The 57,671-nt window shown below is 45.6% G+C and carries 39 protein-coding genes (1 of these 39 running past the window's edge); 5 read left to right on the top strand and 34 right to left on the bottom strand.

All coding sequences use genetic code 11. The features are described 5' to 3' along the window. The 12 genes from BMX95_RS26180 to BMX95_RS26125 all read right to left on the bottom strand — a co-directional run. On the bottom strand, positions 1-55 hold the 5' end (the start) of the coding sequence (locus tag BMX95_RS26180; RefSeq protein ID WP_081198102.1) for a LytR/AlgR family response regulator transcription factor. 653 nt of this gene lie to the left of the window's left edge; only the first 55 of its 708 coding nucleotides appear in the window; its start codon is at positions 53-55; its stop codon lies beyond the left edge, outside the window. Next, the gene (locus BMX95_RS26175; protein ID WP_081198103.1) at positions 52-1,053 is read right to left on the bottom strand and encodes a sensor histidine kinase; all 1,002 of its coding nucleotides are present in this window, start codon (positions 1,051-1,053) and stop codon (positions 52-54) included. Before BMX95_RS26175 ends, BMX95_RS26180 begins: the two co-directional genes overlap by 4 nt. 156 nt (positions 1,054-1,209) lie before the next feature. After that, positions 1,210-2,490 (bottom strand): alkaline phosphatase family protein, encoded by a 1,281-nt coding sequence (locus BMX95_RS26170; RefSeq protein ID WP_081198146.1) that lies wholly within the window; start codon positions 2,488-2,490, stop codon positions 1,210-1,212. Positions 2,491-2,709: 219 nt separating this feature from the next. Then, positions 2,710-3,306 carry a Crp/Fnr family transcriptional regulator gene (locus BMX95_RS26165; RefSeq protein WP_081198104.1) on the bottom strand — a complete coding sequence of 199 codons (597 nt, stop codon included), beginning with the start codon at positions 3,304-3,306 and terminating at the stop codon, positions 2,710-2,712. Positions 3,307-3,409: 103 nt separating this feature from the next. Then, positions 3,410-5,284, bottom strand: a complete 1,875-nt coding sequence (locus tag BMX95_RS26160) for a beta-N-acetylhexosaminidase (RefSeq protein ID WP_081198105.1) — start codon at positions 5,282-5,284, stop codon at positions 3,410-3,412. Between the two features lie 196 nt (positions 5,285-5,480). Beyond that, complete coding sequence (locus BMX95_RS26155; protein WP_081198106.1) at positions 5,481-6,965, bottom strand: RagB/SusD family nutrient uptake outer membrane protein; 1,485 nt, start codon at positions 6,963-6,965, stop codon at positions 5,481-5,483. 12 nt (positions 6,966-6,977) lie between these two features. Continuing rightward, complete coding sequence (locus BMX95_RS26150) at positions 6,978-10,451, bottom strand: TonB-dependent receptor (protein WP_081198107.1); 3,474 nt, start codon at positions 10,449-10,451, stop codon at positions 6,978-6,980. A gap of 128 nt (positions 10,452-10,579) precedes the next feature. Next, positions 10,580-11,704 carry a FecR family protein gene (locus tag BMX95_RS26145; RefSeq protein ID WP_081198108.1) on the bottom strand — a complete coding sequence of 375 codons (1,125 nt, stop codon included), beginning with the start codon at positions 11,702-11,704 and terminating at the stop codon, positions 10,580-10,582. Positions 11,705-12,209: 505 nt separating this feature from the next. After that, positions 12,210-12,785 carry an RNA polymerase sigma factor gene (locus BMX95_RS26140; RefSeq protein WP_081198109.1) on the bottom strand — a complete coding sequence of 192 codons (576 nt, stop codon included), beginning with the start codon at positions 12,783-12,785 and terminating at the stop codon, positions 12,210-12,212. A 128-nt stretch (positions 12,786-12,913) separates the two neighbouring features. After that, a complete protein-coding gene (locus BMX95_RS26135; protein WP_081198110.1) occupies positions 12,914-13,300 on the bottom strand; it encodes a DUF2911 domain-containing protein in 387 nt (128 codons plus the stop codon). After that, on the bottom strand, positions 13,276-14,061 hold the full coding sequence (locus BMX95_RS26130; protein ID WP_081198111.1) for a hypothetical protein: 786 nt from the start codon (positions 14,059-14,061) through the stop codon (positions 13,276-13,278). Before BMX95_RS26130 ends, BMX95_RS26135 begins: the two co-directional genes overlap by 25 nt. A 98-nt stretch (positions 14,062-14,159) precedes the next feature. Continuing rightward, the gene (locus BMX95_RS26125; RefSeq protein WP_081198112.1) at positions 14,160-16,571 is read right to left on the bottom strand and encodes an ABC transporter permease; all 2,412 of its coding nucleotides are present in this window, start codon (positions 16,569-16,571) and stop codon (positions 14,160-14,162) included. 160 nt (positions 16,572-16,731) lie between these two features. On the opposite strand from BMX95_RS26125, the gene BMX95_RS26120 reads away from it, so the two are divergent. The 3 genes from BMX95_RS26120 (at position 16,732) to ygiD (ending at position 19,079) form a co-directional block, all read left to right on the top strand. After that, positions 16,732-17,313 (top strand): Crp/Fnr family transcriptional regulator, encoded by a 582-nt coding sequence (locus BMX95_RS26120; protein ID WP_081198113.1) that lies wholly within the window; start codon positions 16,732-16,734, stop codon positions 17,311-17,313. A 131-nt stretch (positions 17,314-17,444) separates the two neighbouring features. Continuing rightward, entirely contained in the window at positions 17,445-18,107 is a 663-nt protein-coding gene (locus BMX95_RS26115; protein WP_081198114.1) for an NADPH-dependent F420 reductase, read from the top strand. Positions 18,108-18,245: 138 nt separating this feature from the next. Then, the gene (ygiD, locus tag BMX95_RS26110; RefSeq protein WP_081198147.1) at positions 18,246-19,079 is read left to right on the top strand and encodes a 4,5-DOPA-extradiol-dioxygenase; all 834 of its coding nucleotides are present in this window, start codon (positions 18,246-18,248) and stop codon (positions 19,077-19,079) included. On the opposite strand, the gene BMX95_RS26105 is transcribed toward ygiD, so the two are convergent. From BMX95_RS26105 to BMX95_RS26035, 15 genes are all read right to left on the bottom strand, one after another. Next, the gene (locus tag BMX95_RS26105; RefSeq protein WP_081198115.1) at positions 19,076-20,083 is read right to left on the bottom strand and encodes a bile acid:sodium symporter family protein; all 1,008 of its coding nucleotides are present in this window, start codon (positions 20,081-20,083) and stop codon (positions 19,076-19,078) included. The two genes, ygiD and BMX95_RS26105, sit on opposite strands and share 4 nt — an antisense overlap. 33 nt (positions 20,084-20,116) lie before the next feature. After that, positions 20,117-22,315: an alpha-galactosidase gene (locus tag BMX95_RS26100; RefSeq protein ID WP_081198116.1), complete on the bottom strand. Its 2,199-nt coding sequence runs from the start codon at positions 22,313-22,315 to the stop codon at positions 20,117-20,119. Between the two features lie 20 nt (positions 22,316-22,335). Further along, a complete protein-coding gene (locus tag BMX95_RS26095) occupies positions 22,336-24,306 on the bottom strand; it encodes a sialate O-acetylesterase (protein ID WP_081198117.1) in 1,971 nt (656 codons plus the stop codon). 209 nt (positions 24,307-24,515) lie between these two features. After that, positions 24,516-26,867 (bottom strand): glycoside hydrolase family 95 protein, encoded by a 2,352-nt coding sequence (locus tag BMX95_RS26090; RefSeq protein ID WP_081198118.1) that lies wholly within the window; start codon positions 26,865-26,867, stop codon positions 24,516-24,518. A 21-nt stretch (positions 26,868-26,888) separates the two neighbouring features. Continuing rightward, positions 26,889-28,106, bottom strand: a complete 1,218-nt coding sequence (locus BMX95_RS26085) for a DUF4998 domain-containing protein (RefSeq protein ID WP_081198119.1) — start codon at positions 28,104-28,106, stop codon at positions 26,889-26,891. A 36-nt stretch (positions 28,107-28,142) separates the two neighbouring features. Further along, the gene (locus BMX95_RS26080) at positions 28,143-29,327 is read right to left on the bottom strand and encodes a DUF4959 domain-containing protein (RefSeq protein WP_081198120.1); all 1,185 of its coding nucleotides are present in this window, start codon (positions 29,325-29,327) and stop codon (positions 28,143-28,145) included. A gap of 37 nt (positions 29,328-29,364) precedes the next feature. Continuing rightward, positions 29,365-31,293: a RagB/SusD family nutrient uptake outer membrane protein gene (locus BMX95_RS26075; protein ID WP_081198121.1), complete on the bottom strand. Its 1,929-nt coding sequence runs from the start codon at positions 31,291-31,293 to the stop codon at positions 29,365-29,367. A 44-nt stretch (positions 31,294-31,337) separates the two neighbouring features. Beyond that, positions 31,338-34,553, bottom strand: coding sequence for a SusC/RagA family TonB-linked outer membrane protein (locus tag BMX95_RS26070; protein WP_081198122.1), 3,216 nt, complete (start codon positions 34,551-34,553; stop codon positions 31,338-31,340). 125 nt (positions 34,554-34,678) lie between these two features. Next, the gene (locus tag BMX95_RS26065; protein ID WP_081198123.1) at positions 34,679-36,703 is read right to left on the bottom strand and encodes an alpha-amylase family protein; all 2,025 of its coding nucleotides are present in this window, start codon (positions 36,701-36,703) and stop codon (positions 34,679-34,681) included. A 39-nt stretch (positions 36,704-36,742) separates the two neighbouring features. Beyond that, positions 36,743-38,329, bottom strand: a complete 1,587-nt coding sequence (locus BMX95_RS26060) for a solute:sodium symporter family transporter (protein WP_081198124.1) — start codon at positions 38,327-38,329, stop codon at positions 36,743-36,745. A gap of 14 nt (positions 38,330-38,343) precedes the next feature. After that, complete coding sequence (locus BMX95_RS26055; RefSeq protein ID WP_081198125.1) at positions 38,344-39,360, bottom strand: GntR family transcriptional regulator; 1,017 nt, start codon at positions 39,358-39,360, stop codon at positions 38,344-38,346. 162 nt (positions 39,361-39,522) lie between these two features. Then, positions 39,523-39,936, bottom strand: a complete 414-nt coding sequence (locus BMX95_RS26050; protein ID WP_081198126.1) for a hypothetical protein — start codon at positions 39,934-39,936, stop codon at positions 39,523-39,525. Positions 39,937-39,951: 15 nt separating this feature from the next. Next, on the bottom strand, positions 39,952-41,541 hold the full coding sequence (locus BMX95_RS26045) for an MFS transporter (protein WP_081198127.1): 1,590 nt from the start codon (positions 41,539-41,541) through the stop codon (positions 39,952-39,954). Continuing rightward, positions 41,534-42,598 (bottom strand): HlyD family secretion protein, encoded by a 1,065-nt coding sequence (locus BMX95_RS26040; protein ID WP_081198128.1) that lies wholly within the window; start codon positions 42,596-42,598, stop codon positions 41,534-41,536. The genes BMX95_RS26045 and BMX95_RS26040 overlap by 8 nt, the downstream gene beginning before the upstream one ends. A gap of 2 nt (positions 42,599-42,600) precedes the next feature. Then, positions 42,601-43,920, bottom strand: a complete 1,320-nt coding sequence (locus BMX95_RS26035) for a TolC family protein (RefSeq protein ID WP_081198129.1) — start codon at positions 43,918-43,920, stop codon at positions 42,601-42,603. Positions 43,921-44,124: 204 nt separating this feature from the next. Here BMX95_RS26035 and BMX95_RS26030 point away from each other — a divergent pair, with 204 nt between their 5' ends. Further along, the gene (locus BMX95_RS26030) at positions 44,125-44,823 is read left to right on the top strand and encodes an AraC family transcriptional regulator (protein ID WP_242673012.1); all 699 of its coding nucleotides are present in this window, start codon (positions 44,125-44,127) and stop codon (positions 44,821-44,823) included. A 282-nt stretch (positions 44,824-45,105) separates the two neighbouring features. Here the strand turns inward: BMX95_RS26030 and BMX95_RS26025 are convergent, their stop codons facing one another. From BMX95_RS26025 to BMX95_RS25995, 7 genes are all read right to left on the bottom strand, one after another. Continuing rightward, complete coding sequence (locus tag BMX95_RS26025; RefSeq protein WP_081198131.1) at positions 45,106-46,032, bottom strand: phosphodiester glycosidase family protein; 927 nt, start codon at positions 46,030-46,032, stop codon at positions 45,106-45,108. A gap of 90 nt (positions 46,033-46,122) precedes the next feature. Further along, positions 46,123-47,892, bottom strand: coding sequence for a RagB/SusD family nutrient uptake outer membrane protein (locus tag BMX95_RS26020; protein ID WP_081198132.1), 1,770 nt, complete (start codon positions 47,890-47,892; stop codon positions 46,123-46,125). 18 nt (positions 47,893-47,910) lie between these two features. Continuing rightward, positions 47,911-51,393, bottom strand: coding sequence for a SusC/RagA family TonB-linked outer membrane protein (locus tag BMX95_RS26015; RefSeq protein WP_165758833.1), 3,483 nt, complete (start codon positions 51,391-51,393; stop codon positions 47,911-47,913). A gap of 165 nt (positions 51,394-51,558) precedes the next feature. Continuing rightward, complete coding sequence (locus BMX95_RS26010; RefSeq protein ID WP_081198134.1) at positions 51,559-52,791, bottom strand: FecR family protein; 1,233 nt, start codon at positions 52,789-52,791, stop codon at positions 51,559-51,561. A gap of 80 nt (positions 52,792-52,871) precedes the next feature. Further along, positions 52,872-53,465: an RNA polymerase sigma factor gene (locus BMX95_RS26005; RefSeq protein WP_133053864.1), complete on the bottom strand. Its 594-nt coding sequence runs from the start codon at positions 53,463-53,465 to the stop codon at positions 52,872-52,874. Between the two features lie 303 nt (positions 53,466-53,768). Then, on the bottom strand, positions 53,769-54,935 hold the full coding sequence (locus BMX95_RS26000) for a FecR family protein (protein ID WP_177193723.1): 1,167 nt from the start codon (positions 54,933-54,935) through the stop codon (positions 53,769-53,771). Positions 54,936-55,067: 132 nt separating this feature from the next. Next, a complete protein-coding gene (locus BMX95_RS25995) occupies positions 55,068-55,622 on the bottom strand; it encodes an RNA polymerase sigma factor (RefSeq protein WP_081198137.1) in 555 nt (184 codons plus the stop codon). Between the two features lie 365 nt (positions 55,623-55,987). On the opposite strand from BMX95_RS25995, the gene BMX95_RS25990 reads away from it, so the two are divergent. Continuing rightward, positions 55,988-57,532, top strand: coding sequence for an IS1182 family transposase (locus tag BMX95_RS25990; RefSeq protein WP_081203640.1), 1,545 nt, complete (start codon positions 55,988-55,990; stop codon positions 57,530-57,532). Positions 57,533-57,671 lie beyond the last annotated feature (139 nt).

The raw sequence follows: 57,671 nt of genomic DNA, 5'->3' as shown, positions 1-57,671 counted from the left end.
CAACCAGCAGGTCCAATACCCATTTTTCATCATCCACAGCAATACAACGCATCATAACAGGTTACAATTTAAATGAACGGTATAAATACCTTCCTTGTTAACGATCTCCAATTTGTAATTGTTGGCATACAACAACTCCAGCCTGTTTTTTACATTGTTCAGGCCAATGCCCGAGTGCCTGTCCTTCGACTGGTTAGCCGGATTATAATTATTCACCACCTTAAAGTCGAGTTGCTGTTCCTTTACAACAAGCGTTATTTGTATAAACGGGGCCTTTACCATGCCAATGCCATGTTTAAACGCATTCTCAATAAAAGGCACCAACAACATGGGTTCTATCATTCCTTCGGGGTAATCGTTTTGAATGTTCAGGGATATGGCCACATCTTCCCCAAATCGTAATTGCTGAAGCGACACATAATTTTCAATCTGTTCTATTTCCTTCACCAGGGCAATCTTTTCTTCATTGCTTTCGTACAACATATATCGTAACAACTCCGATAACCGGATCAATGACGGCTCCAGCAAATTCGACTGCAAACGGGCCATGGAAACCATATTGGTGAGCATATTGAATAAAAAATGCGGGCTCACCTGTGACCGCAATAATTTCAATTCGGCATCGAGCCGTTGTGCGCGGGCTTCCTTTTCCATTCGTTCAAAACGAATACGGTCAAATACCAGCCGGTAAATAATGCTGGCGAACAGAAACGGCACCAGGGGGAAAAAGATCAATCGCCGGTTAAAAGTAGTGAACTGAAAACCGGCATCCAGCTGCAAAAAGAAAACCTTGGCAAACCCCGAAAGGCATACAATTGCCACCAGGCAGATAATATACAACCACCAGGTTCTTCTATTCAGCAGTTTGGGGTACAGATAAAATGCATTAAAATAAAAAAGCCCGATATGATATAAGGTGGTAAGCAGGTAAAAAATGGCCGACAACCCAAAGAACTGCTGGTCCCACAACAAAATGCCGGGCACACCTAACAACAGCAACCATACTGCCACATGGATCCATTTCGGGGAAATAGCTGCTTGTACCGGTTTCATACCTGAAATTAAGCAGTATTACCGTTTGGGACAAAAATGCGTAGACCAAAGGGGAAGATGGGTAGATAAAACGAAACAGGAAGTAAGAAGTAGGAAGACATTGGTTTTTCAGCCGTCCTCGTTACCTCCTACTTCCTACTTCTTACTTCCTACCTCCTACTTCACCAATATTGGTTGCAGTACTTTTTTATTGCCATCGATCTTTTCAGTAACAGGCAGACCCAGTAAACCGGCGATCATGGGATACACATCCACATTCTCGAACGTGGGTATGGTAATCCCTTTTTTGAAAGCGGGTCCCCAGGCGTAGAAAATGGCATGCATATCTTTTACCTGCGTGGGATCAAAGCCATGATAGCCTTTACCTGGTTTGCGGTTCGAGAAAACCATGGGCCAGGTGGGCAGTAAAACGATATCGCCAATGCGGTTGTAGCGATCATCGGCTGCACCAAAATGCAAATAGGCAGGCACTTCTTTTTTCAGGTATACCTGGTAGTTGTCTGCTTCCTTTTTCAACTGCGTGTACAGCGGCATCAACGTTTGTTTGTCTTTGGCGTAAATGTTCATCATGGTGCCGCCTGATTGTATCAGAAACTTTGCGGTGTCTATTGCAGCTGGCGTAGGGATCCAGTGCGCCGTATCTACCGCTGTCATACCATGATCGGCTACCAGTACAAAGTTCACGGGTAAGCCAGTGGTTTTAACCGCTTCGGTAAGTTGGAAAATAGCGTTATCGACGTTGTGTACCGCTTCCTGCGTTTGTGGCGCATCGGGTCCAAAGCTGTGCCCTGAATGATCGGGCTCGTTCATATAGAAAGTGATAAAATGGGGCCGTTGTGCTTCGGGCAGCGTGAGCCAGTCTTTTACTACATCAACGCGTTTATCGAGCGGTATTTTGTCATTATACACATAAGAATAGGTGGGCCGCACGCCTTTTACAGCTGCTTCTGAACCTACCCAATACATACTGGCGCTAACCAGGTTGTTTTGTTCGGCCAGTACCCACAAGGGTGTACCACCATACCAGCTGCTATCACCTACTTCTTTTTTATTGGCCATACTGTACGAACGTCCCATGGCGGCATCATAAAAACTGTTGCCTACGAGGCCATGGTGCGATGGGTACATACCGGTAACAAGCGTATAGTGGTTGGGAAATGTAACAGACGGATAAGAAGGTTGCATGGAAGCAGCGCTCACGCCCGCTTTGGCAAGTTCCTGGATGTGTGTGGCGCCGTGCTTCTGCACATAGTCATAACGAAACCCATCGAGGGAGATCAGGATCACATACGGTTTTTTCTTACTGGCTTCGCTGTTGGTGCGGCCGGGTACCACGCGTTGGGTTGTATCCACCTCAACACCGTGGGTGGTTTGTGCACCTGCAGTAAATGCGATCGATAATAACAAAGGAAAAACAGCCAGAATTCGTGGTCTCATGTAAAAAATTTTAAAATAGAACAAGACACCCATGGGTTGCATGGATGTCTTGCTGGTTACTAATCAGAGCAGTTACATTTTGGGGGAAAGGTATCAAAACCGGGCAAAGTTATTGTTAAAGAAAATGACAAATGGCAAGTAATAGATCACCAAATAGTTACGATAGCATTACCGAAGTTAGAATCTAACATTCAACAGGTAATAAAGCAACAAAAGCGGTTATAGTTCGGAGTGCAATGTATCAGCTACGAGCTGCCGCGTAGTAGCTGTAAGATCGGCCATATCCTGTAAAGAAATGATTTTGTCGAGATAGACTTCCCGGTTTACTGCAGTCATCACCTTTTTATGCATGGCTTCCTGCAGCATTTCAATACGCTTTCTCGGTTCGTAGGAGCGGATATAAAAAAGAAGGGATTCCGTTTTGTTCCAGCGTTCAACGATCTTGCCATAGAACAACTCTGCCACTTCAGGGTCGTGCGTCATCAAATACTTTAAGAAATTAAGATCGTAGGAACGTATTTCGGTAGCGGTTAATGTTTTGCTGAATTCATTAAAAGGCGCATCTTTCAGAAAAGCCAGGTTGCCAAAAAACTCACCCGGTGTTACGATCTCATACACGCATTCTTTTCCTTTGGGCGACAACCTGCCCAGTTTAACAGCCCCACTGATGATCTCGTAAATGTCGGTAAAACGCTGAGGCGCCCCGTACAACCAGGTACCTTTTCTTAATGTATGAAAAGCACTCTTCTCTTTTAACCCCGGAATATTCTTCGATACGAGGTAGTTATACAGGCCCATTTCTGCTACCGTTGACATGTCGCAATTTTACACGGAAATTTGAACTTGTGCAAACGTATGCAAAAAAAGATTTCAGCAACGCAGGAATTAGTAATAATTATTTAATATTAAAAATTTTTAACTATGGGTTTTCTATTAGTGTTTTCGTTACCACGCTTCTTCGGCCGGCCGGTGTAATTACAATTGTCTTTACTACTATTTTCTTTTGGGGTGGAACCGGGATGGTAACCGGGCCGGAATATTCAAAATCGGCATCACCGGGCTGCCGGTTATTTACGGTATAAAATATGCGCGCACCGGGAAATGGCGGTTCCACGTCCAGTCGGAAACTATCTGTTTTTACGGTTGAATCGATTTCCTTATAAACGGTGGGCACCCGGTAATTATAGCCCTTTTTATCGAACTGTTGTAAATGCCAGGGCAACACCTCTTTTGTAAAACGGCGCTCGTCTTTGTTTTCCTTGACCGCCCAGCCGGTTTCGGCCAGCGCCAGCAAACGTGGTAATAACATGTATTGCAATTTCGGAACGGTGGGAATGTGTTCCGTCCAGATACAGGCTTCCACCCCCATAATATAGGCCCGGTCGCTATCTGACAAGGTACCCGGGTAATCGGGATTGAAATTATACGCCTTCCACCAGGGACTGCTGCCCCCGTGGTTGATGGGCTCCATATCGGAGGCGCTTTGGGCATAATCAAAATACAAACCATGGCCGCCCGGCGCCATAATAACCGGTAATTTCTGCTGTAACTGTTTCTTCGCCGTACTCTCGCCAAAACGGTTCATCACGGCTACGGCCTCATTAAGGCCACCATCGAGCATTTCATCCCACCCGATCATCTTTTTATGTTTGGCCCGCACAATGGCATTCAACCGTTTCATAAAATAACCCTGCAATTCATGGGTTGAAGCCAGCTTGTTTTGCTGCATAAAGGCCTTTACGCTGGAATCTTTCTCCCAATAGCCTTTAAAACATTCATCACCGCCCACATGTATGTATTCATAGGGAAACAGGGCAGCTACTTCTGTAAATACCTTATCGAGAAACGCATATACTTTCTCATCAGCAGGGTTCAGCGTATTGTCTTCATACATTTCAAAATGACCGTCGGGAAACCATTTGGCAAACGAACTGCCGGGGTTCACCCGCGTGGCTGCATTTTGGGTGACAGACAATTCAGGATATGCCGCTATCATGGCCATAGAGTGGCCTGGCACATCTATTTCGGGCATCACCTGTATATGCCTTGCTGCCGCATACTGAAGAATATCTTTTACCTGGGCCTGCGTATAGAATCCGCCATCGGTAGCCGGCTCACCGGCTTGCGGGGCTGGCATATTGCCACCGAAGTCCCCTACCCGCTTTACGCGCCAGGCCCCTACGGCGGTTAACTTCGGACAACTTTTTATTTCCAGCCGCCAGCCCTGATCATCCGTTAAATGCCAATGAAAGCGATTGAGTTTATAACAGGCCATCAGATCGAGCAGGTCTTTTACCTGTTGTACGGTAAAGAAATGCCGCGATACATCGAGCATCAACCCACGATAACCATAGCGCGGATGGTCATTGATGGTACAGGCCGGTAAAACAATTGTTCCCCGATTGATTTCGGGGAACAATTGCATCAATGTTTGTATTCCATAAAACAGTCCGGCGCCTTTGCCAACGAGTTTAATACGATCAGGCGTCACCGATAATGTATATCCCTCCGCTGGTAATCCTTCAGCACCTTTGGTAGTTATAACTATAGCATTCAGTGGCTCATTGACCGGTTGTTTAAAAACAGGATTAGCAATAACCACCTCATTTTGTTTCAACCAGGCACTAAAAAAAGATACGGCGTTTTTACTCTCCGCATCGGCAACAATGGTAGTACCCGCCTTGATTGTAAACTGCCCCGTTCCCTTAACAAGAGATAACGGAGCCGGTATTATATGCTGGGCAATACTTTTCAGGTGTACCAGCAGTATAATGAAAATGATGATCTGTTTCATAAAATACGATGGGCAGAAGGCAGAGGGCAGAGGGCAGAAATGAAAAACCGCCGCAAGTCCTTGCGGTCTCAGTTTAGCCAAGATCAACCCGCCAATTCTATCAACCTGCCATCTATAACTGGTCAACCGGTTAACTGGTTAACTCGTCAACTGGTTAACTCGTCAACGTATCTCTGCCTTCTGCCTTCTGCCCGTTTTAATAACCTTTATTCTGCGGTTTCAAATTAGGATTCTTAATGATCTCTGCATCCGGAACGGGAAACAGGGCAAACTCTGGTTTTATATTCTTGGCGCCTATCGGGTTATCGTCTGTTACTGATTTAACAGCGTCTACCAGCGTGCCCCAACGGGCCAGGTCCCACTTGCGCTGAAATTCCCCTACAAATTCAATGGCCCTTTCTTTTCGGATCAGTCTTGTTACTGAGTCCTGGGCTACGCCACTTACCGGCGTGGTGAGGCCGCCATGGTCTGCACGTACCTTATTGATCCAGGTAAGGGCATCAGCGGTTTTGCTTTGTTCGTTCTGGGCTTCGGCCAGCGTCAACAACACATCGGCATACCGTTGGAAATAAATATCCTTTCCACTGTTGCGGTCATTCGCCTGCAGGTCCCAGAACTTAGCGCCAAACCAGGGGTGATTAGGTTTTTTGAATCTGGTAAAGGGCTGGCCATTATAAGAAGTGGCAACGGTAACATCCTTACGCTTATCGCCTGTTTCGAACATATTTACCAATGCAAGTGTTGGACAAAAATTCTCATATCCCAGTAACACAGTGGTGCCAAAATCCACCCCTGCATAGGTTTTGTTATTGCCATCTCTCACTGGTATAAACCAGGTATAATAATAAGTGACGCGGGTGTTGGTATTGGTGGCATTATCGCGTTTGAACTGTATTTCAAAGATCGATTCTTTATTATTCTTGAACCGGTTATTGACGTCGAACAGATCGGCAAAATTCACCAGGGTGTATTGTTTACTATCAACCACCATTTGTGCATACTTTTCTGCATTTGCCCAGTCTTTATCCAGCAGGTATACTTTCGCCAGCAAGGCCAGTGCAGCGCCTTTGGTAGCACGGCCTGTTTCAAGGGCCGGATATGAATAAGGCAATTGACCGGAAGCCTGTAACAGATCATCCTTTATTTGCTTCCTCACATCAGCGGCATCGGCACGTGGCAACGTACTAACCACATCCACATTCAGCTCATCCGTCCAAACCGGTACTGCGCCAAAACTGTTGGTAAGGATGTAATAATGCAACGCGCGCAAATAAAGCGCCTCGCCTACAAGGCGGGTCTTCAACGTGTCGGTGATCTTTGCATTACCTACCCGGTGTATGATCAGGTTGGCATTGGTAATAGCGCTGTAACATTTTCTCCATACGTTGGAAATGTTGCCCGGCGCCGCCGCGGAGAGCGTATATTCCTGGTTACCATCGGTACCGCCTGTATAGATCAATACGTCTGTTCCTTCTTCAATCGATTTCCAGAGGTCTTCCTGGCCAAACAGTTCAGGGAGGCCCGAATACACGCCATTCACAGCCTGTATACATTGGGCATCTGTTGTAAAGAACTGATCAGGAGCGATAAAACTTTTAGGTGATTCGTCCAGTTTTTTGTCACATGCCGACAATAATAAACCGGCTACTATTATAGAAAGAAATTGTTTGCTTTGTTTCATGTTCAGTGAGTTTTAAAATCCAAGATTTACACCAACGGCCAGTGTGCGTGCATTGGGATAGGTACCATCGTCTTTTGCTCTGATGGTTGAATTGGTGCCCTCTTTGTTCACCTCAGGATCGAAGCCATTGTATTTGGTTAACAGGAAAATGTTGGTGCCGGTAAAGTAAACATCTATTTTTTTGAACACTTTAGGCAACACATTTTTGAAGGAGTAACTCAATTGCAAAGACTTTAAGCGCAGCAACGAAGCATCATGCAGCTCACGGGTGCTTGGTACGTTATCGCGTGAGTTAACCCCAGGAATATCTGAAGTAGGATTATCGGGCGTCCATCTGTTGGCCATATACGCAAACTGATTGGTCAATTCAGACCCACTGCCCATAAAGAACTCGATGTCGTTAAACATGGTATTACCCCAGTTGTACTGAAGGAAAAATTCCAGCGAAAGATTCTTATAAGTAAAGCGGTTGCCCAGGCCTCCGTATACTTTGGGATTCACCGTACCCAGAAAATGATAATCATCGACATTCAGCAAACCATCCCCATTCCTGTCGGCATATTTAGGTTTACCAGGTTTGTACAGGGAAGAAGTTGATACCAGTGTGCGCTCGCCTTTGGGCCTGGCCAGTTCCGCATCTATTTCAGCCTGGCTATGCCAGGTCCCTTTGTAATCGGCCCCGTAATTGGCGCCTATAGGCAAGCCTACATCCAGGTAATTGGTGTTGGCACCGTAACCGTTGTTATCGATCGATACTTTTACAAGAGGTCCCAGGTCCAGCACCTTTTGTTGATTGGTCGACAGGGTGAGTGTTGAATTCCAGGTAAAGTTTTTGGAGCGGATGATATCTCCCGACACCAAAAATTCAAAACCTTTTGATTCGGTTTTTCCTATATTGATCAACCGGGAAGCAAAACCGGTTTGCGTAGGGATCTGCACACTCAGCAACAGGTCTTTGGTTCGGGTATGATAATAATTCGCATCCAATACAAGGCGGCCTTTGAACAATTCCACATCGGCGCCAATATCCATTTGGTCAGATGTTTCCCAGGTCAGGTTGTTGTTCGCCAGCAAACCCTGGATATAACCCAGTTGTTGCGTGCCGCCAAAAACATAACTGGTATTAGGATATGATGAATTGGCAACCGGACTGGTAACCAGTGAACTCAGCGACTGGTAATTATCGATACCCTGGTTACCCGAACGGCCGTAGCTAAACCGGAAATCGAGGTTATCAATGATTCCTTTTTTATTAAAGTCCTGGAAGAAATTTTCTTGAGACAACCGCCACTTGGCGCCTACTGACGGGAAGAAACCCCATTTGTGATTGGAAGCAAAGTTGGAGGAGCCATCGTAGCGGCTGGTAAAGGTGAGGTAGTATTTACCAGCATAATCATAATTAGCGCGACCCAGGTACGACAACCGGGTATTGTCGTCGTAAGAAGAAGTGGTCGTTCTCTTATCGGCCGGAGCAGCAGCAAAATTATCGTACCGCATTATGTCATCCGTAAGCCCGGTCACAGAGATGCCAATACCGGTGTACCGGCGAAGCTCAGTAGTAAAGCCGCCCATTACATTAATATGGTGCAAGCCAAACGCATGGTCATAAGTAGCCGTATTTTCATTTTGTACCAATGTTCTGTTACCCATGGTAGAGGAAGCATTGGCGGTTGTTGTTTTGGACGCTATTTTAGCAGGCGTGTTCGATGCCTGATAATAATTGAGGCGGTTGCTGTACAAACTGCCGCCGATCGATGACTTTATCTTCAACCCTTTCAATGGCTGCAGTTCCAGGAACATATTACCCTGTATCGCATTCACTACATCATAATTTTCAGTAAGTGCCGCATACACAGGTGGTGAATCCATATTGCCACCGCTATTATAAATTGGGTTCCACGATTCAAAACTGCCATCGTCTTTATATACTTTCATGGTTGGCGGCATGGTGATCATAGAACCGATCCAGCCTGAGTTGGAACCGTAGTTGATGTTACCGATATCCTGGCGGTGGTGGCTGGCATTCAGTACCAGCCCCATATTCAGTTTATCGCTCCAGGTTTTATTTAAATTGATGCGGGTCTGGTATTTTTTAAAGCCCGTATTTTTTATGATCCCGTCCTGGTTGATCACGTTGCCCGAAAGGAAATACGTGAGTTTTTTAGAGCCACCCGAAGTAGAGAGGTTATAACTTTGATACGTGGCCGGACCGGTAACTGATTTTGTCCAGTTCGTACCATCTTCCCCTACAAGGGCTATAATGGAATCTACATTGGGATAAAGCAGTGGTTTGCCATTGTCCTTCCGGCTATCATTAATGAACTCGGCAAACTGGCGGGCATTCATCAGGTCAAGGGTACGCGGTAACGATTGTACGCCGGCAATCACATTGAAATTACTGTTATCTGCCCCCGCCTTACCTTTTTTAGTGGTGATGATCACTACACCATTGGCGCCGCGCGAACCATAGATGGCGGCAGCCGAGGCATCTTTCAACACATCGATGCTCTCGATATCATCAGGGCTCAGGGTGTTCATATTAGTAGCGTCGATTATACCATCTACCACATACAGGGGTTCGTTATTGGCGGATATCGACCGTGCGCCACGAATGCGGATGGTGGTACCGGCGCCTGGCGCGCCATTGGTTGATTTAACATCCACACCCGCCATTCTGCCTTGTAACATCTGGTCAACACGGGCAATGGGTGTATTGTCGATATCTTTAGAAGTAAGGCGTGATACAGCGCCGGTGAGGTCTTTTCTTTGTACCGAACCATACCCAACGATCACCACCTGGCTCATGGGGTCCTGGTCTTCTTCCAGCGTGATCACCATGGGCGCGGCTTCGCTTACCCTAACTTCTTTTGTTTTGAAACCGGTAAAAGAAACCACCAGTATGGAGGTAGCATTTACATTGTGTACGGTGAATTTTCCATCGGCATCGGCCACCGCGCCACCGCTAAGGCCTTTTATGCTGATGGTAGCCCCTTCCAGCGGATTGCCTTTGGCATCGGTGATCCGGCCTGAGATATCGATAAAACGCATATTGGCGCTGTCTGTTTTTACAGGTTTCCGCTCGCGGATCACAATGGTTTTATCGGTAACGGTATAAAAGAAAGGCTGGTTATTGAAGCAGGTTTCCAGCACCTCCTGCAACGTTGCCTCTTTTACATGTATGGTTACCTGGTGGGCCAGTTTAATAAGCCGGTTGGAATAGACAAAATCATAGCCACTCTGGTTCTGTATTTCCTTAAAGATACTTACCAGCCGGGCGTTTTGTTTCGACAACGTGATCTTTTGTCCGTACGTGGCGGCAGAAACCTGGCATAATACCCCTGCCATGAATAGTACCAGTAGGTTGATCTTCATAATTACACTTCGTTTCAGATTGGGAACAGCCGTGGAAATGTTCCGGTTGTGTGTGTGGTGGCCACTACGCTTTCTCCATGTAAATGCATGGCGGTAGTGAATCAAAAAATGCATAATTTTGATTGGTTTGGGTGAACAGTTCAGTTAATCGAACATTAATTTTTGAACAGCCCGGACTTTATTGGCCAGGAGTGGTGGTGCACTTCTGGCTTTTTATTTCCGGGCCTGAAAACGATATGATTTTAAGGCATAACGGTGACCCTCCTTCCTTCTATTTTAAAGTGAACGTCTCCTGTGGCTTCGAGCAGTTTCAAAACGACATCGATGTCTTTTGACCGGGAAACAGAACCACCAAACGTGGTATTTATTTCATTGCCGGTATACGACACGTCTATATTATACCAGCGTTCAAGCATACGCATAACGCTGTGGATATCCAGGTCGGTAAATTGGATCTTATTGTTCTTCCACGCCACTACATCTTCCACATTCACTTCATCGAGCGTGCGGATATTACCATTTACCACATTCGATTGCTGGCCGGGTTTCAGCAGGGCTGTATTGCCATTGGTGGCTATTTTCACCGCCCCTTCGAGCAGGGTGGTTTTCATAGCCGCTTCATTATCGTAGGTGTTTACATTGAAATGGGTACCCAGCACTTCCACTACCTGGCCGGGGTTCACTACCCGAAAAGGTTTTGTTTTATCATGCGCCACTTCCAGGTAGGCTTCTCCTGATATTTCCACCCGGCGTTCCGTATCGTTAAAATGCACGGGGAAGCGCAAGGCGGATTTTGCGTTCAACCATACTTTGGTGCCATCGGGCAACAGTACCTGGTACTGTCCGCCCACAGGCGTTTCGATAGTATTGTAAATGACAGCGGTTGCAGGTGCCGCATCGGTAATGCGGTAAAGCATTTGTCCGTCGGCTGTTTTCTCGATGCTGATACCCGTTTCATGCGCAATGTTGCCCGTGCCGGCATCGGTCAAACTGATCTTTTTTCCATTGGCCAGGGTGAGCACAGCCTTGTTGCTGCCGGGCACTATAACATTGTTACTGGAGAAAGCCAGTGGTTGTTCCGCCGCGGACGGTTTATGCGTATTTGTCCGGTACATCCACCAGCCGGTGAAGCCGATCATCAGCACGGCAGCAGCGGCGGCCATTATTCTTTTGTAAATACGGCCGCGGCCCGGCAGCGGCAATGTTTTTTCCAGGTGGCCCAACTCTTTTTCCAGTTCCTGTTCGTTTAATGATTGCGTGTTGGGATGGTGGAGATTGTAAAAGCTTTCCACCAGGGCTTTTTCTTCCGGGGTGCAGGTACCATTCAGATACCGTTGTAATAATTCTTTTGCGTTGCCTTTTTCCATTCGTTTATAAAGACGGATGGGTGGTGATTAGGGAGTAGTTTTTTGAAAAAAAATTCCTTTTTACTGAATTGGAGCTAATGAATAGAAAGATCCGGGCCAAACGGCAGACGGCAAACTGCAAACAGGCCCTCCTACGCCAAAGGTCCGGCGGGCAAAGTAGGATATTCTGCGGCAGGAATTGGCCGGCAATTCTCCCTGTTTTCGCCTTGTTTTCTCCCTTCCAAAGCCTATTCTTTGCCCTGTCAGAACCATCTCTGATTCAGGTGAATATAAAAGATATTCCATAGATATTCCATAGATGTCCCGCAGATGATTTATAGATATCCCGCCTCTAAATAGAGGCGGGATATCTATGGCTGAACGGCAAGGATTCTGTGTTTTTGCTTTAAATATCAAGTGTTGATGCCTACAACAACAAACGGGTCACCCCTATGGATGACCCGGCTTAAAAGTATATTCAATATGACTTTGGAATCTCTGCCCTCTGCCTTTTGCCCTCTGCCCTTTAGCTACTCAATAAAGAAATAAGCAACAATATAATAGTAAGTCTCCCCCGTAAAATCTTCAACGCATTGTTTACGTGCTTTTTAACGGTAAGCTCTGACAGATCGAGGCGTTCGGCGATTTCGCGGTGCGATAGATGGGCCTTGCGGCTTAATTCAAATACTTCCCGCATTTTAGCTGGCAGACTGGCGATCTCCTGTTCAATAACAGCAGCCAGCTGTTGTTCGCGGATGCGGTGATCGGCCACGGCTTCGCCTGTATCGATGAATTGTTGAAAAGCCTGTATGTAGTTGGATTCTGTTTGTTTACGGGCGATGCAATCCAGCACGCGGTTGCGAACTGCAGTATATAAATAGCCGCTCAGCTGCGTAATATTGAGTTCGTCGCGCTTTTGCCACAGGGTGGTAAACAGTTCGTGAATGAGGTCGTTCACGTCTTCCTTGCTTTGTAACCGCTTGTAGGCATGCAGGTATAATACCCCTTTATACCGGTGGTAAATTGCTGTAAAAGCCTGGTTATCGCCCTGTTTCAGCAGCGTTGTAAGCTCCTGATCAGTTAAGCGGTCGTAAGCAGACATGGAGGCCTGGATTGTTACAAGTTAAAAAAAGCAGCTGGCACTAAAATAGCTGCCGTACCAAATACGGCGGCAAAGTAACGGTTCTAAAATTAAGTGATTATTAAGAAAAGAAAGATTGCTGTAAAAACTTACTTTTTTAAAATATTGAAGGGAATAAAGGCCTCGGTCTCATCCCAGGTAATGGTAAATACACCGCCATACTTTTGCATTTCAATATTAATAGCCAGCCGTTCCTGTTGCGTAGCAGGTTTTCTCAGTTTCATTTTAACCTGTACAAAGTCCTTTGACCGGTTGGGATCGGTTGGCCATTCTTTCAAATCGGTATTAAAGATCAGTGTCCACTCTGTTGGAGTTGGAATGGTATACAAACTATATTCTCCTTTTGGTATAAATGTTTTTTCGAATCGGGTATCAAAGGGCAATACAATGCGGGTAGGATCATTCGCGCCTGTACGCCATACCGAATCAAAAGGCACCACGCCGCCGTAGATCACTCTGCCCGCTTGGCAGGACAACCATAGGAAAGTTTAATAGTATCCTTATCAAATGGAAATTCAACTCTTATGGTAGGTGAAGGGATTCCGATCTTTGGCGTTTTTGTCATTCTTTTTGCTACTTCATCTACATCGATCGGCGCATGTTTGGTGACTATATAACTCCATGGGGTGGAGGTGCCGTCATAAGTAATGATCCTGCCTTCGGGCGTTGCGGTTATTTTTGTATACTTCAGAAAAGGACCACCAAAGATCAACGTATCTTTTTTTCCTTTTGTGATCCCCACTTCTCTTAAACCAATATAATCATTGATCAGGGTTAATGGCAGGCTTTGCTGGCCCGATTTTATCAATCGCATACAATTCCATTCAATGAGCGATAAAACGGGCGTCCACCCGCCAATAAAATCGATATGATCAACATTGTATTTATGTTCATATTCTTTTTCACAACCCGGCCATACCCCATACCAGGTGCAGGAATTGTTTTCGCAAAAAATTCCCTGCGAACCGGCGGATGTAATGAACGCGCTGTCCGGGTTCATAAAAGAAATAGTGTAATGCCTGATACTTCCATTGGGATTGAAATGGAAATCGAAGATGCCGATCTGATCCTGCGGATACCGCAAAAAGGCTTTTCCGTACAAATGATTGTAGAACATGTTATAGGTCTCTACTATAACTGTATCACTGCCCAATTTCGCAACAAATGAAGCACTATATGGTTGCTGGGCAGCCACCCCTGCTGAAAATAGCAGGGCTATTATAAAGTGCGGTTTCATGGTTAATGGTCAGGCAAAAAATTACCCTGTCATAAAATTAAATCAAATTAATATTTATGGCAGGGTTATATGATCTATATCAGCCTCGTCGAAATTTCTTACTCGTTCCTTAACGACTGTACCGGGTTGGCCCGGGCAGCTTTTACCGATTGCCACGCTATCGTAAGCAGGGCAACGGCCACCGTAATGATGCCTGCTTCGAAGAACACTATCGGGCCAATGGAAATTCGATAAGCAAAATCTTTTAACCATTCATTCATGGCCCAGGTACAAAGTGGTACTGCAATAACAATTGCCACTAACACCAGTTTGATAAAGTCTTTTGACAGCAGTACTACAATACCGCTCACCGATGAACCCAGCACTTTGCGAACTCCTATTTCTTTCACGCGCTGTTGTGCCATAAAGGTAGACAGCCCCAATAAACCAAGACAGGCTATAATTATGGCCAGGCAGGAGAAGAACGTGAACAGCTGCCCGAAATGCTGATCGGCCTCATATTGGGCACCGAACGATTCATCGAGAAAATGATACATGAACGGGCGTTGCGGCGCCATCTTATCCCAGGTTGTTCGTATATGGGCCAGCGTAGCCGGAATATTATCTCCTTTGATGGTCACTGAAATGCGGGCCAGGTTATCAGGATATCCATATCGTAAGGTGAGCGGTTCTACTGCCTGGTGCAGCGACCGGAAATTGAAATCCTTTACCACGCCAATGATGGTTCCCTTCCGCCCCCACTGGTCGAATTTTTTACCTACTGCATCGGCCGGATTGCTATAACCATACAATTTAGCTGCTGCTTCATTGATGACCATTCCCTGTGCACTATCGGTAAGGTACGACCGGGAATATGGCCGTCCTGCCACCAATGGAATATGATATACGGGTATGAAGTCGAAATCTATTTCATAAATAAGCGGGCCGCGAAAACTCATTTGTCCGTCGGTCGCCTGTACCCCGGTATATGCATTGGGCAAAAACTCGCCGGGTACGGCGCGGGAAGCCGCCACGGAAATAACACCGGGCTGATCGGCAATGGCTTTTTTGATGGACTCTATATTATTTTGCACCTTACCATCACCTTCAAAATTGATGACCACCATTTGTTCTTTCTGAAAACCCAGATCCTGGCGGTTCAGGAATTTCAACTGGTTGAACACAATGATGGTACCTGCGATCAGTGCAATGGACAGTGTAAATTGGAAAACAACCAGCACTTTACGCAGCGAGATATTGCCGCTGGCCGGATTAAATTTTCCTTTCAATACCGTAATGGCCCTGAACCCCGACAAGAACCAGGCGGGGTAAATACCTGCTCCTAAACCCACCACCACTGCAAAAACAACCATGGCAACAAATATCCAGGGGTTAAAGAAGTTTACATAGGCAATCTCTTTTCCTGATAATTCTTCGATCAGCGCAATGCCTGGTTTTGCCAATGCCATCGCAATGATAGCAGCGGCCAGTGATAACAATATGGATTCGAAAAGGAATTGCCACATCAGGCTTTTTGGCCGTACGCCCAACACCTTACGAACGCCCACTTCCCGGGCTCTTTCCAGCGAACGCGCTGTTGACAGGTTCATAAAGTTGATACAGGCAATCAGCATTATAAAGATCGCAATGCACAAAAACAGGTATACATTCAACATGCTTCCTGTGGGTCCGGGCTGGCGGGTTGCCTGCGAATGCAGGTAGGCATCGGTCATTTTTTCAAATTTGATCGAATACCCCCTATCAGTAGCATTATGTCTTCTTACAAAATCATCGGCTTTGGCCTGCAGGGACTTTATATCGGTGTTCTCTTTTAACAACAGGTAAGTATAGAAATCAACATACCCCCACCAGCCAAAAATCTCTTCCCTGTACTTGTGCATGGTAGTCATCGAGATCAGTCCGTTGAAGGTGAACTGCGAATTGGGCGGCAGGTCTTCCATAACACCGGTAACCATAATATTGGCCTCGTTATTTACCCGTAGTGCCTGGCCTACGGGGTTACTGTTGCCAAAGAATTTCTGCGCTACCGATTTGGTCAGCACAATGCTGAAAGGTGCCGTCAATGCCGTATGCGGGTCGCCGTAGATCATTTTCCAGCTGAATACATCAAAGGCGGTAGAGTCCATAAACAACAGGTTATCCTGTTGCACCCGTTTGTCGCCCTGTTGCAGCAACATACCGTTGGGGCTCATAAACTGCACTACCTTTTCAATTTCGGGAAAATCAGCCTGCAATGCCGGTCCTACAGGGGCACAGCCCCATACCTGGTAATCCTGCGGTGTAGGGGCCACCATTGTTGCGCCGGGTTCTGACGTGCGAAAGGTTTGCACTACCCGGTATAATCTGTCTCGTTTGGTATGATATCGATCATAGGAATTTTCATGGTACAGGTACACACTGATCAGTACACAACACGTCATCCCTATTGCCAGTCCGGCAACGTTAATTAATGTATAGAATTTTCTTTTCAACAAATTGCGCCAGGCGATCTGGAAGTAATGACGGAACATGGCAGGTAGATTTAGTACACAAAAATTACAAGCCCTGTGCCATTCGCGTTCTGCCTGTATAACAGGGCGTTTTACCGCCCGCCGGTGTTCAATACTGGGCGATTGGTGTACGGTAATGATACAGTGGGTATATTTGCACAACTCAACAAGATAACCATTTATGTACGACCTATTCTTCCAGAAATTCAATGAAAAAATAGCCCTTACCGCCGAGGAAGAAGCACTCGTAAAACAATACCTTACCCCTAAGAAACTGCGCCGCAAACAATACCTGGTGCAGGAAGGCGATGTTTGCAAAAACATTTGTTTTGTAGAGAAAGGCGCCTTGCGGGCCTATGTGCTCGATGAGACCGGTGATGAACATATAACAGCTTTTGCCCTGGAAGGCTGGACGCTGGGTGACCTCTCCAGTTTTATAAAGGCCGAACCCGCCACCTGGAATATCGATGCCCTGGAAGACTGCGAACTCGTACTGATCAGCAAACAGGCCTATGATGAGCTGCTGCAAATTATGCCTAAATACGAAACCTATATCCGGCTGTTGATGACTGATGCTTATATGGCGCTGCAACGCAGAACTACCTATATGATCAGCCTGCCCCTGGAAGAACGCTACCTGGCCTTTACACAAATGTACCCTACCTTGTTTCAACGCGTGCCCCAGCATATGATCGCGTCATTCATGGGCCTCTCCGCCGAAACCCTGAGTCGTGTCCGTAACCGGATCAGTAACCGCAAATAATGGCTCCTGTAAAAACCGTTGACAAAAATCAACGTTTTTCCTTGTCCGGAAGCAACACTATTTCTTGTCCATAAGCATTGGAGCCAGGGGTAGCCTGCCCGTAGTTTTGTGTCATCAAATCAACAACAATTATGAGCACAAAACAAACAATTGCCATTATAGGCGCAACAGGTAATATGGGTTCCGGCATCGCTAAATCTTTATCTAAAAGCAACAACCGGCTCCTGCTTTTCGCCCAGCATTTAGACAAAGTGCAGACCTTGGTGGAAGAAATTAAAAAGGGGAATCCGGCCGCAGAAGCAGAAGCCATTGCCTGCCCCACCAATGCTTCCTGGGAAGCAGACATCATCATCCTGGCTGTTCCTTATGCCGCAGAGAAAGAACTGGCCGATAAGATCAAAGACGTGGCCAACCAGAAAATAGTGATCAGTATTTCCAACCCATTGAATGAAACGTATAGTGGTTTAACTACTTCACCCGATACCAGTGCCGCGGAGGAATTGCAAAAACTGCTGCCCAACTCGAAAGTGATCAAAGCTTTCAATACTGTTTTTGCCGCAGACTTCGCCACACCGGTAATTGGCGGCCAACAGGCCGATGCTTTTATTGCGGGTAGTGATGCCGCCGCCTTACAAACCGTTTCAGAAGTGGTACAACAGGCAGGTTTTAATCCCATTGTTGCCGGTGAGCTGACTGTAAGCCGTACACTGGAAAACATGACCGTTTTGCTGATTCAGTTAACTATGAAATATAACTACAACTGGGTAGCCGGCTGGAAGGTATTACACAACTAATAGCAGCTTCCCTTTTTGTTAGTGAAACTGTCAACAAACAGCTGCTTCAGCTGTTTAATAATTGGTTAATATCGATACATTTACCAATAGATGGAAAGAAAACATTTCATACAAAATATTATAAAAGGAGCAATTGGCATGACAACACTTTCAGCATTTAACAATTTCACTAATAGTTTACCTGAACAGGAACAACTAATGCCGGTGTTGTTTGTGGGGCACGGTTCGCCCATGAACGGAATTGAGGATACGGAATTCAGTCGGCGCTGGACACAGATGGCCAAAGAGATCCCAACACCTGCTGCGGTGTTGGTGGTCTCGGCCCACTGGTTTACCAAAGGCACCAAGATCACGGCCATGGACTTTCCCCAAACCATCCACGATTTTGGTGGTTTTCCCCAGGCCTTGTTCGATGTGCAATACCCGGCGCCGGGCAATCCGGCACTGGCCCGGGAAACCGCGTCCCTGATCACCAGCACACAAGTTGAATTAAACCACGACTGGGGTTTGGATCACGGTACCTGGACCATCGTTCGTCACATGTACCCTGATGCGAAAATTCCGGTTCTACAGTTGAGCATCGATTATTCCAAAGGGCCGCAATACCATTACGACCTGGCGAAAGAATTATACAGCCTGCGTAAGAAAGGCGTACTGATCATCGGCAGCGGCAATATGGTACACAACCTGAGAATGGTGGCCTGGGATAAACTGAATGAAGAAAATTATGGATACGACTGGGCAATCAATCTGAATAATAAATTCAAATCATTGATCCAGGATGGCAATCATAAACCTTTAATCAATTTTAGCGAGTTGGGCCGGGATGCCCTGCTGGCCATTCCTACACCGGAACACTACCTGCCCTTGCTGTATACATTAGGATTGAAGGGATCAAAGGATAATGTAGCCTTTTTCAACGACAAAGCCGTTGGCGGTTCATTGACTATGACGTCTGTTAAACTGGGTTAAGGGTGCCCCGCCTTATGCTTGCGCGCCATTCCCTGCGCGATTACACTCACCGAGATCAATTGAAGGGCATGGTACAACATAACAGGCAACAACAATATGCCCATGAGCGGACTGTTCATAAAGATCACTTTTGCCATTACAGTTCCATGGATCAGTGATTTTTTTGAACCGCAAAAAGTAGCTGTGATCCTGTCTTCCCGGTTGAAATGAAGCAGGCGGGCAATGTTGTTCATAATAAAATACACAAAAAAGAACAACGCCAGCACACAGGCGCCCAGCAGGCACAACTCCCCCAACCCGAGGTTGCTGAACATGTGTTTATCGAACGAATCACTGAAAGCGGTATACACAATGGAGAGGATAACGATTTGATCGAAGTACTTTAATTGCTTACTATATTTTTCAGCAACCTGTCCCAACCGGGTTGGGTTCAACAGCAGGCCCAACACCACCGGCAACAATATTTGTAACAACAGTTTTATTACCACATCACTCATATCCATATGGTTTTGCCGGCCACCAGTAGCCAGTGCCATCCACGCGGGGGTAATAAAAATACCCATCAGGCTTGAGATACTGGCATTGAAAATAGCTGCGGGGATATTGCCATTGGCAATGGACACCATTACTACGGAAGAGGATACCGTAGAAGGCAGGGCCGCCAGGAAAAAGCCACCCAGCCATAACACCTGGGTATCTCCGTGATCGAGCAGGGGCCGCAACAACAGCAACAAAACGGGAAACAGGATAAATGTTCCTGCCTGTACCAATAGATGTAAGCGCCAGTTGCTTAACCCTGCTACCAGTTTCTTACGGTTTAATTTCAAACCGTAAAAGAAAAAGATCAGTGAAACACCCAGGTTGGCTAAAGAAGATATCGAAAATGGCCCCTTGGCAATACCCGGTCCGGGAAATTGCGAGGCCAGGATAATCATTCCAATCAGCGATAGTATAAACCAATCCAGTCCGAATCGACCTAACAGCCTTGCTAATTTGTTTGCCATATGGGCTGCAAGATACAACGGATGGTTTATTTGCTACTCCACTGCCTTCAACTCCAGCACCACGCTGGCCCTGCTGGCTTTTACATCGGGATTGTACCCAACGGTCATCAGGAATTCGCCGGTGTAGGTTTTATCGCCAATGGTTGAAGGGGTGCCGGGATACAGGTTCAATTCTTTTAACTGGTACCGCTTTTCCGGATCGAGCCCCTTCATACGAATAGGCCGTTCACTGCCCGCATCGTACCGGTTGTTCACCAGGTAATTGAAAAGGATACCGGTATTTTTTTCTGCATTCAAATACATCATAGCGGCTACCGAATTGTCGCCGGGGTCCTGCAACCGGTATTGATCGCCCTGCCAGATAATGGGCTTGTACGCATTATACGTTTTTAGTGCATCCTGGCAGAACTTAAGATCGTTTGTATTCAGTTTGTTCACCACAATATCAAAACCCAGCTTACCCATCATCGCTACATCTGTACGATACTTGATCGGTTGTTTGCCCCAATCGGTTACATGGTTCGATGTACTGATGGCCGGATAGAAATAAGAATACTCCCACTGCATAAAAATGCGTTCCAGCGGGTCGGTATTGTCACTGGGCCAGAACTCAGTAAAGTATTGCAGGGCCGCGTAATCAACGCGTCCGCCCCCGCCAGAGCACAACATCATGGGCACTGTAGGATATTTCTTCCTGATCCTTTGCAATACACTGTACAACCCCTGCACATACTGCAAATAAAAATGGGCCTGATTGGTGAGATGCGCCGAATATGCGTTGTATACAACGGCATTACAATCCCACTTTATATACGCCAGGTTCGGGTTTTTAGTAAACAGGTTATCGATCACACCGAAGACAAAATCCTGCACCTGCGGGTTGGTAAGATCGAGCACCAACTGGTTCCTGAAATAATATTCGGGCCGTTTGGGTTGTTTCACTACCCAGTCAGGATGTTTTTCATACAATTCACTTTTGGGGTTCACCATTTCCGGTTCTACCCAAATCCCAAACTTCACCTTATTGTTCTCTGCTTCATGTACCAGCGAAGCAACGCCATTGGGCAGCTTCGATTTATTCTCCTGCCAGTCGCCCAAACCGGCATGGTCATCGTTGCGCGGGTATTTATTGGCAAACCAGCCATCGTCGAGCAGGAACATGTCGACACCCAGTTCTTTTGTGTCTTTCAACAGCGCTTTCAATTTTGTTTCATTGAAATCAAAATAGGTACTTTCCCAGTTGTTCAACAAGGTAAGCCTGTTGCCTTTTCCATCGAGCAGTTTGTAGTTACGCGCCCAGGCATGCAGCTGGCGGCTGGCTTCGCCTTTTCCTTTGTGCGACAAAACCGATAAAAACGCAGGTGTGGTAAACACTTCACCGGGCTTTAATGTATACGGTGATGCATGGTTGTTTACGCCGGCAATAATGCGCAGGTTATCCTGGTTATCGAGTTCCAGGTCTATCCTGAAATTGCCGCTCCATTCCAGCGCCCCATACAACACCGAGCCTTCATCTTCCGTAGCCGGTTTGTTCAGCGACACCATAAATACCGGCGGTTGAAACAGATCGGCCCGGGTACCCAGTTTTGAATCGAGGGTTTTTATGCCATGGGTGATCCTGGTCTCTTCCGGTTGCATTTCCCTGGCCCAGTCGCCATGGTATTGACGCAGGTAAAAATTATCTGCTTTCAGGTACAAACCGGCGGAAGCAAACTTCTGCAACACCACATTGCCTTTCTCGTTGTGTTTGATCTCGCTCCACTGTTCGGTCACATCTTCCCGGAAATATGTTTTATAAAACAACTTTACTTCAAAGTCATATACGGGATCCTTTGTTATTATGGTAAGCAGCGAAGTATTATCGTCGAGCTTTTTTGTTTCATGTTTTACATATTGCAGATCGAGCGAGCCGTTGCCATCGGCATGCGTTACAGTGATCGCCGGTTCAAACAAATTACGTGAACCCGAGGTGGCATAGGCAGCATTGGCAACCCCGGTATATTCAGCGGTTTGCTTATACATGGCCGGGATGTTTTCGTATTCCTTTTTATCGGCCAGTTTGGGCCCCAGGTAAACAATGCCCAGGTTGTTGCTGGCATTGGTTTGCAATACCAGGGCATTATGTTGTGTTTCTACGGGTATGGTTATGTTTTGAGAAAAGACATCTTGCTGTAAAAAAGACAATAAGGTAATGGCTGCTATCCCCATCAAACCGCGCGTATTCTTTTGCATGTTACAGATTAAATGTTAGTTTATTGTTGCGAAAGTGGTGGTGTATATTTCTTTCCTTCGGTAATTGACTTCCAGTTGTCGGTACGGAACGGCGCTGCCGGTAAACCCGCCGCATTGAACAGATTGGCCTTGCTGTCGTCATCGGCCCAGGCATACCGTACTGCTACCGGAGTAGTTACTTCCGGCGCAGTTAAATTAACAACAGTACCTGCAATGGTTGCTTTAGCCGGATAAAAATGCTGATCGGTGCCGGCTATTTCAAAGCCGGTTACCTCACCTGAAGCCGTTAACCCTTTATCAATATTTGTAAATTGAATGGTAACATTGTTGCCTTTCACCTGCATGCTTTTGTATACAGGCCCGGAAGCCACTGTTTTTATGCCGTATGTTTTTTGTAGTGCCAGTAAGGCCAGGCGTTTTCCTACATCCTGCTTGTTATGGGGATGGATATCGCCCGGATTCCCCACATCGATTGTCACTGCCATGCCGGTATTGGGTAATGTAGTGGCCATTGCCTGCGCCTCGCGCAATTCGGCCCAACTGCTTCCTTTGTTGCTATTGCCATTGGCATTGTTGAAACTGGTGAGCTGTACAAAATAAAAAGGCATGGCCGGTTGTTTCCAACGCATCCGCCAGTCATTTATAAGCAGCGGCATCGCTTTCCGGTATTCAAAGGCGCGACTCGCATTGTTTTCGCCCTGGTACCAGATAGCGCCTTTTATGGTTAGTTTCACTATAGGACTGATCATCCCATTGTACAACACACTGGGGTAATCATTGGCGCCAATGCCGGTGCTGGTCTGCATCGATTCAATGCGAAATTTCCAGGAACCGGCCAATGAGGTATTCTTTCCATCGATCGTAAGAACACAATCTGCTGTTTCGCCATAAATACCACCGCCGCCACCGGTATCCTGTACCCGAACGGCAATTACATTTTTCCCTTTCTTTAAAAGGGAACCAGGGATCTTATACACCCGTTTTACGTTATATCCCTGCACGGCACCTACCTGTACGCCATTTACGTAAGTAACGTCATTATCATCGATCATGGCCAAATGCAACACGGCTGGTTTACCGGCATCGGCTTCTTCGAGGTTTATTTCTTTTCTATACCAGATCACCCCATCGAAACCAGGTCCGGGCAACTGGCTCTCCCATACTTCCGGCACCTGCATCGAGTGCCATTTGCTATCGTCCAGGTCAATCGCTGGCCACTGTTTAATAGTTGTGGTATCTAAATCATTTAATTGTTTCGACGCCAGGTAGGCCTGCGATTGCCGGTCTTTCATGGCAGTCATATCTGCTATGCTTTTTTCCGGTGTTATTGCCGTGAGCCATTTATAATACGGTTCACTTTCAAACCCTTTATGGCTGATCCAGCTTTCTATATCGGTGCCGCCCCAGGTAGAATTGATGAGCCCGATGGGTACATGCAATTGTTGATGCAGCTCCCTGCCAAAAAAATAACCCACTGCCGAAAAAGGTGGAATACGTTGCGGTGTACAGGTTTGCCAGGTGCCGCTTTTTACATCATCAGCCGGTTTGCCCTGTACATCTTTTTCTACTGTAAATAACCTGATCGCCGGATAATTCGCCGCAGCAATTTCCTGATCGGCATTCACTACCTGCGACCAGCCTTTCACCGGCATTTCCATATTCGACTGGCCCGAACAAACCCATACATCCCCCATAAGGATACCATGCAGCGTAATGGTGTTTTTTCCCTTTACCTGCAGTTCATAGGGGCCACCCACTTGTTCCGGTGCCAATACAGTTTCCCAATTACCACTGGCATCGGTTTTTACTGATTTTTGCTGATGATGAAATTGCACAGTTATGGCTTCAGCTGGTGCAGCCCATCCCCATACTCTCAATGGCGCATTCCGTTGCAGTACCATACTGTCGCCAAATATTTTTGGAAGCCTGATTTGGGCTTTTGTGTTGCTAACAAGCGGGAGCAGTAAGAAAAATGCAATTGTTTTTTTCATGTATAATTTCGTTTATGGGCAGAAGGCAGAGGGCAGAAGGCAGAAATGAAAACCGGGATGCGCTGCAGCGCTTCAACCTTAAACTTTTAACTCTCAACCTACAAACCCAATAAGTTAATAATATAGAACGTGTCAACGTGTTAACTTGTCAACGTGTTAACTTGTCAACGTGTTAACTTGTCAACGTGTTAACTTGTCAACCTGTCAACTTACTTCTTCACCCCTACCTCAACCTCCTTAACAACTCCATCAATCATCACCTTCACCCGTTGCTTTGTAGGTGAATACAATTTATAACTAATAACCTTTCCATCCTTCCAACTAAAATCAACGGTTATATTCCCACGAGCCTTCATTCCTTTCACCGACCCTTCCGCTTTCCATACATCGGGGATGGCGGGTAGAAAATTGATATAGCCTTCATGGCTTTGCAACAGCATTTCGGCAATGCCGGCGCCGGCGCCAAAGTTGCCATCGATCTGAAAGGGCGGGCCGGCAGATAATAAATTTGGATAAACACCGCCGCCAGCGCCATAGTTGATACCCGTTTTACGGGTTGGCTTCATGATCTCGCGAAACAATTTATACGCACGGTTGCCATCGTGCAGCCGGGCCCAGAACAATTGTTTATAAGCAATAGACCAGCTGGGACCGTCATCACCACGCACATTCAATGATCTCTTACAGGCTTCTGCAAATGCAGGCGTTGCAGATGGTGTGATCAAACTTGCCGGGTACAACCCGTACAAATGTGATATATGCCGGTGTTGGGGATCGGTTTCTTTATAATCTTTTAGCCATTCCATTATGCGGCCATCGGCAGCGATCTGCGCAATGGGTGGGATCTGTTTCAGCCTTTCTTTCAATTCTTTCCGGAACGGTTCATCTATCTGTAATTGTTCCGAAGCAGTGATGACATTATTGAACAACTCGCGAATGATCTGGTTATCGATGGTAGCACCCATGCAAATACTGGCCTGTTTACCGGAATTGCCGGGCATATAAAATGAATTTTCCGGAGAAGAGGAAGGTGCCGTTACCAGCCAACCTGTTTCGGGATCTTTAATAAGTATGTCCGAATAAAATAAGGCACTGCCTTTCAAAACCGGATAGATCTTTTTCAGGTAATTGATATCGTTAGAGAAAGCGTAATGGTCCCACAGGTTGTTGCACAACCAGCCGGAACCGGCTTTGGTTACGCCCCAGGACGCGCTTTCGCCAGGCTCGGTAAATAACCAGGGATTGGTGATCACATGCGCCACCCAGCCTTTTGCATTGTAGTAGGCTTTGGCGGTTTTTTCGCCGTGTGGGCCCAACGCTGCTACCAGGTCAGCGAGCGGCAGATTCAATTCTGATAAGTTAGCCGGCTCCACGCCCCAATGGTTCATTTGTACATTTACATCGAGGTGATAATCGCCATTCCAGGGCGTATGGACCTCATGCGCCCACAGCCCCTGTAAATTGGGTGGCAGCAAACCTACCCGCGTACTGCTGATAGAAAGATATCGGCTGTACTGATAAAACAGCACGGTTAACCGGTTATCGGGTGTGGTGGCATTATAAAATTTGTCAAGCCGTTGATCGGTTGGTAATTCATCTGCACCTGATGAACCCAGATCTACCTGCAGGCGATTAAACAGCTTTCCATAATTATCGAGGTGCTTCTTCTTTTCTGCATCATACGTCGTCCGCATGGCTTTATCGAGCAACTGCTGCGCATGTTGGCGATACGCTTCATCCTTATAACTGGTTTTGGCAGAAAAGAACAGGATGGCTTCGGTAGCGTTTTTTACCATCAGTTTATTGTTGGCAGCCGATACACTTCCTCCCGTTAGCTTCATATTCACCAGGGCCACATATTGCATGCCTTTGCCATTGGTGCCATTCTCTAACTGTCCGGCCATTTCCAATTGATGGCCGGTGACGGTAACTGTTCCTTTTTCTTCCCGCGACAACGAAACCTCAAAATTCAATTTGCCGGCAGCGCTGGCAGTGAGTTTTACGATGCCTACGTCGTTACCGAAACTGGTAAAGTATTCCCTGTTATAGGTAACAGCACCCACCTTATACGAACAGGCGGCGGTGGCATTATTGAGTGACAGCTGTCTGCTGTAACTGGTAAAGGGTACATTGGCCGCGCCTTCGTAGGTAAAGGCAATGCCCAGGCGGCCCATGGTTTGAAAACAGCCAAAGGGCTCGGCACCCGAGCCCTTACCGGTACAAACAAAATCTTTATTGATCAGTTCCTGCGCCTCATCGTTCTTTCCTTCGAGCAGCAGTTTTTGTATTTCAGGCAGTTTCTTATTTGCATTATAATTATTTGCATCCTGCGGCGCGCCCGACCACAACGTAATATCATTAAGTACGATGCTTTCCTGCAGTACGCCGCCATCGGGCATCATACCCAGCCGGCCATTTCCCAGCGGCAGGGTTTCTTCCCACTGCGCCGCCGGTTTATCGTACCATAACCGCAGTGGTTTGTTTTGCGCCCGCCCACTGCCTGCAATTAATAACAGTAATAATGATAATTTACCAATACGGATCATGCTGCTTTTGTACATCAGTATAGATATTGACAACGTTTATTTTATGTATAACCGTAAACTATTGAAACGCATCGCCTCGCCGTCATCGGCCAAATCGAGTACCAGTCCCAGTGACAACGTTGTTTGCCGGGTCAACGTAAATGTAGTTATTACCCTTGAACCGTTGTCTACTCTTTTATAGGAAAACGCATTGCTGATGTTGCTTACATCAGGTAAACCGTTAGTACCAATCGCAACAGTCAGGTAGGTATCGTTTTTAGAACCCACTGACCACCAGTCGATGTCGCCTTCAAAACTATAATTGCCGGGTGCCAGGGTAACCACCTGGTGTATTTTTCCATTTGAAATGGCAGATGCACCCCAGCCGGCTTCAAAATATATTTTCTTGTCACCGATAGACGTACCACCATAATAAACGCCTTTACTATCCTTTTGATTCATGGCTGCAGCATTGAGGGTCCAGTCGCGCGGAGTGGCCCAGCGGTTGCCGTCATTGGCCCTGTTGGCCACCGGATATACACTGTTCAATAACGTAATTTCTTTAAAAGCAGGCAACGTTTTAACCGGCACGGTAAAGGTATCGATACCCACCGTATCGGGCAGGTACAGGGTATTATACGTAATGGGTTTATACAAGTTAATATCAGGCAAGGTGGTCACCTGGTCTTTTCCCTTCATAGGCTCAATAAAATCGTATTCCTGGTTATTCAGATCGAAGTAATGAATGTGCATACCACGCACGCCTACATAGGCGTCTACATTGGCCCAGGAAATTTCAGCAGCGCCATTTGTGTTTACGATCGAGCCCAGGATGTTACGATTGCCGCGCTCATCTACAGATTTCTGAAAATTGGCGCCATATACATTGCCGGTAATGGTCATGGGGATGGAGCGATTGCCTTTATCGTCGTAGGTACGAATGGTAAAGGTTTTTGGACCTTCCGGTAAATTAGCAATGATCTGCCTGATGGTATCTACTTTTCCTTTCCGGATGATGGACGATTCCAGCGAATCCAGGCCATCATTCCAATACACCCGGAATCTGGTTATATTAGGTATACCAGCCAAAAAGCCGGTGATCATTACGCGGTAATTGCCCGGGATCACTTTCAGGGAATCGAAAGTGGCCGGGTAAACGATCTCCCCGCCTTCTGCATACTTTTTATAGTCATCCATTTTCTTACACGAAACCACCAAACCTCCCAACACTGCCATCAACAACACGATCCGTATGCTGATAATATATTGTTTCATGAACTGATTTTTACTTGTTAAGAATTAAATCCGCTGTTAATTGGTTTTCCAGGTCGACATATTCTGTATCTCGATGAAATAAGTACCCATCCAGTTTTGTAAACATTTCAACCGCAGGTACTGGTAAGGCGGCGCATCTTCATCAAAGTCGAAGGAGAACCCGACACTTCCGGCGGTATTATCGGCATTGTTCTCTGTTCCAAATGGCAAGCCGCTTGGCTTCAACACTTCGCAGGTAAGCAGCTTTGTCCATTTGCTCCAGTCGCCATCGTGTGTTGGATTGTTGGAACCGTATATTTCAAAACGGCGCGGACTTCCTTTTGAATACCACAGCGCCCCTTCTTTGCGGGTAAGCAGGTTGAACCGGGTTAATTTAACTGGCGCCGCACCAACCGACCAGGTAATGGTGGTGGGAATGCCCGAACTTTCATCGGTAAACAAACAGGGCCATTCGTTACTCATCAATCCTTTCCACATCAGGTCTACCGTTGTACCGTACGACATCTTTGTATCATTATCACACTGGTACACGGAATACTCGTTTTTATTGATGAGCAATTCCATCTTGGGCGTAATAGTGGCATACAGGGTATCGGTATGATTCAGCCAGCGATCACGTACCGTAAAAGCAAATTTCTTTTGTATAGGTGTAAGGCCTCTTATGCTAACAGCAATGGCCGAATCACTGGTGTATACGTTGTCGAGAGGCTTCCATTCACCTGCGTTGGTAGAATCGACCATCGGCACAATCACTATCTCTCCTCTATAAGGGTTTTTGGAGGATATTCTTATACCGCCTGCTGTTGCCCGTACTGCCAGGCTGCGGTATACCAGTTGTATATGTGGCACCAGCGGTTCCACCTGTACTTCAACCGGTTCACCGGCGGTCTCGCTTCTGGTCATCGCATACAACTTAACTGTATGTTTCAGGGTATCGGCAAACCCATCCACCCGCAACTGGTTGCCGTAATAAGAAGATTTCACTTCACGTTCAGTGCCGTTGGGCAATGTATATACGGCTTTAACATATAACAGGTCTTCATCGTCGGGCAATACGTAAGAGATGGTTGCGGCCCCATGATCGTTCTGCACAGTTATCCCGCTCACTACACCGGGTGCTTCCCCGCCACCTTGCTTTATACCATTCACATCTTCTTTTTTGCAACTCCATACTGCAGTCAGCAGCAGAAGGGCAATTATTGTTTCAATGTGTTTTTTCATATCTGTATGTTTTGGCAAGCCAGATTTTGTTTAGTTTTTACCAACCGGGGTTTTGTACCAGGTTTTCGTTAATAGGTAAATTCGATTCTCTGATCGGCCACAGGTAATCGCGTGGCACCACAAAACGCATTGTATAATAGGTTGTAGGAATATAGAACAGTTCAGGATGTTCGAATGTACCCGAACGGTCATAACCGGTTACATTCGTATTGAGCAGCGTGGCGGCCAGTTTCCAGCGGCGCAGGTCCCAGAACCGGCTTCCTTCAAACGACATTTCAATATTGCGTTCATTGCGAATGATGTTGCGCAACCCGTCTTTTGTAAGATAAGCGCCGGGGTTATTCGAGAAGTTGGTCCAGCTGTTCTGAACAGTTGGCAATCCCGCCCGGTCCCTGATCAGGTTTAAATATTTATATACATCAGCCGATGGTCCATTCGCTTCATTTGCCGCCTCTGCATATAACAGATACAGGTCTGCAAGGCGCATGGTGGGGAACGGATAATCTTCTATATGGCTGCTGTTATCGTTCTGGTAAGCAAACTTCCAGTTCACCAGTTTTTTGGGATAAAAAGTAGTGATGGTAACGGCTACACCGGCGCCAAACTGCCCCAGTTTCAATTGGGCACTCCAGGTATTTTCATCGGTATGGCTGGGACTGTTTTGCATGTACCAGGTACCGCCATCAAAACCCAGGTCGGCATAGTAGCGTGGCTCGCGATCGTAATTCAGGCGGGCTGTTCTATAACCTTCCACTATATTGTACCGCTCATCGTGCGTAGCTGTTCTCAACTCGTGCGGACTGGAATAGTCCAGTGTTCTATCTTCTGTAATGGGTACACCGTTTTTGGTATAGAACTGTTTTACTACCTGCATGGTGGGTCCGAGCGTTCCATAAATACTTGAGTTACCGGTATTGTTTGGATCTATATGCGCCATGGACGAGTATTGCAACTGCCAGGTAGAGGAATTGGAGTTGGCCCAGATCCATTCCTGGTTCCATTTTTCACAAACCGCATTGCGCACGCTCATTTGGGTTATAGTGCCATCAGTAAGCGGGAACCCTGTTGTATTATTAAATTTATACAGGAAGATGCCGGCCTGCTCACAAGCCTTTATAGCATCGGCAGCTGCATCGGCAGCGCGTTTCCATTTTTCTTCGCTATAGGCAGTGGAGATCAGCTGAACGCCGTCTTTGTCTTTGAAATTGCTGTAATCGGTATTGCCATTGAACAGCGGGCTGGCGCCGTACACCAGTACGCGGGCTTTCATACTTTTTGCAATGGCGATAGTGATGCGGCCCAACTCGGTAGAAGGTGTCAGGAGAGATACTGGTAAACGGGTAACGGCAGAATCCATTAAATTGGATATATAATCGACTACCGTGTCAACAGGCTGCCTTTTTACTTTTGTTTGTTCCAGCGGTGCCGTTACCGGAATGTTTTTATCCATAATAGGAATGGGGCCGTACTGACGCATCAACAGAAAATGAAAATACGCTTTCAGGAACATCACCTCTCCTATCCAGCGGGTTCTTTCATCGATGGTAAGGTCGGGAATTTTGGTAAGGTCACTTACATTTTCCAGAAAGGTATTACAGGTACGGATCCCTGTGAACATACTTTTGTATTTAAACCGGCCATTGTCATATCCATCCCAGATGTTTACATAGGGATCCACCACATTCTGGTTACCCCGGGCCACGTTCCAGTTGTCGGCCGTTAAGCTCAGGGCCGGATAGGCCAGCCAGAATTCATCGCCCCCCAGGAATGCAACGTTGGTTACCGGGTCGCCATCATTGGGCAGGTACGAGTAACAGGTAGCCAGGTATTTCTCTGCTTCTGTACGCATGGTAAAAGCGTTGTCGAGCGTAGCCACATTATCGGGCACCACATCCAGGAAATTCTTTTTACAGGCACACAGGCTGATCGCGAAGACCAAAACCGGTATATAATAGCTTGTTTTCATTATTTGCTTTTTCAAAAGTGAATGGATTCGATGCAACATTCATTTTAGAACCCGAAATTGATCCCCAGGTTGTATACTGCCTGTACCGGGTAACCTAATCCTTTGCCGCCCATTTCAGGGTCCCACATTTTAAACTTGCTGAAGGCAAAAAGATTTTGTCCATTGGCATAGACCCTGAAATTGGAGAAGCCAATGCGGTTGAGCAATTTGCGTGGTACCGTGTAACCTACTTCCACTGTTTTTAACCGCAGGAAAGTACCATCGCGTAACCACCAATTGGAGGTTTGGGCATTGTTATAGTTGAATTGTCCATCGAGGCGCGGCCAGAAAGCATGCAGGTCCTGCTTTTCTTCCGACCAGTGACTTCCGGCAATAGCCGTCAGTAATCCATTTTGTGCACCGCCATTCAATACAAAGGGTGAAATATTATTGGGGTCTATAAAGAAAGACACCCTGGCATTTCCCTGGAAAAAGGTGCTCAGGTCAAGTCCTTTGTACCCGATCGAGAACCCAAAGCCATAAGTGATCTCAGGAACGGTAGGATATCCAAGCGGTACTCTGTCGAGCCCGGATATTTGTCCATCCCCGTTAATATCCCGGTATTTGATATCGCCACCCATGGGTGGGTTGGTACCAAAGCTTTGTGCGGGCGATTTACGGGCTTCCGCATCATCTACAAACAATCTTTCTGCCACCAGGCCATACTCCTGCTTCAATGACTGACCAATATGAGAGAGGTATTGCAAATCGCTGGGATATTTAGGTTCTTCATTGATGCGGAATTTGCTGGTAGCATAGGTGAAGTTGGCGCGGGTTTGTACCCACCATGATTTATTAAGGTCCCTGGTATAGTTAACTGCTACATCCACTCCCTGGCTTTCTGCTTCGCCTACATTCGCCTGTATGCCGGCTTCCAATCCCATGGTGGTAGGAATGGTGTTCCTATCCATCAGAATGTTGGAGCGGATGGCGTGGAAGGCATCTACCACTATACCGATCCCGTTGCGGAAGTTCAGGTCCATACCATAGTTGGCAGTTTTTGCTTTTTCCCAGGTAATGTCGGAATTGGCGTACCGGTACACTGCATAGCCGTTTAAATAATGTCCCTGATCGAGTCCGAAATGGTAGCCGTTGTTGCCGCTGTTGGGTTCTACGTTCGATAAGTAAAAGAAGCGATCGTCGGTATTGCCGATCTGGTCGTTACCAACCAAACCAAATGTGGTCCTGAATTTCAGGTTGGTGATCACGCTTTGCAAAGGCTCGAAGAATTTTTCGTTCGATACGATCCAGCCTAACCCTGCCGAAGGGAAAAAACCATAGCGGTGATTGCTGGCAAAACGTTCTGAACCGTTATAACCGAAATTCAGCTCGGCCAGGTACCGGTTATCGTATGCATAAGTAAACCTGCCAGAAAGCCCCAGGTTCCTGGCCGGCAGGGATTGCTGAATATTACCACCATTGGCGGTCAAAAAATTACGTAAGACACCTATGAGCATGCCGCTTACGGCGTGTTTGTCGTTAAAGGTGCGGCTATAGTCTGTAGCGAATTGCGCGTAGGTAGTTGTATTCATTAACCTTTCACCCGGCACATAATTCAGGTATTCGGTACCCTGCTGCGGGTTTAGGGGCGTTAACACATTCAGCTTGCCATTTGCATCGGGCATTAAAGTGTAATAGAACGGGATGTAAGTACGGTTCACTGTAAAAAATGCATACCGCTGGGTATAAGCCATGAAACGGGAAGAAAGTCCCGGAGTGATAAAATTCAAATTCTGGTTCAACTCCAGCTGAGCATTTATAGTGGAGGTACTATACTGTTGAAAACCTGCTACCATCCGGGCAAACGGGTTGTTGTACAAAGCGGTGGTATTGCCAATGTAGGCGTTGCCAAAGATGGGGTGTTGCAGGTAAGGCGCAAAACTTTTCGGATACACAGCCGGGAACATTACAGGGTTGCTCCAGATGGCGCTGTTAAAAACGGCTTGTCCACCGCCTACCCAGTTGCCCCAAAAATCGCGGTAACCGGGAGGGCCATTGTAATCGTCGAATTGCGCATACGTTCTTACGATAGCTTTGGTAGTAGGCGTAATATTTACGTTGATGTTGGAACGAACGCTGTAGTTGCCCAATCTGATATTGCTGTTAAAAGTGCTGTTTGAAACAGTTTTCAAAATACCGCGGTCAATATTATACGTGCCGGCAATATAATACTGGGCTGTTTTACCACCCCCGCTTACATTCATATCGGCCTTGTTGTTAAACGTATAGTCTTTTATCAGAGAATTGATCCAGTTATTGTTGGGATAGCGTAACGGATCGTCACCCGCTTCGGTATGATCGATCTTGTTTTGTGTGTATGGCAAAACGCCCAGCGGGTCACGCGTGAGCACCGCTTCGTTTGCCAGTTTCATATAGGTAATATTATCGGCGAACTTGAAGTTGCGGGTGTTGGTAGATAAGGGAGCTTCCAAACGTACCCCGAATTTCGCTTTGCCTTCGGCGCCGCTTTTGGTGGTTACGAGAATTACGCCATTGGCACCACGGGCACCATACAATGAAGAGGCGGCCGCATCTTTCAGTACGGAGAACCCGGCGATATCATCGGGTTGCAAACGGGCCAGGTCGTTGGTAGAGGACTCCATGCCATCGATCAGGATCAGCGGGTCAACTTTACCAGCGCCAAAACTACCTACTCCTCTAATGAAGAAGGAGGCGTTATCTGCACCCGGTTCCCCGCTTTGCTGGTAAGCGATCATCCCCGAAACCCGGCCGGCCAGCATGGTGGTTAAGTTGCTGGTTGCTCCACGCAGTTCCTTTGGATTAATGGTGGTAATGGAGGCCACCATACTTTGCTTTTTTTGTTTACCATAGGCCACTACCACTACATCGGCTGTTGTATCCTCGGCCAGTGGCAGCAAAACAGTAACGGGTTTTCCTTTATGGGCAGTTACCTGTATTGGTTTGTACCCCACAAAGGAGATATCCAGTGTAACATGGTCACCGGGAATATCGAGGGTAAAGCGGCCTTTTGAATCGGTGCTGGTGCCCTGACGGGTACCTTTAATTTGTACCGATACACCGGCCAGCGGCTCCTTATGTAAGCTGTCAGATACCGTACCGGTGATGGGTCCGTCTGCTTGCGCAAATGAATCCACCGACAGCAACAGGAAACCGGTAAATAGGGTGAAAAGTATTAGATAGAAAGAATTGTGTGAAGAGGCTGTACACCTCCCCATACAGCAGGCAAATCGTTTAATCATATGAAGCAGCGTTTGTTTGGTATTACAAATGAGACCCTGTAAGACAGTAGTACAGCCACCTGTACTATACTATCCTATACTACAAATATAAAGTTATTTTGATTCGGTCAATAAAATACCCGCATTTATTCTTTCCCTGTTTTATCAATGAGATAAAGCACTGCATCAGAAGGTGATACAGTTAATTCAATAGTATCAGACCACGTAGATCTGTTGCCGGAAAACAATTCTGTACTATAACACTTTGTTGACTGGCTCAAACCAATGCGTGTTAAAGGCAATGTATATTTGAAGGGAGTATTGCTATAATTAAACAGTGCCAGGTATGTTTTTGCGCCCACTTTTTTTACAAAAACATTTACGCCTTTGTTACCGGTATTGGCTTCAACAGGTCTGAAGCTTTTACCGTCTTTTATCACTTCGAGCAACTGCTTGTTCTGCAACAACTGCATGGCTCTGTTCGACCAGAGACCCTTTTCTGCATAATTGTCGCCCGTAATAAGTGTGCCCGTTACCAATGCAGAAGCAAGCCGTGCGCGGTTGGCGCCTTCGCTTTCTTTGTTGAACACCACATGGTCGGCATCTACATAATTATACAGGTGGCTTTGCCACCAGCCATAACCGGTGCTGTTCAAGGTATATTCAGTATTGTCAATGGCGCTGAAAGCGTCACAGGCAATACGGCGCATATGAACATAGCGGGCAGTAGCCATGGTCGGAGAAATGGCTGCATACACCAGCATGGTATTATCCAGTATGCTATCAACGTATCTCATACCAGTCTCATAAGCCTCCATACCTGTCGTTACAGTGGTATCATAGAAACGATCGCTTTCCAGGGCGGCATGTCCCAGGAAGTCGATCTTGATCATTTGAAACCCTAATTTTTTAAAGTGGTTCAGGCACCAGGCAATTCTTGCTTTGGTACCGGGATGCGTAGGATCGAGGGCCAGTGCACCATCCATATCAACTGGCAAGTTGTTCTGGCGGGTCCAGGCTTGTGCATAGCTGTAGGTGGAACCTTCCATTTTTCGATCGTACTTGCCCCAATCAACAAACGGCGCCCAGTAAATGCCGGGTTTGAACCCTTTGCTTTTGCAGTATGCGACAAATTCCTTTAGCTGGCTCACATCGCCATCTAATCCGCCTTTTACCAAATTATCCCAATAAGAATCCAGATCAATAAACAAACTGCTATCGGCGGTGCGAAAGCCTTTACAGGATTCACTAAAAAAATCAACCACATCTTTTGCCTTACTGAGTGTTAATTTGGTTTGTAATGCGCCCCAGCTGTTCCAGCCAATGGGTGTGGCCTTCCCCCATTCCTTATTACTCAGAGACTGAGTGGCCGCATATTCTTCTATACCATTTCGCCAATCATCATACATGCCGACCACTATCCAGGGTGAAGCACATTTGTTACCTCCGAACACAACCTTGCCATGCGCGATTTTATCATGCGTGATATTGTTATCAGCCAGACCGCCAAAAGCCGTCACCGTTACAGCATTTGGATCGCTGTTTTTTACCGTGATGCCGGTTTTCCATACATTTTGTCTATAAGAACCGATCACCAGTCCATGGTAATTATCATTATTATACAAAGCCGTTACTTCACTACTTGTAAAATTGGCTTGTTGAAAAGGTTGCGCAGTAAAGCGCGCCCACATATCATTGTCGAATGGCACGGACAACGCCCGATTATCACCTATTGAATTCATTACAATCCTGGCGCCTGCAAGCGGAGAAATATAATTGGCCCCTACCTGCTGCCCTTCTACAAAAAAACCAGTAAAAAAATAATTTCTATCCGGCCAAGCCCAAAAAAATTGCTTCATGTGCATGCCGTTATACTCCCATGCCACATTATGCCTTCCTCCTCTTGTTGAATTAGGTGTATAACTATATTTTCCAAGGCCCATTTCTTTACTGGTTAGTTCCTTTTCTCCTTTATAGGATGCATAAGCACCCGTAATAACCTGTTTGCCATTGAACCATACATCCCAGGTTCCAGTATTTAAATGGTATTTTATTACATTCACATCATTTTTTCCGAAGGGAATATTCACCAATGTATCCTTATCACCAAGGGCTGTTGCTGTCGTTACTTTCAAACACAAGCAGCACAACAAAAAGGGTATGAATCGCATGGTTGGGTAGTTTATGGTTGTTACTAAGTTTATTAAAGGTTACTGTGCTATACCTGCTTTGGAGAACAGGATAAAGGCGCCAGCCATCAGCATCAATAAGATCAAAAAGAACCAGTACCGGCTGGGCCAGGGTTTCAGATCTACCACCGCCTGGTTTTGTAAGGTGTAGGGCGTGGTCATAGGTTTCCATTTGGCCACTAACAACATCAGCACTACTGTTGCTACAAAAAGAATGGCCACCACATGTAAATAATGTAAGGGCAGATCAAATACCACCTGGCTCAATGTATAGGTGATGATAAAAAATACCAATCCCGTTGTGGCCGCCACTTCCGATACTTTTTTGGTTAGAAAGCCCACGATCATCACGGTGAACACCGGCACACTAAAAAAACTCGATACTTTCTGAATATAAGAATAGAACCCGCCATTAAAGCGGCTGATGAAGGGTGAAAAACACATGGCCACTGCAGTAATAGACAGCTGGAAAATGCGCGCCGCCTTTACCAGTTCGCGATCACCTGCCTGCCGGCGCCACTGTTTGTACAGGTTCATAATAAACAAGGTACCCGAGCTATTGAGCCCCGCATTAAAGGTGCTGATGGCTGCGCCAAAAACGACAGCCGCAATAAAGCCTGCAATTACAGGCGGCAATACATCACCAATTAATTTAGGAAATACCGTTGCCGTATTAGTCAGGTGCGGATACAAATGCACGGCAATTAAACCCGGCACATTCAGAAACAAAGGAGCCAGCAGTTTACCCAACGCGGCCAGTGAAATGCCTTTTTGGCCCTGCGATAAACTACGGGCGGCCAGCGCCTGTTGCATAATGTATTGTTCCATGCCCCAGTAGTACAGGTTTATCAAAAACATGCCGGTAAATAGTGTGCTGAATGGAATAGCATCATGCGGGCCGCCAATGGCATTGAGATGTTCTTTCTTCGAATCAAGCATGGTTTGTATTCCCTGCACCACACTCCCCTGCCCCAGGTAACGCAATCCAAAAGCAAGTAACAAAATGCCACCGACTACCAGGCCAGCTCCCTGCACCAGGTCAGAAATGGTGATGGCTTTAAATCCGCCCAATACCGTATAACAGCAACCGATAAGTCCAACCAGGATGACCAGCAGCCAGATGGCGGCAAAATAGGAAATGCCCAATGCGGCATCTACATGAAATATGCCATTGAGCGCCACCGCGCTTCCGTATAATACAGTTGGTATTAAACTCACCACATAACTGGCCAGAAAGAAAATACTTACAAACTTTTTTAACCGGGGACCAAATCGTTGTCCTAAAAAATCGGGTGTGGTAACGGCGCCCATTTTCAAATACACCGGGAGGAAAAATTCTGCTACAATGATCATAGCTAATATGGAGCTCATGCCCCAGGCCATTACCGACATATCGTTGGTAAACACGAACTCATTTTCCCCAATGAGCACATTGCAACTCATGTTGGTGAGGAAAAGCGAAAAACCTACCATCCAGAATCCAAGTGTGCGGTTGCCCATAAAATAGGCCGCCGTGGTATTCAGGCGTAGCTTCCTGGTGTTATAAATAGCTATAACTGCAACCAGGGCCAGGAACAGCAAAAAACAAATAAATCCAGTCAGGTTCATTGGCTATAAACTCATTACAGCGAATTGCGCCGGATAAGCACAGTTGGAATTATTTCCCGGATCTTATTTCGTGTCAATACAAAATTGGCCGCTTTCTCTGCCATCATTTTAAAATCGGCGGCATACGTGGTGATGCCATCAAAAATGAGCTCCTTCACCACTTCATCGTTGTGCGACAGTATGCCCACATCCCTGCCCGGCTTCAGCTTCTTCACTTTGCAGTCTTTCAACATACTCCACAGCTCGGTATTATTGATGGTAAAATGCACTTTGCCTTTCTCCAGGGAACCCGGAATGTATTCTGCCCTGATCTCATGTTTTATTTTATGCGCCTTTACAAACTGTTTAAAGGCATGCAGGATCTCTATGGGGGTATCTGCGGCCGGGCGATGGTAATAGATCATGCCATCATACTTCTTAATGGTCTCAGCCAACTCTTCAAAAACCCGGTAGGTGGAGTTTTCAAACTCCTGGGCTATATAGGAATAATCGCCTTCCATTTTTTCGTAGCGGTCGATCATCAGGAATCTGTCAAGCGGCAGTGTTTCCAGAATACTGGCTGTTCGTTTATGCGGTATGGGCGCTACCACGTACAACCCATAACGTCCGCGGATGCCTTGAATGGTACTTTCCAGTACGTCGATATTATTGTGGTGAAAGAACACATCAATAGTAACCCCACTGCCCAGCTTAGACCGGAACACTTTATAAAAGGTTTCCTGGAAAGCGTCAAAAGCGAATAATACCAGGGCTACTTTCAGGTGCTGTTTTACATCGCAGTTGGATACATAAAAACCTACGCGGTTCTTCGATTCCACCACGCCGCGCTGTACCAGGTCTTTGTAGGCTTTGGCAATGGTTTCCCGGGCAAACCCAAATTCATTGATGAGGTTGTTTACGGAAGGTAAAATATCGCCCTGGGCGAGCGACTTGTTCTGGATGGCGTTGAGAATACCGTTCACGAGCTGATCGTGTTTCGACAACCCACTCACTCCCTCCATTTCGTAGATCTCTTTAAATACATCGTTCATAATGGCAAAGCTTAATTGTGATCGCCTGTGCGTCCATCTGTCCTATTCTATTCTATTAACCAAATGTAGGGGAAAAATTGGAGAAGGCAAAAGCCTAAAGGTTAAAGCCCAAAGCTGTATTTTCTTTAGCCTTTAACCCTTAGGCTTTAAGCCTGTATTTGTTTATTGCTGGTCCCATTTCCCGGTAAGTGTCACCTTCATATCGGCATTCCCCACCTCCATTTCCAACGGGAAAATAATTTTATAATCCTTCATATTCAGTTTGGCTGTACCGATAAGCCCGGTGGAGTCGCCCCAGAGTTGCACATAACAGGGTTGGCTGTATAACTTTAATTGAAATGCCGGGTTAACCAATAGGGTGGCTGGCAGCGGCAGGCTGGCCGGGTAACCAGCAGTTTCTCCGATCACCTTTTGCGAATCGACCCCATCGAGCAACCTGACCCGCAACAGCTCCCGTGTATATTGTAATGGCCGGTGCGCCAAAAGCGTCACTGATTTTATTTTAAAATCCTGCCCTTTTTTATTGCAACTGATCAACGTCAGCACCAGGGCTATGATTGTTATTATATGTTTCATGTATTTCATTTTAAGTTATGCCGGTGACAATCTGCGCGACCGCAGGTAAACCACCGTTTTATTGAGTGATGGGAAGATGGCTATCAGCAACAACACCGCTATCAGCATCAATGCCATCCATTCATAATAATCCATGGCAAAGCGGATCTGTCCCTGTTTGTTCACTGCATCTATCAGTAATTTACTACCACCTTTTATCGCTCGTTTATGTGCCACACCATGGTGTAATAATTTACCGGCGCGGGCGGTCAATCCATGTAAGGCAGCAGGGTCTACTTTGGTTAGATGGTCCTGGAATGCATTGTAGTGCCGGCTTTTGCTGTACAACTCGCAATAATTGATAAGGGCGGCGCTTACACAAAAACCCAGGTATCCGGTGGCCAGACAAATAGATGAAGCAGATGGCCCCAATGCACCCGGTACCGATGACACGGCATATACAATGGTGGGCACCATGATCAAACCTACTCCCAGCCCCTGTATAAACAACGGCCCATAAAAGTTATTTTCATTGGCCTCGCTGTTAAAAAGAAACCACATGCTGATATGGAACGCCAGCAGCAACAGGAACCCGGGGATCCAGATAAAGCGAATGTTCTTTTTCTGCAGGATCAAAGCGCAGGAAATAACAACGCCTGTTATCAGTCCGATCAGGTTCATGGTATTTACATAACTGATGTGCATGGGATCTAATCGCAACACACCACCGAAAAAGTTATTGATGATATTGATGGCAAAGCGGCAGATGAAAAGGATAAACAGCAGGAAGATACTCATCCGGAAATTCTGAAAGGAGAAAATACCCGGCTGCACATACGGCCGTTTCATACTTTTTACCCGCAATACATACAACAGCGTGGCACCCATCATGGCCAGCACACTGAACAGGATACGGGGATCTTCGAGCCAGTAATATTCCTGTCCGTAAATACACACATAGGCCAGCAGCACCAGTATGAGTGCCCAGTACACAAAACTTTGCCAGTCGAGTTTATACAAGGGAAAGCGTACGTTCAACCGTACATTGTTCATGGTGATCATGAGTGCACACAAACAAGGGAGGTAAGAGAACAGGGCTATTTTATAAACCGTATTGAAATTAAACGTATCTATGAGGTCGGCAGTAACCAGGTTGATAAATGGCAGAATGCAGATGAGCATGCCAAAGAAAACCGAAAAACTGATCTCGCGGGCCCGCTCGGTACGCAGGCGGGTGAACATCAGTGATAAGGAAAGGTTCACCGTACTGCTGAACAACATCCCCTGAAAGAAGCGCACCGGAAACAGGATATACAATTCATCTGTATGGTAACAGATCACCGTTGTCGCAATTTCCAGCATGGTAAAGATGATAAAATATTCCTTTGCGGCGAGGTAGGTAAAGAACCTGCGCTCCAGGCTGTAAAACGCCACATATCCGGCATAAAATATTCCCACAGCAAATTGTATATCGGCAGGTTCGCTGCCATAAAACCCCGCTGCGGCATTGATATTGGCAAAGGGTAAAAAGAATAACACCATCGTAGGCAGGATCAGCGAGAACAGGATGATCTTTATTGCCCAGCCCGGCACCCATTGCCTGAAAATGGGAATACCACTAACCATGGTGTTGTTTTTTGGGCGAATACACATTCACATTCATACCTACTTTCAGCACATCGATCTCTTTGCGATTGCCCTCCACGCGAATACGCACCGGCACCCGTTGTACAATTTTTACATAGTTACCGGTTGAATTATCGGGTGGTAGTAAAGAAAAGCTGGAGCCCGTTGCAGGCGATAACGAAATAATAGTGCCTTTAAATGCTTTATTGGGAAATGCATCTGCCAGGATCTTTACGGTATCGCCGATGTGCATCTGCGCTATTTGCGTTTCTTTGAAATTCGCTACTACCCATTTGTCTGTTTCATTGTTCACAATAAAGGCCAGTACTTCGCCGGCATCGATCATTTGCCCAACCTCTACCGTACGGCGGCCCATTCTGCCGTCATAAGAGGCAGTGATCACGGTATAGTCCACATCGAGTTTGTTTCGTTCCAGCAATGCTTTGAGGCGGGTTATCTCGGCCAATACCACCGATTTTTCTGCCCGGATATCTTCGATTTTGGAAGCAGCGGCATTAAACGTTTCCTGCGAGGTTTGGTAATCACTGGTACTTACATCCAGTGCGGCCTGTATATCTTCCAGTTTTTGTTTGGTTGCTGATTCTTCTTTGTACAATTCAGTATACCGTTCGTAATCGAGTTTTTGTTTCAACACTTTTGCCTCATTGGCCTTTATCTGTGCTTTCACCGCATCGGCATTCCGTTCCAGGGTATGGATATTGCTTTCCAGCACCTGCAGCTGGGCTTCCGATTTTTGAATAGCAGCGGCAGTTTGTGCCACCTGTAATTTATATTCGCGGTTATCTATTATAAGTAAGGTATCGCCTTTTTTAACCGGTTGGTTCTCCTCGAATTTTACGGCTACAATAAAACCGCCGGCCCTTGAAATAACAGGGTTCACATATTCCTGTACCTGTGCATCGTTGGTTTGTTCAAATTTATAATAGCCATACAAAGTGAAACCGCCCCACACGCCTAACCCCAGGATGGTAAGCACGGCGATCCAGCCTGTAACTTTTGTAATGATGCGGTCCGTGACCGTATACTTCTTTTTCATGGTTAAAGAACTCCGATTGTATTTTGTAGTAAGTAGAATTTATCCTGCGCCAAAATGCGGGCCGCGGCCAGTTCAAAGCGGCTGCGTAACAACTGAACATCTGCATCGAGCAGATCGGTGATCAGCGCCGTTTGTTTAAAATAGTTATTCTTTATGATGCGGGCATTTTCCTCAGCCTGGGCTACATTGTCTGTTGCCACCTGTATTTGCACCAGCGATTCTTTGTACCGCAAAAAAGCTTCCCATACCTGCTGGCGTACTTTATCTTCCGTATCATGGTGCATCATTTCTTCTTTTTCCAGTTCCAGTTTTGCCGCTCTTACTTTGTGTGTATTGTGATAAAGCTCAGACAGAGGCAGGGAAACTTTAATACCTGTTACACCCAATGAGTACCAGGCAGGGTTATAGGGGAACAAAAAGATCTGGGGATTGGCATAATAAAACTCACCATACATCCCAACCTTTGGCATTACATTCGACTTTACTTTTTTCAGGTTTGTTTTACTCAGCTCCGTTTGTTGTTCTGATATATGATACGTGAACGAATGTTCCAATGCTGTTGCCAGGTATTTATTGTAATCATCCTGTGCAATAGTGCCCGGCTCAAAAACAGCCGGTCGAATGATCCGGTTATCGGGCTCACCAATAATGATATTCAGTTTTTGCGTGGCAATAAGGATGTCATTCTCTATGGTCACCAGGGTCATCTTTCGTTTGGAGAGATCGAGCTCAACACGCAGTACATCGCTTTTAAGCACAGTGCCATTTTTCTGCAGCGCCCTGATCTCCTTTAGTTGTTTCTCCTGGTCGGCAATGTCGCTGGTGATGAGGTCGCGAAAAATGAGGGACTTCTGCAGATCGAGGTACAACGCGCTTGTTTTATACCGGATGTTTGATTTGGTTTCTTCATGCTTAATCTCAGCAATCCGTTGCAGCAGTTTGTTCTCCGCTATCTTCAGGTTTAACTTATTGCCATTATATATGTTCAGGTAGAAGTCTGTACCAAATTTGTACAGGGTATGAATCACCTCATGCTGTTGGGTAACAGGTGCAAAAATACCTTTCTCGTAAATGGCCAGGTTGGATGCTTTTTCAGCACTTCCGCTTACTCCTATTTCGGGGAAACGTTCCAGGCGGGTATCCTTTACTTCTTCATCCGCAATGTGCATGGCTTTATTGGTAACATCGATCTGGCGGCTATGGCCCTCGGCTTTTTGCCAGGCTTCTTCCAAACTCATGCGAAGTGTATCTGTTGGTTGTGCTACGGCTGCGTACTGCGCCATCAGTACGCTTGCGATAATCAGACGCTTATAGTAATACATAATTCGGGTGCAAAATTATAAGCCAGACCGATTTGTCATTTCACCTAAGTAGCCATTCTTTTCTTTATTCCGGCCAAAATGCTAATTTTGCATTTTTACCGGAAATCAATATAACCTATGGGTCTCATTGCCTCCCTTCCTGAAATTGACAAGCAAAAAGATGGGGTGTTCGTTATGCATGAGAAATCGGAAAAACTAATTCCCATGCACAAGCACACAAAGGGACAATTGAGTTACGTAGAGGGTGGACTGGCATATATCACTACTGAAAACCAAACCTATGTAGTGCCGGCCCGGCATTATTTCTGGATCCCCAAGGGAATGGCGCATGAGCTGGAAGTAGGCTCAACCGGCACCGTACTGCGTTCCCTTTATTATTATGCAACAGACGATCACACCAATGAATTCTATACCAAACTGGGCATTTATCCGGCCAGTGAGTTATTGATCCAAATGATCAATTATACGGAACGATGGGACGGCGGCCATGTGAATAGTAAAGCTGACAATTTTGAATTTCTGATAGCCTTAAAGAAGATGCTGCCTACACTTAATAAAGTATCTCTCCCCATCATGCTGCCCAAAACCAATCATGACGGCATGCAACGGATCATCCGGTATTTAGAAAAGAATGTAGGGAACAGACTGGTACTGGCGGAAGTGAGTAAGCAATTCGCCATGAGCGAACGCTCGTTGTCGCGGTTGTTTCAGTCAACCCTGCAAATGAGTTTTTTGCAGTATATAAAAACGTTGCGGATGATCACGGCCATTGAACTGATCCTGAAAACCAGTAAACCTATTTCTGATATTGCTTATGAGGTAGGTTATTCGGCGGTGGGTCCTTTCAGCGATGCGTTTTATGATTTTACATTGTCGAGGCCTTCTGATTTTAGGAAGAACTGATCTAAGGGCAAAAGGCAGAGGGCAGAGGGCAGAGATGGAAAGGCAATGGGCAATGGGCACTAGAAAAATGGCAGGTGGTAGAAAGAAAAGGCAGTAGGCAGTAGGCAGAAGGCAGAAGGCAGTAGAGGAACAGCTTGACACACGCTTCAGTACGCCGTCGCGGCAACGCCGTAAACATTATAACCATATAACCCGGAGGCCCTGAGGAAAAACCTCAAGGCCTTCTATTTACGTATTTTTTCTGCCCTCTGCCCTCTGCCTTCTGCCCTTCCATCCTTTCATTTATTGCGCCGTTATCACTATAGCATTGGCTACTTCGCGCTCGCCTGCGTGGTCCCATTTTTTATTATCAGATGGGTAGTTCACTACGCCTGCTTCCGGTTGTCCTTTTACGTACATGGTGGTAGAACCACCGCCGTCGAGGTTGATGGCATTGCGGCAGCCCAGCCATTTCATTAATTTCTGCAACTCAGGAATGCTAAAACCAGCCGCTTCTTTGGCACGTCCGTCCACTACCAGGAATACAATGGTTCCATCCTCTTTCTCGCCCATGGCTGTACGCGGATGACGGTCGTTACAAAATTTATCATTAGGGATAGTCATATCATCGCCATCCATGATCATCAACGGTCCGGTTGACAATACATCCCGGGCTTTAATGGTTTTCTCGGATTGCAGGTTTGATGAATCACCCATCACAATCCAAAAGTCGTTGCCATCAATAGCAATGGAACCCTGGTTATGTCTTTCTCTTACCGGCTTCTTACCAGGCATGTTGGGCGCAATGAGGGAATCGTTTTCCCGCAAATACACTTCAGAACGGTTGTGATCCAGTTTCGACCGTTCCAGTTTAGGCACGCCTTTCAGATCGGGGCGGTAATCAGGATCGGGGCCACGCATTTTAAAAAAAGAACCATTGATGGCCGCCAGCGCCTGCGCGGTCTGTCCTAATTGGGAGGTTTTTTCCAGTGAATCGGAATGCACAATGTGCATTTGAACACGCTTGTTATTGGGCGATACTTCAATAACATTTATCACCTGGTTGGCCTTGAACAACTCATTGTTTTCAATGTGTGTCGATTTCCAGTAAACGCCTTTTGCCAGTTTTTTACTCGTCCATTTTGCTTTTACAATGCGCAGGGAATCGGATTGCGCCTGTGCAATAACTCCTGTTAACAATAAGCCGGTAATTATAGAAAGTCCTTTCATCCAGGGATCAGTTTTTAATGTTGCTTATTTGGTTGGCATTCGCAAGATACACCAGAATTATAGCCATTTCCGCATTTGCAGGTTTTTGCATTACCAATCTTTATTTTGTTGCAGGTTGATATTAATATTCAATTCGGTTGGTGGAAGCGGATAAAAATATCGCCTGTCGTCCCACACCTTCTGGATGTTTGGCAACCATTGCAGGTTTCCGCTGGTACCATTGGCCAGACTGTAAGTGCCACCCTTTAATGCAATATAAGTTACACCGGTTACGCGGGTTTGCGGTGTTTCATCCACAATACATACATCGCCGGCGCCCTGTTTGCCATCATCCGACAGATCGAGGATCTGACCTTTTGCAGGTACATAAATCCCATCATAGGAGTTCAGCAGGTTCGATCCCAGGTGCCAGCGCATCAGGTCATCATAACGGAAACCAAATTCACCAACCAACTCTACACTTCTTTCCCGTCTTATTTCCAGCAACACCGGATCACTTACGTTGGGATAAAAGTTAGCATGTAAATAAGGATCGGCCACAGTTGGTAAACCGGTATTGGTGACCCCGGCCCTTGTGCGCAACGCGCCAATGGTCAGGTTCCAGTCGGCCAGTGATAAAGCGCCCAACTCGGCTTTGGCTTCGGCATAGTTCAGCAACACTTCCGCATACCGCATAATGGGAATGGAATTGAAATTTTGCGCTACCAGGTCCAGCGCTTTGTCGTCGGTTGAATATTTGAGGATCTGGTAACCGGTAGGCGTAACTACAAAATCAGGACCGCCATAGGTACCATCAGAACGTTTATAGGTGGGCGTGCGAATGGTTTGTTTCAAGCGTTTATCGCGGTTCTTTACTTCGTTCTGAAATTCAATGGTGGCAAAACCGGGATTGTCGGTAAAACGCGTACCATCGAGGTTCAAATAAATATTTACAAACCGTCTATTCAAACTCAATCTGTCACCGGCTGTTAACGCATTATACCAGTTATTGGCGCCATGCCATTTTTTAAGGGTGTTGTTGTATACCGCAGCCAACAATATTTCGTTCGGTAACGGGTTTTCATTGATGAACAACGACCGGTAATCGAGATCAGTATTATTTGTTTTTTGTAAACTGTATTTTCCGCTTGTGATCAGCTGATTGGCTGCCGCGGCCGCTTCCTGGTACCAGGTATTGACAGTAGACAGTAGTGTATCCCTGTATTTTCGAAAGCTGCCTTCGAACAAACATACGCGTGATTTGAAAGCCAACGCTACCGAATGGGTAACCTGGGTACAACCGGCATCTTTTGTGTCCTGGATGTTGGTGCAGGCAAAATTGAGATCAGCCAGCACAGAATCCATTACAAGTGTACGTGGGTCGCGGGGCTTATACAGGTCCGGGTCATTTGTTTCCATTACTTTACCATACCAGGGCACATCACCATAGGTTTTTACCAGATTGTAATAAAAGTAAGCCCTGAAGAAACGGGCAATACCGGTATAATGATTCCTGGCCGCTTCGGGAATGGAAGCATTGTTGTTGTGTTCAATAAAATAGTTCAGATTGCGCAGCTTTTCAAAATTCCAGGGATTGGCCGTTGCCTGAAAGGTAGCTGCACTTTGCGGAGAGAAACCCGATAACAAATAAGGCGGCACTTCTTTGCGCACCGTTTGATCGGAAGTCAACTCACTTTGATAAATAGCATTGGCATTCGGCAGCATCAGGTAAAAACCATTCACATACAGCTTCAGGTTGGCTTCACTTGAAAATGCCTGCTCGGGAGTCAGTTTATCTATCGGTTCTTTATCGAAGTATTTTTTACAGGAACACAATGCCGACAACAATGTGATACAAACAAGACTATATCTGAAATTCATGGTTTGTACAATTGAGGATTAGAAATTAATGTTAAGGCCAAAACTGTATGTCTTCTCCATAGGGTATGAGAAACCATCTCCCCCACCATCGTTGATCTCAGGATCTGACTTCTCGATCACTTCGGGATCGAAATTCTTTGTGATCTTGAACATGGGAGAGTACGTCCACAGGTTCTGACCGGTAAAATAAAACCGGATCGATTGCGCCTTTATCTTTTCAGCAATACCGGCAGGAAGTGTATACGTAAGCGTCACATTTTTCAATCGTACATAACTGGCGTTTTGCAAATACCTGGTTTGTGGAACAGCCAGCTCGCGGGTACCCGATAAGGCAACATACCCTCTATAACGTGGAAAATAAGCATTGGGATCAGGATTTGCTTCCGTCCAACGGTTCAAATTAAAAGTGGGCAACATGCTGTAAGGACGGTTGTATTGTCCCCAGAAAAAAGCAGCTTCCTGCGAAGGCATCCAATCTCTTTTCATTACGCCCTGGACAAATGCCGAGAAAGAAAAATTATTCCAGGAAACATTACCTGTAACGCCATAAGGCAAACGCGGGGTGGTATTACCAATTACATAACGGTCACCCGGGTCAGCGAGTGTATTCTTGCCTGCATCCACCACTTTGTCGCCATTGCGGTCAGCGAATTTTATATCGCCGGGCAACAGTTTGTTGCTATTGGAAACCTGGAAATAATTCTGTTTGGGGCTTGTAGCAATATCATCGGCATCTTTAAAAAAGCCCAGCGTTTGAAAGCCCATGATACTTCCCATTACATATCCATTGTAATAGGTAGTGTTCAAACCAGTGGGGTTATAGAATTTGGTGATAACCGATTTATAATCGCTCAGCGTTACGCGGATACCATAAGAAAGCGGCTTACTGCCACCGGTTTTATCCTGCCAGTTGAACGTCAATTCCCAGCCACGGGTTCTCATATTGGCATTGTTGCCATTGGGCGTAGCAGCGCCAAAGGTAGCTGGTAACGGCGGACCTGCCGTGATCATGTTGTTGGTATTGCGCTGATAGGCATCGAAGGTTACAGAAAGCCGGTTACGCAAAAGCGCCAGATCGATACCTACGTTGGCCATATTCACTTTTTCCCAGGTAATATTTTTAGGCGTTACATTAGGATTTTGCATCACATTAGGAAATATGCCGTTTTGTAATACGGTAGAAGTAGTGATACCAATAGCAGGTACAAACGAATACGGCGGTATATTCCCGTTACCCAGTGAACCATACGAACCACGAATCTTCAACAGATCGAGCCAGCCGGCAGTTCGTTCCATAAATTTTTCTCTGGAAATGATCCAGCCTGCTTCAGCCGAAGGGAAAAAGCCCCAGGCCTGGTCTGTAGGAAAACGGGAAGATCCGTCGTATCGGCCATTCAGTTCCAGCAAATATCTGTCGCGGAAAGCATAATTGATGCGCGAGAACAAACCGGCTGTAGCCCACTCATTGCCACCGCCCGTCAATACATAGTTGGTGCCTGTAGCCAGGTTCCAGTCTACGATGTTATCAACCAGCAAACCATCCCTTCTTGTTTTGCGGCTTCTGGTTGAAAACGATTCCTGGTTGCCACCTACCAGCACGGTGAGACTATGATCGCCAAACCGGTTGGTGTAATCGGCATACAGGTTCGAGATAAAGTTTTTCGACCGGTCATCATCTTCTTCCAGGTAGTTCAGTCCGCTATTGGTAATTACACCCGGTTTAATACTGTAATTGGTTGGAAAAAAGCGGCGCTGTTCGGTGGTAAAGGTGTTTATAAAAGTAAAGTCGCCTTTTATTTTAACGTGTTTGAATGGCAGCGCAGTAAAACCTACCATATTGCGATAGATATTGTCTTTAAGCTGCGAAAAACTTTTCTGCTGGTATAGGTCGCCTATGGAGTTGGAAGCGATATTGGTCAGGGTTCCGTCAGGGTTTAATAAAGGCGCCAGTGGATAACCCGATGCTGCCAGAACGCGCCATAAGGCGTTTACACCACCTATTGAAGTAAGCGGGTACTTATAATTGGTGCTGGTGTAATCGAGGTTGGCATTTACGGAAAAATGATCGGATACTTTTACATCGCCTTTTACCCGGAAGTTATAGCGATTGTATTTATCGGGGTTATACCGGAAAATACCATCCTGGTTATAATACCTGCCTGAAACGGCCAGTTTTACTTTATCGGTACCACCCGAGATGTTCAGTGAATGTTCTACTGAATTGTTACTGGGTTTGTACAAGGTTTTCATCCAGTCGGTACTGGCGTAATAGGCGTAATTGCCTGCTGCATCTATTCCCCAGTCAGGTAAAGAAGGATCTTCTGAATGTCTTTTCAAACTATCGAGGTACGCCGGCGAAAACAATAACTTACCGTCGATGTTCACCGGGTGTGTGGCATAGTCGCTCCAGGAATACATGGCCTCATCATAGTTGGTGGCCCAGGTGTACCCATCGTTCACCAGGTCGGGCGTTGTGGTGCGCCGGTTGTTGGAGAAGTTTGTTGAATAAGAGATTTGTGTTTTACCGTTCTTAGGTGTTTTGGTGGTGATCAGTACTACCCCAAATGCGGCTCTGGATCCATAGATGGCAGCAGAAGCCGCATCTTTCAAAATGGTTACGCTTTCAATATCCGCCGGGTTCAGGTTTTGCGGATCGCCGGTAACACCATCTATCAATACCAGGGCATTCTGGTTACTGCCAGCGCCAATGGAAGTATAACCACGTATATTATAAGACGAACCACGGATAGGTTTACCATCAGTGATCTTAATATTCAGGTTGGGCAGCACCCCTTGCAGTCCTTTGGTAACATTCGGGAGCGGTCGATCTTCGAAATACTCGCTGCCTACCTGGTCAATGGCACCCGTAAGATCGATCTTCTTCTGCGTGCCATACCCTACTACCACTACCGAGTTCAACGCATCCTGGCTGTCCTGCAGTTGAATAACCAGCACATCGCTGCCATCGGCAATCACTTCTTTGGTAGCATACCCAACGTATGAAATAACGATGGTTGCTTTTTTCTCCATATTGAATTGAAACTCGCCATTGGCATCTGTTTGAACGCCATTGGCGGTGCCTTTTACATGTACCGTAGCGCCTGCCAACGGACTGCCTTTCGCATTGGTGACCCGTCCCCTTACAGTGATGGCAGGCGGTTTTGTCGCTTGTGGCGGTAGGTTGTTTTTTACTGTTGCAGTGGCAACCGGCCGTGTCTTTATAACCAGCCGGGCATCTACAATTGACCAGGTAATATTGCCCGATCTAAAACACAAACCCAAGACGTCGTTCACCGGCATGTTTTTAACATCCAGGGTTATTTTACCGGCCTGGTTCAACAGTGCTTCATCAACCATTACGTTGAGCCCTGTTTGCCGTTGAATTTCCCTGAATAACGTCTTTACAGGGGCATCCTTGAGTTTTAGGGTAATGTTCTGGCCCTGTGTGTGGGCTGCCAGGTGTAAACAGGTTGTCAATAATAAAAGAATAGTTAGTTTCATAACCCGCATTAGTTTATGGGTATGAGATTCGGGCCGATAGCTACGGGCACGAAAAATTGACCTTAAATGCATAGCTTTGCAGTGTTAGGTTAAATAAATAATTCCTACAAGTGTTGTTTATTAACATAACTCCACCGTTCCGATGGCCGTCGGGACGGTTTTGTTTTATTGACTCACGATGAGCTTTTTTCCTTCTATTTTATAATTAATATTATTGTCTTGCAGCAATGCCAGTACATTTTTCAGCGTGCTGCTTCTTTGTACGATCGTAAAGAATTTCCTTTTTGTTACAGGCCCTTCATACACCACTTCTATATCGTACCAGCGGGCAAATTGCCTGAGAATTGCCGGCAGTTCAGCGCTCTCGAAGTGGAAGAACCCGTCTTTCCAGCCAATGACCTCCTCTATCTGAACCTGGACAGGTTGGGATAATTGGGATGATTGGGTAACCGATACCTGTTCGCCTGGCTTCAGGATGACTGACTGATCTTCTTCTTTTGCCTTTTCTTCTCTGCCCTCTGCTTCGCCCGCCGAAGCCTTGGCGTAGGCGGGCCTTCTGCCTACGCTTACGCTTCCTTCTACCAGTGTAGCACTTACACCACCTTCATCGCCATAAGCATTCACATTAAATTCCGTTCCCAGTGCTTTTACTTCCATGCCACTGGCTGATACAATAAATGGATGGGTTTTATCTTTTGCTACTTTTACAAACACTTCCCCAGTGATCTCTATACGCCTATCAGCGCCGGTAAAGGCAACAGGAAAGCGTACGGTTGAGGCGGAGTTCAGCCACACTTTGGAACCATCGGCCAGAGAAAAAGAATAGGTTTCGCCCCTGTTGGTGGTGATGGTGTTATAAATAATGGACTGGTCGCCGCCTTCGGGTTTGTACAATAGTTCTCCGGCCTTATTGATCACCGTGGTATTTCCCTGTTTTGCCAATTGACCCAGTGCTGCACTATCCAACGTTATATGGCTGCCGTCTGCCAGTGTCAATTGTGCCTTATAAGAACCAGGCGCCGCATCCTGCGCCAGTTCCTGTATCGCAGCAGGCGTTTCTTTTTTGTTATTATTGATAATAAACCAGGCAGCACCGGCAATTATAATTAATACGGCAGCAGCCGCAGCCAAACGTGGCCAGGCGATCCGTTTTACAGGTACTTCGGAAGTTTCTTCTTTTGCCAGGATATGTTTTAGCATGGCATCAGAAGCAGAGGCCGTTATCCAGTCACCATCGTTTTGATAGTGCTCCCAGGTTTCCGACATCAACTGCATGAACCTATTCTTATTATGGTCATCACTGATCAGATCGGCTAATTCTTTCCGTTCGTCCTGGCTGGCGGTTTTATTGAAATACCGTTGAAAGAGGTACTTCAATCTGGCTTCTTCAGATTGCATAACAATTAATTAATAATGGAATGGTTAATGATAGTTATAAATAAAGACGACGAAACAGATGAAAAATGGGGAACGCGCTTTTACATTTTTTTTAAAAAACTTATTACAAGGATAGAAAGCTCGCATACATGCGCCCGAATGAAACCGGTAATGGAATGAGTAGCAAGTTTCAAATGAGTTTTAACCGATTCGGTGGAGATCTTTAGTCTTGCAGCAATTTCTTTATAGGTAAGCCGCTCATGGCGGCTCAGGAGGTATATTTCTTTTCTGCGTGGCGGCAGTTGATCGATGGCCTGTTCAATGATGTCTACATGTACCCATTCACTTTCAGCATCGGAAGTGGCTGGTTCTTGTTGATTTTCTATTTCCCAAGCCTTTCTGCGTTGTTCTTCACGCAGCTGTTTTTTTAATGCATCATAAGCTTTGTTGCGGGCAACCACCAACAGAAAATGTTTGAAGTTATCTATCCCTGCCAGGGTTTCGCGTACGCGCCAGATGTTCAGGAATACATCCTGTACAATCTCCTCCGTTAATTCGCGTGATTCGGTAAGCCGGAAAATAAAACCTGCCAGCAATTGGTTCCATTGAGCAAATAAACGGGTGAAAGCCATTTCATCACCCATCGATACCAACTGCAGGATTTCTTTTTCGTTATAAGGAATATTTGTAGACAACAGCCGACATTATACGGGCGCAAGATTACAGAAAAATATAAAATGGGTATATTATGCTTAGGTTAGCTATTGAGAGACATCAACTTTACTGATTGCTTCAAAAATCTGTAGAACCATTGGCTTTATATTTAAAACCTGTCTGATAGGGTCACTTTGCCATTTTTTCAATGGCATACACTATTAGGTTTAACTATTACAGTATCGGGGTAATCTCAGCTGTGATGTACTTAAAAATGGATAAGGATCAAGGCAATGGTAAATGATCTGACAGCCTGGAACAATTTCAGCAGGTGATATTTTCTGCTATTTTGGTGAGATCACTAGCTTATTTCCCACCTTATTTATTTTTATTGGATTGGTTTTCTCTAATGCTATTATAAGTTTATCAATATTCAGGTTTCTTTCAAACTTGCCACTTGCCCGCACATTTTCAATTTCCGGCCCGTAAAATTTTACTTCACACCCATACCAATGCCCTATTTCGATCATCACCTCTTTTATAGGCATATTTTTAAAATAAAAGTCTTCCTTCCGCCAGGCAACAGCCTGATCGATATCGGGATTCTTCACTGTTTTAAACTTTCTTTTATTGACAGTTTGAACCTGTTCGCCCTGTTTTAACAGGATTGAATCAGAGCCCCGTTTCATAGTTATTTTCCCATTCAAAAGTGTGGTAGCAACTTCCTGGTTCTCATAGTTTCGAATATTAAACACCGTTCCCTCGGCTATTACTTCAATTTCATCTAAAGAAACCACAAAGGGAACTTTTTTATTGGTTGCTACAGTAAAAAAAGCTTCGCCGGTAAGGGCAACATTACGACTAGCCCTATTAAAGGGGGTAGAGGTGCGAAAAGTGGATTGAGCATTTAATTGTACTGCTGTGCCATCGGGAAGCCAGACAGAGACCTCCTTTTCTGCCGCAGTGACTACAGCATAATTTTCCCCGCCTGTTTTTTTAGAAGCCTGCTCTTTTAACTCGACTACTATACCGTCGTCCGTATTTCTTATAATAAAAGCAGCTACCTCGTACGGCATCACATTGGAAATCTTTTCAAGATTAACTTCAGTACCATCAGGCAGTTTAACATAGCTGTAGCTCTTTACAGGTAAATTAGAATTTTTAGATACCGGTATTAACAGCCATATACTAACATATATAATTGCTATAACAGCTGCTGCTATCCCAACCCACCCTATAACAGCGATTCGTTTATATAAAGGGATAACGGGCGGTAGTTGAAGAAAAGGTAATTTTGCTTCCAACCTTTCCTGCACCTTCTTCCTGTCGAAATAATATACTTGTTTCAAGTCATTGATAAACGCGTCTGGACCAGTCTGCTCTTCAAACTGTTGCTGCTTCATTGGAGAAGCCTTTATTTGGCGGTCTATTTCTTCCTTTTCCGCCGGGGTGATCTCGTTTCTCAAATATTTTCTCAAAAGTGCTGACCAGTTATTGTATCCCTCTTCCATAACTGTATATTTTACCATTAGATAAGGAGGTTTGATTAAATAGTAATCTATATGTGTATAACAACCTATTTAGAGTTATTACCGATAAAGTGGGAACTTTTTTTATTTTTTTAATAAGCTCCCCGCGGCCATCTATAAAAGTTTTTCCGTGTCGGGGCCAAACTTCTTTTGCAAAACCTTTAGTACCTGATTTTTGTAATTGTAAACCTGTCTTTCAGTAATTCCCTTTATGGCAGCAATCTCAATGGCAGTCTTCTTATCAAAATAGAATAATTCAAAGACTTCTTTCTTTAATGGTGGTTGTTGGTTGATTACCTGATAGATCTTATTCAACAGATTTCCGTATTCAATTTCCCGATTTGTAACGTCATCAATATTTGTACTGGTATCCTGTAATTGAGCGAACGAAAACGCATTTTTGTTGTTTCGGGCATCCTCCTTCAGAAAATTAAAGGCAGCATTCCGCGCTGATGTAAAAAGATACGCTTCCAGTTTTTGAATGGTATCAAACTGAATCTCTCTTTTGTGTACCTCAACAAAACAATCATTCACAATTTCGTATGCCTTCCCTTCATTACTAATTATCTTCATTATACAGAAAAATAACCGTGGAGAATACCTATCAAGTATTTCACGCCAGGCCTTTGGGTCTCTCTTATTGAACAGCGCTATTTGTCTAGTTGCCATGGGGGAGATTTCATTATACTAGTATAACAACGCTCCAGCAAATTTTACCTACAGAATTGGGAAATTATCTTAAAAGGGGAAGTGTGGGAAATACATCGTGATGCAAAAGCGGGCAATCAGGTGCGTTATGGATACACGCTATGGAAGAACGGAGTTATTACTTGCAGTAATGAGCACCAAATCTATGCAGCCAATAACACGCTTCAAAATTTATTTTTTTAAAATACATGAGGCTGTCTCAAAAGTAATTTGAGGCGGCCTTTTTTCATTTTCAGTTTTTAAGGCGTGTTTATCCACAAAAGCACTGTATAACTAAAGCTTCTTAGGGATTAGTAATAAGAACTGGTTTTGTTGTTTTTAAGGGTATGGCAAGAGGAAAAACATTATCGGTTGTATTTAAAAGCAACTTCCAGAACCAGGCGATGTTACTTCCGCCTGATTTAAATGAGATGATTGCAGCTAATCATCCAGTTCGGGTTGTAAACGAAGTGTTGGAGAAGGTGGATATAAGTGAGTTGATCAAACAGTACAAACCTGGTGGTACCAGCAGTTACCATCCCCGCATGCTGCTCAAAGTGCTGGTATATGGATATATCAATAACATTTACAGTAGCCGTAAAATTGAAGAAGCAGTATCACAGAATATAAACTTCATGTGGTTAGCGGGCATGAGCACCCCTGATCACAATACTATCAATCGCTTCCGCGGACAACGTCTTCAAAAAACTTTACAACCCATCTTTACTCAGGTTGTCTTATTGTTATGTGACGAAGGACTACTGAGTATCAAAGATTTATACACAGACGGTACTAAGATAGAAGCCAATGCCAACCGGTATACATTTGTATGGGGCAATACAATCAAACATAACAGGGAGAAAATAAAACAGCAATTAAATGAATTGTGGCAATATGCCAAGTCTGTTGCAGCCTCAGAATTAGATGATACAGATCCATCGGGCTTTGACAAAATAGATTCAGAAAGTGTTACCCGGACCGTAGATGCGATTAATGCTGCGCTTAAGGATAAGAAAATAGCCAAAGACAAAAGGCAAAAATTAAACTATGCAAAAAAGAACTGGCCAGCCAACCTGGATAAATATGAAGAGCAGGAAAAAACAATGGGTGAGCAAAGAAACAGTTATAGCAAAACAGATAAGGACGCCACCTTCATGCGCATGAAAGAAGACCATATGAAAAATGGCCAGTTAAAACCAGCCTATAACGTCCAGATCAGTACTAATAATCAATACATAGCCTCTTACAGTATCCATCAAAACACTACTGATACTAATACCCTGATTGACCATCTTAGCCAACACATAAGCAACTTCAAACAAAAGCCCAATAACGTTACCGCTGATGCAGGTTATGGAAGTGAAGAGAATTATCAATGGCTGGAAAAAAAGCGCATCACAGCTTATGTGAAGCACAACCAGTTTGACCGGATGCAGAATGAAACAATCCGTAATAAAACTCCATTTAGTATAGATAAGCTTATCTATGAAGAACAGAACAACCAATACCTTTGCCCAATAGGCGAACCAATGAAACATGTTGGTTGGACGATTGAAGAAACAAAAACAGGCTATCCAAAAGTGATAGATAAATATAAGGCTTCAAACTGTGAAGGCTGCTTTTTATATGGAACCTGTCACGGGCAAAAAGGTGATCGAATAATAGAGGTCAGCCTTAACAACCAACGCCTCAAAGAAAAAGCGGAAAAGCGATTAAAGAGTAAACGAGGCATCCAAAAACGCAAACAGCGTTGCTTCGACACAGAACCTGTGTTCGCAAATATTAAATATAATCATAATTTTAAACGCTTCATGCTACGAGGTAAAGAAAAGGTAGCAGTTGAAACCGGTTTACTGGCACTCGCACACAACTTAAGGAAGAAGGCGGCCTAAAAGCCCTTGAATCACTTCGAACTTTTTAAAAATATCTTCCGAAAACATCTACTTTAAGAAAATCTTACTTCAATTCTATTACGCTCTATACATCGCCATAAAACAGAAAAAAGGCGCCTCTTACTTTTGAGACGCCTTC

It is taken from the genome of Niastella yeongjuensis, assembly GCF_900110245.1.
Taxonomy (GTDB): Bacteria; Bacteroidota; Bacteroidia; order Chitinophagales; family Chitinophagaceae; genus Niastella; species Niastella yeongjuensis.
This window is presented reverse-complemented; position numbering and strand designations above follow the sequence as displayed.

Coding starts and splice junctions, on each gene's coding strand:
- BMX95_RS26175 (WP_081198103.1), bottom strand. CDS start 1,053: ATGAAACCGGTACAAGCAGCTATTTCCCCGAAATGGATCCATGTGGCA.
- BMX95_RS26170 (WP_081198146.1), bottom strand. CDS start 2,490: ATGAGACCACGAATTCTGGCTGTTTTTCCTTTGTTATTATCGATCGCA.
- BMX95_RS26165 (WP_081198104.1), bottom strand. CDS start 3,306: ATGTCAACGGTAGCAGAAATGGGCCTGTATAACTACCTCGTATCGAAG.
- BMX95_RS26160 (WP_081198105.1), bottom strand. CDS start 5,284: ATGAAACAGATCATCATTTTCATTATACTGCTGGTACACCTGAAAAGT.
- BMX95_RS26155 (WP_081198106.1), bottom strand. CDS start 6,965: ATGAAACAAAGCAAACAATTTCTTTCTATAATAGTAGCCGGTTTATTA.
- BMX95_RS26150 (WP_081198107.1), bottom strand. CDS start 10,451: ATGCATTTTTTGATTCACTACCGCCATGCATTTACATGGAGAAAGCGT.
- BMX95_RS26145 (WP_081198108.1), bottom strand. CDS start 11,704: ATGGAAAAAGGCAACGCAAAAGAATTATTACAACGGTATCTGAATGGT.
- BMX95_RS26140 (WP_081198109.1), bottom strand. CDS start 12,785: ATGTCTGCTTACGACCGCTTAACTGATCAGGAGCTTACAACGCTGCTG.
- BMX95_RS26130 (WP_081198111.1), bottom strand. CDS start 14,061: ATGAAACCGCACTTTATAATAGCCCTGCTATTTTCAGCAGGGGTGGCT.
- BMX95_RS26125 (WP_081198112.1), bottom strand. CDS start 16,571: ATGTTCCGTCATTACTTCCAGATCGCCTGGCGCAATTTGTTGAAAAGA.
- BMX95_RS26120 (WP_081198113.1), top strand. CDS start 16,732: ATGTACGACCTATTCTTCCAGAAATTCAATGAAAAAATAGCCCTTACC.
- BMX95_RS26115 (WP_081198114.1), top strand. CDS start 17,445: ATGAGCACAAAACAAACAATTGCCATTATAGGCGCAACAGGTAATATG.
- ygiD (WP_081198147.1), top strand. CDS start 18,246: ATGACAACACTTTCAGCATTTAACAATTTCACTAATAGTTTACCTGAA.
- BMX95_RS26105 (WP_081198115.1), bottom strand. CDS start 20,083: ATGGCAAACAAATTAGCAAGGCTGTTAGGTCGATTCGGACTGGATTGG.
- BMX95_RS26100 (WP_081198116.1), bottom strand. CDS start 22,315: ATGCAAAAGAATACGCGCGGTTTGATGGGGATAGCAGCCATTACCTTA.
- BMX95_RS26095 (WP_081198117.1), bottom strand. CDS start 24,306: ATGAAAAAAACAATTGCATTTTTCTTACTGCTCCCGCTTGTTAGCAAC.
- BMX95_RS26090 (WP_081198118.1), bottom strand. CDS start 26,867: ATGTACAAAAGCAGCATGATCCGTATTGGTAAATTATCATTATTACTG.
- BMX95_RS26085 (WP_081198119.1), bottom strand. CDS start 28,106: ATGAAACAATATATTATCAGCATACGGATCGTGTTGTTGATGGCAGTG.
- BMX95_RS26080 (WP_081198120.1), bottom strand. CDS start 29,327: ATGAAAAAACACATTGAAACAATAATTGCCCTTCTGCTGCTGACTGCA.
- BMX95_RS26075 (WP_081198121.1), bottom strand. CDS start 31,293: ATGAAAACAAGCTATTATATACCGGTTTTGGTCTTCGCGATCAGCCTG.
- BMX95_RS26070 (WP_081198122.1), bottom strand. CDS start 34,553: ATGATTAAACGATTTGCCTGCTGTATGGGGAGGTGTACAGCCTCTTCA.
- BMX95_RS26065 (WP_081198123.1), bottom strand. CDS start 36,703: ATGCGATTCATACCCTTTTTGTTGTGCTGCTTGTGTTTGAAAGTAACG.
- BMX95_RS26060 (WP_081198124.1), bottom strand. CDS start 38,329: ATGAACCTGACTGGATTTATTTGTTTTTTGCTGTTCCTGGCCCTGGTT.
- BMX95_RS26055 (WP_081198125.1), bottom strand. CDS start 39,360: ATGAACGATGTATTTAAAGAGATCTACGAAATGGAGGGAGTGAGTGGG.
- BMX95_RS26050 (WP_081198126.1), bottom strand. CDS start 39,936: ATGAAACATATAATAACAATCATAGCCCTGGTGCTGACGTTGATCAGT.
- BMX95_RS26045 (WP_081198127.1), bottom strand. CDS start 41,541: ATGGTTAGTGGTATTCCCATTTTCAGGCAATGGGTGCCGGGCTGGGCA.
- BMX95_RS26040 (WP_081198128.1), bottom strand. CDS start 42,598: ATGAAAAAGAAGTATACGGTCACGGACCGCATCATTACAAAAGTTACA.
- BMX95_RS26035 (WP_081198129.1), bottom strand. CDS start 43,920: ATGTATTACTATAAGCGTCTGATTATCGCAAGCGTACTGATGGCGCAG.
- BMX95_RS26030 (WP_242673012.1), top strand. CDS start 44,125: ATGCACAAGCACACAAAGGGACAATTGAGTTACGTAGAGGGTGGACTG.
- BMX95_RS26025 (WP_081198131.1), bottom strand. CDS start 46,032: ATGAAAGGACTTTCTATAATTACCGGCTTATTGTTAACAGGAGTTATT.
- BMX95_RS26020 (WP_081198132.1), bottom strand. CDS start 47,892: ATGAATTTCAGATATAGTCTTGTTTGTATCACATTGTTGTCGGCATTG.
- BMX95_RS26015 (WP_165758833.1), bottom strand. CDS start 51,393: ATGAAACTAACTATTCTTTTATTATTGACAACCTGTTTACACCTGGCA.
- BMX95_RS26010 (WP_081198134.1), bottom strand. CDS start 52,791: ATGCAATCTGAAGAAGCCAGATTGAAGTACCTCTTTCAACGGTATTTC.
- BMX95_RS26000 (WP_177193723.1), bottom strand. CDS start 54,935: ATGGAAGAGGGATACAATAACTGGTCAGCACTTTTGAGAAAATATTTG.
- BMX95_RS25995 (WP_081198137.1), bottom strand. CDS start 55,622: ATGGCAACTAGACAAATAGCGCTGTTCAATAAGAGAGACCCAAAGGCC.
- BMX95_RS25990 (WP_081203640.1), top strand. CDS start 55,988: ATGGCAAGAGGAAAAACATTATCGGTTGTATTTAAAAGCAACTTCCAG.